At 67.7% G+C, this 53,587-nt stretch carries 58 protein-coding genes and 1 riboswitch (2 of these 59 only partly in view); of the genes, 30 read left to right on the top strand and 28 right to left on the bottom strand.

Annotated elements, in window-relative coordinates:
- Positions 1-230 carry the 3' portion of a glycine zipper domain-containing protein gene (locus GQE99_RS11380; RefSeq protein WP_161351741.1) on the top strand. 52 nt of this gene lie to the left of the window's left edge, so 230 of the gene's 282 nt are visible here — the last part of the coding sequence; its start codon lies off the left edge, out of view; its stop codon occupies positions 228-230.
- A gap of 68 nt (positions 231-298) precedes the next feature.
- Here the strand turns inward: GQE99_RS11380 and GQE99_RS11375 are convergent, their stop codons facing one another.
- The 4 genes from GQE99_RS11375 to GQE99_RS11360 are packed head-to-tail and all read right to left on the bottom strand — an operon-like array spanning position 299 to position 3,036.
- Positions 299-496 (bottom strand): CsbD family protein, encoded by a 198-nt coding sequence (locus GQE99_RS11375; protein WP_161351740.1) that lies wholly within the window; start codon positions 494-496, stop codon positions 299-301.
- Between the two features lie 59 nt (positions 497-555).
- Positions 556-2,310: a sensor histidine kinase gene (locus tag GQE99_RS11370; protein WP_161351739.1), complete on the bottom strand. Its 1,755-nt coding sequence runs from the start codon at positions 2,308-2,310 to the stop codon at positions 556-558.
- Positions 2,307-2,885 (bottom strand): RNA polymerase sigma factor, encoded by a 579-nt coding sequence (locus GQE99_RS11365; protein WP_161351738.1) that lies wholly within the window; start codon positions 2,883-2,885, stop codon positions 2,307-2,309. Before GQE99_RS11365 ends, GQE99_RS11370 begins: the two co-directional genes overlap by 4 nt.
- Complete coding sequence (locus tag GQE99_RS11360; RefSeq protein WP_161351737.1) at positions 2,875-3,036, bottom strand: NepR family anti-sigma factor; 162 nt, start codon at positions 3,034-3,036, stop codon at positions 2,875-2,877. Before GQE99_RS11360 ends, GQE99_RS11365 begins: the two co-directional genes overlap by 11 nt.
- A gap of 127 nt (positions 3,037-3,163) precedes the next feature.
- Here GQE99_RS11360 and GQE99_RS11355 point away from each other — a divergent pair, with 127 nt between their 5' ends.
- Complete coding sequence (locus tag GQE99_RS11355; RefSeq protein ID WP_161351736.1) at positions 3,164-3,982, top strand: response regulator; 819 nt, start codon at positions 3,164-3,166, stop codon at positions 3,980-3,982.
- Between the two features lie 170 nt (positions 3,983-4,152).
- On the opposite strand, the gene GQE99_RS11350 is transcribed toward GQE99_RS11355, so the two are convergent.
- Entirely contained in the window at positions 4,153-4,323 is a 171-nt protein-coding gene (locus GQE99_RS11350; protein WP_161351735.1) for a DUF1328 domain-containing protein, read from the bottom strand.
- A 183-nt stretch (positions 4,324-4,506) separates the two neighbouring features.
- On the opposite strand from GQE99_RS11350, the gene GQE99_RS11345 reads away from it, so the two are divergent.
- Positions 4,507-4,836 carry a DUF883 family protein gene (locus GQE99_RS11345; RefSeq protein ID WP_161351734.1) on the top strand — a complete coding sequence of 110 codons (330 nt, stop codon included), beginning with the start codon at positions 4,507-4,509 and terminating at the stop codon, positions 4,834-4,836.
- Entirely contained in the window at positions 4,833-5,222 is a 390-nt protein-coding gene (locus GQE99_RS11340; RefSeq protein WP_161351733.1) for a hypothetical protein, read from the top strand. Before GQE99_RS11345 ends, GQE99_RS11340 begins: the two co-directional genes overlap by 4 nt.
- 58 nt (positions 5,223-5,280) lie before the next feature.
- On the opposite strand, the gene GQE99_RS11335 is transcribed toward GQE99_RS11340, so the two are convergent.
- Entirely contained in the window at positions 5,281-5,766 is a 486-nt protein-coding gene (locus tag GQE99_RS11335; protein WP_161351732.1) for a MarR family winged helix-turn-helix transcriptional regulator, read from the bottom strand.
- Positions 5,767-6,009: 243 nt separating this feature from the next.
- On the opposite strand from GQE99_RS11335, the gene ectA reads away from it, so the two are divergent.
- From ectA to GQE99_RS11315, 4 genes are read left to right on the top strand one after another with little or no spacing between them, the layout of a single operon-like run.
- Positions 6,010-6,543, top strand: a complete 534-nt coding sequence (gene ectA / locus GQE99_RS11330; protein WP_161351731.1) for a diaminobutyrate acetyltransferase — start codon at positions 6,010-6,012, stop codon at positions 6,541-6,543.
- A gap of 48 nt (positions 6,544-6,591) precedes the next feature.
- A complete protein-coding gene (ectB, locus tag GQE99_RS11325; protein ID WP_161351730.1) occupies positions 6,592-7,893 on the top strand; it encodes a diaminobutyrate--2-oxoglutarate transaminase in 1,302 nt (433 codons plus the stop codon).
- 5 nt (positions 7,894-7,898) lie between these two features.
- Positions 7,899-8,291, top strand: a complete 393-nt coding sequence (locus tag GQE99_RS11320; protein WP_161351729.1) for an ectoine synthase — start codon at positions 7,899-7,901, stop codon at positions 8,289-8,291.
- Between the two features lie 19 nt (positions 8,292-8,310).
- Complete coding sequence (locus GQE99_RS11315) at positions 8,311-9,741, top strand: aspartate kinase (protein ID WP_161351728.1); 1,431 nt, start codon at positions 8,311-8,313, stop codon at positions 9,739-9,741.
- 78 nt (positions 9,742-9,819) lie between these two features.
- On the opposite strand, the gene GQE99_RS11310 is transcribed toward GQE99_RS11315, so the two are convergent.
- The 5 genes from GQE99_RS11310 to GQE99_RS11290 form a co-directional block, all read right to left on the bottom strand.
- Entirely contained in the window at positions 9,820-10,863 is a 1,044-nt protein-coding gene (locus tag GQE99_RS11310; protein ID WP_161351727.1) for a saccharopine dehydrogenase family protein, read from the bottom strand.
- 64 nt (positions 10,864-10,927) lie between these two features.
- Entirely contained in the window at positions 10,928-12,769 is a 1,842-nt protein-coding gene (locus tag GQE99_RS11305) for an ABC transporter ATP-binding protein (protein ID WP_161351726.1), read from the bottom strand.
- Between the two features lies 1 nt (position 12,770).
- Entirely contained in the window at positions 12,771-13,703 is a 933-nt protein-coding gene (locus tag GQE99_RS11300) for an ABC transporter permease subunit (protein ID WP_202530734.1), read from the bottom strand.
- Between the two features lie 10 nt (positions 13,704-13,713).
- A complete protein-coding gene (gene oppB / locus GQE99_RS11295; RefSeq protein ID WP_161351725.1) occupies positions 13,714-14,637 on the bottom strand; it encodes an oligopeptide ABC transporter permease OppB in 924 nt (307 codons plus the stop codon).
- A gap of 79 nt (positions 14,638-14,716) precedes the next feature.
- A complete protein-coding gene (locus tag GQE99_RS11290) occupies positions 14,717-16,342 on the bottom strand; it encodes a peptide ABC transporter substrate-binding protein (protein ID WP_161351724.1) in 1,626 nt (541 codons plus the stop codon).
- A 318-nt stretch (positions 16,343-16,660) separates the two neighbouring features.
- On the opposite strand from GQE99_RS11290, the gene GQE99_RS11285 reads away from it, so the two are divergent.
- On the top strand, positions 16,661-18,862 hold the full coding sequence (locus GQE99_RS11285; protein WP_161351723.1) for an NADP-dependent isocitrate dehydrogenase: 2,202 nt from the start codon (positions 16,661-16,663) through the stop codon (positions 18,860-18,862).
- A 177-nt stretch (positions 18,863-19,039) separates the two neighbouring features.
- On the opposite strand, the gene GQE99_RS11280 is transcribed toward GQE99_RS11285, so the two are convergent.
- Together GQE99_RS11280 and GQE99_RS11275 are read right to left on the bottom strand one after the other, a co-directional pair.
- Entirely contained in the window at positions 19,040-20,020 is a 981-nt protein-coding gene (locus GQE99_RS11280; RefSeq protein ID WP_161351799.1) for an NAD(P)H-quinone oxidoreductase, read from the bottom strand.
- Between the two features lie 2 nt (positions 20,021-20,022).
- On the bottom strand, positions 20,023-20,700 hold the full coding sequence (locus tag GQE99_RS11275; RefSeq protein WP_161351722.1) for a COQ9 family protein: 678 nt from the start codon (positions 20,698-20,700) through the stop codon (positions 20,023-20,025).
- A 143-nt stretch (positions 20,701-20,843) separates the two neighbouring features.
- On the opposite strand from GQE99_RS11275, the gene rpsU reads away from it, so the two are divergent.
- Entirely contained in the window at positions 20,844-21,050 is a 207-nt protein-coding gene (gene rpsU, locus GQE99_RS11270) for a 30S ribosomal protein S21 (protein ID WP_018302784.1), read from the top strand.
- A gap of 140 nt (positions 21,051-21,190) precedes the next feature.
- The gene (locus GQE99_RS11265) at positions 21,191-21,643 is read left to right on the top strand and encodes a hypothetical protein (RefSeq protein ID WP_161351721.1); all 453 of its coding nucleotides are present in this window, start codon (positions 21,191-21,193) and stop codon (positions 21,641-21,643) included.
- Here GQE99_RS11265 and GQE99_RS11260 read toward each other — a convergent pair.
- From GQE99_RS11260 to GQE99_RS11250, 3 genes are all read right to left on the bottom strand, one after another.
- Positions 21,630-22,553: an alpha/beta fold hydrolase gene (locus GQE99_RS11260; RefSeq protein ID WP_161351720.1), complete on the bottom strand. Its 924-nt coding sequence runs from the start codon at positions 22,551-22,553 to the stop codon at positions 21,630-21,632. The genes GQE99_RS11265 and GQE99_RS11260 overlap by 14 nt on opposite strands.
- Positions 22,554-22,635: 82 nt before the next feature.
- Complete coding sequence (locus tag GQE99_RS11255; RefSeq protein WP_161351719.1) at positions 22,636-23,268, bottom strand: HAD family hydrolase; 633 nt, start codon at positions 23,266-23,268, stop codon at positions 22,636-22,638.
- A 13-nt stretch (positions 23,269-23,281) separates the two neighbouring features.
- Positions 23,282-23,653 carry a response regulator gene (locus GQE99_RS11250; protein WP_161351718.1) on the bottom strand — a complete coding sequence of 124 codons (372 nt, stop codon included), beginning with the start codon at positions 23,651-23,653 and terminating at the stop codon, positions 23,282-23,284.
- A 178-nt stretch (positions 23,654-23,831) separates the two neighbouring features.
- Between GQE99_RS11250 and GQE99_RS11245 the strand changes: the two genes are divergently transcribed.
- Genes GQE99_RS11245 through GQE99_RS11230 form a run of 4 tightly spaced genes read left to right on the top strand, consistent with a single transcriptional unit; the run spans position 23,832 to position 27,293 of the window.
- A complete protein-coding gene (locus GQE99_RS11245; protein ID WP_161351717.1) occupies positions 23,832-24,206 on the top strand; it encodes a DUF1636 family protein in 375 nt (124 codons plus the stop codon).
- On the top strand, positions 24,203-25,147 hold the full coding sequence (locus tag GQE99_RS11240; protein ID WP_161351716.1) for a threonine-phosphate decarboxylase: 945 nt from the start codon (positions 24,203-24,205) through the stop codon (positions 25,145-25,147). The genes GQE99_RS11245 and GQE99_RS11240 overlap by 4 nt, the downstream gene beginning before the upstream one ends.
- A complete protein-coding gene (cbiB, locus tag GQE99_RS11235; RefSeq protein ID WP_161351715.1) occupies positions 25,144-26,055 on the top strand; it encodes an adenosylcobinamide-phosphate synthase CbiB in 912 nt (303 codons plus the stop codon). The genes GQE99_RS11240 and cbiB overlap by 4 nt, the downstream gene beginning before the upstream one ends.
- 44 nt (positions 26,056-26,099) lie before the next feature.
- Complete coding sequence (locus GQE99_RS11230) at positions 26,100-27,293, top strand: lytic murein transglycosylase (protein WP_161351714.1); 1,194 nt, start codon at positions 26,100-26,102, stop codon at positions 27,291-27,293.
- 317 nt (positions 27,294-27,610) lie between these two features.
- Here GQE99_RS11230 and GQE99_RS11225 read toward each other — a convergent pair whose 3' ends face one another.
- Complete coding sequence (locus GQE99_RS11225) at positions 27,611-28,108, bottom strand: YbjN domain-containing protein (protein WP_161351713.1); 498 nt, start codon at positions 28,106-28,108, stop codon at positions 27,611-27,613.
- A gap of 62 nt (positions 28,109-28,170) precedes the next feature.
- Positions 28,171-31,626, bottom strand: coding sequence for a chromosome segregation protein SMC (gene smc / locus GQE99_RS11220; protein WP_161351712.1), 3,456 nt, complete (start codon positions 31,624-31,626; stop codon positions 28,171-28,173).
- A 154-nt stretch (positions 31,627-31,780) separates the two neighbouring features.
- Between smc and GQE99_RS11215 the strand changes: the two genes are divergently transcribed.
- From GQE99_RS11215 to GQE99_RS11205, 3 genes are all read left to right on the top strand, one after another.
- A complete protein-coding gene (locus GQE99_RS11215; RefSeq protein ID WP_161351711.1) occupies positions 31,781-32,179 on the top strand; it encodes a nuclear transport factor 2 family protein in 399 nt (132 codons plus the stop codon).
- Between the two features lie 18 nt (positions 32,180-32,197).
- Positions 32,198-32,416: riboswitch (cobalamin riboswitch) on the top strand.
- Between the two features lie 33 nt (positions 32,417-32,449).
- On the top strand, positions 32,450-32,626 hold the full coding sequence (locus tag GQE99_RS11210; RefSeq protein ID WP_161351710.1) for a CbtB domain-containing protein: 177 nt from the start codon (positions 32,450-32,452) through the stop codon (positions 32,624-32,626).
- A gap of 15 nt (positions 32,627-32,641) precedes the next feature.
- Positions 32,642-33,319 carry a CbtA family protein gene (locus GQE99_RS11205; RefSeq protein ID WP_161351709.1) on the top strand — a complete coding sequence of 226 codons (678 nt, stop codon included), beginning with the start codon at positions 32,642-32,644 and terminating at the stop codon, positions 33,317-33,319.
- Here GQE99_RS11205 and GQE99_RS11200 read toward each other — a convergent pair.
- On the bottom strand, positions 33,316-33,615 hold the full coding sequence (locus GQE99_RS11200) for a DUF1636 family protein (RefSeq protein WP_161351708.1): 300 nt from the start codon (positions 33,613-33,615) through the stop codon (positions 33,316-33,318). The two genes, GQE99_RS11205 and GQE99_RS11200, sit on opposite strands and share 4 nt — an antisense overlap.
- A gap of 61 nt (positions 33,616-33,676) precedes the next feature.
- On the opposite strand from GQE99_RS11200, the gene cobW reads away from it, so the two are divergent.
- The 3 genes from cobW (at position 33,677) to cobN (ending at position 38,944) form a co-directional block, all read left to right on the top strand.
- On the top strand, positions 33,677-34,741 hold the full coding sequence (cobW, locus tag GQE99_RS11195; protein ID WP_161351707.1) for a cobalamin biosynthesis protein CobW: 1,065 nt from the start codon (positions 33,677-33,679) through the stop codon (positions 34,739-34,741).
- Positions 34,741-35,193, top strand: a complete 453-nt coding sequence (locus tag GQE99_RS11190) for a GNAT family N-acetyltransferase (RefSeq protein ID WP_161351706.1) — start codon at positions 34,741-34,743, stop codon at positions 35,191-35,193. The genes cobW and GQE99_RS11190 overlap by 1 nt, the downstream gene beginning before the upstream one ends.
- A 61-nt stretch (positions 35,194-35,254) precedes the next feature.
- Positions 35,255-38,944 (top strand): cobaltochelatase subunit CobN, encoded by a 3,690-nt coding sequence (gene cobN / locus GQE99_RS11185; RefSeq protein WP_161351705.1) that lies wholly within the window; start codon positions 35,255-35,257, stop codon positions 38,942-38,944.
- Between the two features lie 7 nt (positions 38,945-38,951).
- On the opposite strand, the gene GQE99_RS11180 is transcribed toward cobN, so the two are convergent.
- Entirely contained in the window at positions 38,952-39,245 is a 294-nt protein-coding gene (locus tag GQE99_RS11180) for a putative periplasmic lipoprotein (protein WP_161351704.1), read from the bottom strand.
- Between the two features lie 111 nt (positions 39,246-39,356).
- Here GQE99_RS11180 and cobO point away from each other — a divergent pair, with 111 nt between their 5' ends.
- Both cobO and GQE99_RS11170 read left to right on the top strand, forming a co-directional pair.
- Complete coding sequence (cobO, locus tag GQE99_RS11175) at positions 39,357-39,965, top strand: cob(I)yrinic acid a,c-diamide adenosyltransferase (RefSeq protein WP_161351703.1); 609 nt, start codon at positions 39,357-39,359, stop codon at positions 39,963-39,965.
- A gap of 233 nt (positions 39,966-40,198) precedes the next feature.
- Complete coding sequence (locus GQE99_RS11170) at positions 40,199-42,226, top strand: NADPH-dependent 2,4-dienoyl-CoA reductase (protein WP_161351702.1); 2,028 nt, start codon at positions 40,199-40,201, stop codon at positions 42,224-42,226.
- Between the two features lie 16 nt (positions 42,227-42,242).
- Here the strand turns inward: GQE99_RS11170 and GQE99_RS11165 are convergent, their stop codons facing one another.
- Entirely contained in the window at positions 42,243-42,557 is a 315-nt protein-coding gene (locus tag GQE99_RS11165) for a DUF2834 domain-containing protein (protein WP_161351701.1), read from the bottom strand.
- Positions 42,558-42,599: 42 nt separating this feature from the next.
- Positions 42,600-42,959 carry a hypothetical protein gene (locus GQE99_RS11160; protein ID WP_161351700.1) on the bottom strand — a complete coding sequence of 120 codons (360 nt, stop codon included), beginning with the start codon at positions 42,957-42,959 and terminating at the stop codon, positions 42,600-42,602.
- A gap of 136 nt (positions 42,960-43,095) precedes the next feature.
- On the opposite strand from GQE99_RS11160, the gene GQE99_RS11155 reads away from it, so the two are divergent.
- Entirely contained in the window at positions 43,096-43,662 is a 567-nt protein-coding gene (locus tag GQE99_RS11155) for a methylenetetrahydrofolate reductase C-terminal domain-containing protein (RefSeq protein WP_161351699.1), read from the top strand.
- Positions 43,659-44,639 (top strand): methylenetetrahydrofolate reductase, encoded by a 981-nt coding sequence (locus tag GQE99_RS11150; RefSeq protein WP_161351698.1) that lies wholly within the window; start codon positions 43,659-43,661, stop codon positions 44,637-44,639. Before GQE99_RS11155 ends, GQE99_RS11150 begins: the two co-directional genes overlap by 4 nt.
- A 13-nt stretch (positions 44,640-44,652) precedes the next feature.
- On the opposite strand, the gene argH is transcribed toward GQE99_RS11150, so the two are convergent.
- A complete protein-coding gene (argH, locus tag GQE99_RS11145; RefSeq protein ID WP_161351697.1) occupies positions 44,653-46,053 on the bottom strand; it encodes an argininosuccinate lyase in 1,401 nt (466 codons plus the stop codon).
- A 22-nt stretch (positions 46,054-46,075) separates the two neighbouring features.
- Between argH and GQE99_RS11140 the strand changes: the two genes are divergently transcribed.
- The 3 genes from GQE99_RS11140 to GQE99_RS11130 all read left to right on the top strand — a co-directional run bounded on the left by GQE99_RS11140 (position 46,076) and on the right by GQE99_RS11130 (position 48,108).
- Complete coding sequence (locus GQE99_RS11140; protein ID WP_161351696.1) at positions 46,076-46,639, top strand: TlpA disulfide reductase family protein; 564 nt, start codon at positions 46,076-46,078, stop codon at positions 46,637-46,639.
- A gap of 78 nt (positions 46,640-46,717) precedes the next feature.
- Positions 46,718-47,107 carry a hypothetical protein gene (locus tag GQE99_RS11135; RefSeq protein WP_161351695.1) on the top strand — a complete coding sequence of 130 codons (390 nt, stop codon included), beginning with the start codon at positions 46,718-46,720 and terminating at the stop codon, positions 47,105-47,107.
- Positions 47,107-48,108 (top strand): sterol desaturase family protein, encoded by a 1,002-nt coding sequence (locus GQE99_RS11130; protein ID WP_161351694.1) that lies wholly within the window; start codon positions 47,107-47,109, stop codon positions 48,106-48,108. Before GQE99_RS11135 ends, GQE99_RS11130 begins: the two co-directional genes overlap by 1 nt.
- Here GQE99_RS11130 and GQE99_RS11125 read toward each other — a convergent pair.
- Positions 48,039-48,821, bottom strand: a complete 783-nt coding sequence (locus tag GQE99_RS11125) for an FAS1-like dehydratase domain-containing protein (RefSeq protein ID WP_328794092.1) — start codon at positions 48,819-48,821, stop codon at positions 48,039-48,041. The genes GQE99_RS11130 and GQE99_RS11125 overlap by 70 nt on opposite strands.
- Positions 48,818-49,360, bottom strand: coding sequence for an NADPH-dependent FMN reductase (locus GQE99_RS11120; protein WP_161351693.1), 543 nt, complete (start codon positions 49,358-49,360; stop codon positions 48,818-48,820). Before GQE99_RS11120 ends, GQE99_RS11125 begins: the two co-directional genes overlap by 4 nt.
- A 58-nt stretch (positions 49,361-49,418) precedes the next feature.
- On the opposite strand from GQE99_RS11120, the gene GQE99_RS11115 reads away from it, so the two are divergent.
- Entirely contained in the window at positions 49,419-51,056 is a 1,638-nt protein-coding gene (locus GQE99_RS11115; RefSeq protein ID WP_161351797.1) for a thiamine pyrophosphate-binding protein, read from the top strand.
- A gap of 206 nt (positions 51,057-51,262) precedes the next feature.
- Here GQE99_RS11115 and GQE99_RS11110 read toward each other — a convergent pair whose 3' ends face one another.
- The 3 genes from GQE99_RS11110 to GQE99_RS11100 form a co-directional block, all read right to left on the bottom strand.
- A complete protein-coding gene (locus tag GQE99_RS11110) occupies positions 51,263-51,634 on the bottom strand; it encodes a hypothetical protein (protein WP_161351692.1) in 372 nt (123 codons plus the stop codon).
- Position 51,635: 1 nt separating this feature from the next.
- The gene (locus GQE99_RS11105; RefSeq protein ID WP_161351691.1) at positions 51,636-52,409 is read right to left on the bottom strand and encodes a DUF6478 family protein; all 774 of its coding nucleotides are present in this window, start codon (positions 52,407-52,409) and stop codon (positions 51,636-51,638) included.
- 91 nt (positions 52,410-52,500) lie between these two features.
- Positions 52,501-53,091 (bottom strand): hypothetical protein, encoded by a 591-nt coding sequence (locus GQE99_RS11100; RefSeq protein WP_161351690.1) that lies wholly within the window; start codon positions 53,089-53,091, stop codon positions 52,501-52,503.
- 57 nt (positions 53,092-53,148) lie between these two features.
- Here GQE99_RS11100 and GQE99_RS11095 point away from each other — a divergent pair, with 57 nt between their 5' ends.
- Positions 53,149-53,587, top strand: partial view of a CPBP family intramembrane glutamic endopeptidase gene (locus GQE99_RS11095; protein ID WP_161351689.1) — the 5' end (the start) only. It continues 545 nt past the right edge of the window; the window shows 439 of its 984 coding nt (coding positions 1-439); it begins with the start codon at positions 53,149-53,151; the stop codon falls past the right edge of the window.

The following is a 53,587-nucleotide window of genomic DNA, read 5'->3' as shown; positions in this document are numbered from 1 at the left end:
GTTGCGAGACCCAGAACCAGACCCAGGCGACCGCCGTCGGCGCCGCCACGGGCGCGGCCATCGGTGGCCTGACCTCGGGGTCCGTCGCGGGCGCCGTCGTCGGTGGTGCGACCGGTGCGGTTGCCGGCAACCTGATCGGCCGGGCCGCGGATTCGCAGACCCAGTGCCGTTACCGCAACTCGGCGGGCGAAACCTACATCGCGCGCTGCCCGGAAAGCATGATGCCGTAACAGGGCGTCATATCGCAAAGAAAAGCCCCGCCGAAACGGCGGGGCTTTTTTGTGGCTTGGCGCGTCCGTCAGGCGGATTCGAGCCAGGCGTCGACTTCGCGCTTGGCCTCTTCCTTGGTCTTGCCGTAGCGCTCCTGGATGAGGCCCTCGAGGCGCTCGCGGTTGCCGTCGACCTGGTCGAGGTCGTCGTCGGTGAGTTCACCCCACTGCGCCTGCGCCTGGCCTTTGACCTGTTTCCACTTGCCTTGAATCTGGTCCCAGTTCATCTGGATCCTCCTTTCGAAAAGGTTACGTGGTCAGAACGCCGGGTCCGGGGCTGTGGTTCCTAGACCGGGTGGCTGTGATCGGAGGGCACGATGTTGGCGTCGAAGCTCTGGATCGGGAAGTCGATGCGCACCCGGTAGCAGGTGTCGGTTTCCTCCCGTTCGACCTTCGCCTCCATCTGGCTGACGAAGGCCCGCACGAGCTGCTCGCCCAGTCCGGTGCTTACGTCGTCCTCGTCCAGCGCCTTGGGGCCCTTGGAGTTTTCGACGAAGATCGCGCCCTTGTCGCCCCCGGCCTTGCACTCCAGCCGGACCGACAGCGAGGGGCGCTTTTCGCCCTCGGGCGTGCCGAGGTGCTTGAGCGCGTTGGTGACGAGCTCGGAGACCGCGAGCGAAAGGGGCACGGCCTGGTCCGGGTAGACCTCGCAATCGTCGAAATGCGACTCGAGCTCGAAGTCGGTGTGATCGCCGGTCTGGGCCGATTTCACCATCTGCTCCACGATCGCTTCGAGCAGTTCGCCCGCGCGCACGCGTTCGGCGGTCGAGGTTTCGTAGAGGTTCTGGTGGACGCGCGCGATGGACATGACGCGCTGCTGGATGTCCGACAGCGCCGCCTTGATCGCCGGGGTGCGCGCCTTGCGGATCTTCATGCCGAGGATCGAGACGATGAGCTGCAGGTTGTTCTTCACCCGGTGGTGGACTTCCTTCAGCAGAACCGTGCGCTGGTGAATGGTGTCGTAGAGCGCCGCCTCGTCATGCAGGATGTTTTCGGCCAGCCGCATCCAGGTTTCTTCCATGTCGCGGATCTCGGTCGGCAGGCTGCCGTCGAAGCGGGGTTCGACCAGCCTGCGCGAGCGCATGAACTGGAGCATCCGGGCGCGCAGGTTGCGCGTGGGTTTGATGACCATGCGCTGCACCGCGTAGAAGGCGACCGCAAGGCTGACCAGCCACATGAGGAGCGGGAACAGCATCGAGGTGCCGAAGCTGAGGCCGTTGTTGAGCGTATTGCGGCGGTATTCCCAGCTGCCGAGCGCATAGACCTGGCCGGGCACGATCGGGACCAGTGCGAAGACGCGGCGGTCGCCCTCGGCGTTCCGCGCGATGAAGGCGGCCTCACTGCCGCCCGCGAGGGCCCGAAGCGAGCGGTCGGCGGGCAGGTTTTCCGACACGTCGCCTGCGTTCGAGGACACGGTGAGCACTTCGCCGTCCTGGTTGAAGGTGATCAGGTTCAGGGGGCGTTCGGCCACGTCGGCGGGGGCCTGTGGCGTCGTCAGGCTGCGGTGGGGGAGGGAGGCGACGATGTAGCCGTCGTAGTCGCCGTCCATGATTACCGGCAGCGACACGACGATGATCGAGGCGTCGCTGACCGAACCGCGGATCGCGAATTTCACGCGGGGGCCGGGGTTCTCGACGAATTCCTGGTGCAGCGGCCGGTCGGAGAGGTCCATCCCCTTGGCCGAGGAGCCGCATTCCACGATCCCCTCGCGGTTGATGTAGCCGATGAAGGACAGCTCCGGGCTGTCGCGCAGGAGCGCGCCCAGCGGCTCCTCGCATTCGTAGCCCGCGTCACGCAGCACCGGCAGCAGGCTGACGAGCGACTTCGCGACGCCCGTGGCGGTGCGGATCGCCGCCTCCTGTTCGGCGGCGGCGTCGGAGGTGAGGGCCAGGAGCGTCTTGGCGAGGTCGCGGTCGGCCCGCTCCAGCAGCTGGTAGGTGGTGATGACGGATATCAGGCCGACGGGGAGGAGCGCGATGGCAAGGAGCCCCGCGATCCGGAAAGTTAGCGACCGGGTCCGTTCCCGGAAAGTCCGTATCAATTCCCGCTTTTCCTCGGTTGGACCCCGTTGCTCACGACCGCCATCGTGGCGCTGTCGGTGAGCTCGAGGCTCTCGTCTTCCGACAGCTCGAGAAGCTCGGTGAGCTTGGCGCGTCCGCGGTTGATCCGGCTCTTGATCGTCCCGATCGCCACGCCGCAGGTCTCGGCCGCCTCTTCGTAGGACATGCCAGACGCACCCACGAGGATCAACGCCTCGCGCTGTTCGACGGGCAGTTCGCTGAACACGCGCTCGAAGTCGGCGAGCGCCAGGCGGCCGTCATGGTGCGGCTTTTCCGACAGCGTTTCGGCCATCACACCGTCCGCATCCTCGACCTCGCGCTTCTTCTTGCGCAGGTCGGAGTAGAACGTGTTGCGCAGGATGGTGAAGAGCCAGGCGCGCAGGTTCGTGCCTTCCTGGAACTTGTCGAAATTCTTCCACGCCTTCACGATCGTGTCCTGCACGAGGTCGTCGGCGGCGGCGGAGTTGCGCGTCAGGCTCGCCGCGAAGGCGCGCATGGCGGGAAGGTGTTCGACGACAGCTTCGCGGGGATCGACGCCTTTGTTGTCATTGACCATGAGATCGCCCCTGGTCTTCCTTCTCCTTCAGTTGGGCGAGAAGCTCCATGAACCGGTCAGGCACCTCTTCATCCAGCTTGCTCTGGAAGACCTTGCGCAGATTCTGGTCGATCTGCTCTTCTACGTTTTCTTTCTTTGAATCGTCCGTCATCTGTGTCCGCGTCCCATCATTACGTGGCGCCTCTCGCGTCCATTCTTTTTTTGTCGTTTGCTGGAACCAAACCCGTAAGGTGGCGTTTTGTTCCCAACGCATACAAAAAAATAGGGACAAAAAAGGGATGGATGGGATGCCCGACACAGAAGCTGAATTTCTTTCCGTCAAGATCGCGTCTCTGCTGCCATACCTGCGCCGCTACGCGCGCGCGCTGACCGGCAGCCAGCAGACCGGCGACACCTACGCCGCCGCCACGCTCGAAGCCCTGCTCGAGGATCGTTCGGTCTTCGAGCTCGGACTCGATCACAAGGTGGCGCTTTTCCGTGCCTTCCACCAGATCTGGTCTTCCTCGGGGTCGCCCGTCGAGCCGGGCGAGGAAGGCATTCACGCCCGGGCCCAGCGGCACCTGGCGAAACTCACGACGAACACCCGCGAAGCGCTGCTGCTCTACACGGTCGAGGAATTCACGACCGGCGACATCGCCAAGATCATGGAGCTGCCCGAGGACGAGGTGAACCACCTCATCACCGTCGCGCGCAGCGAGATGGAGGACAGCGTGAAGGGCCGGATCCTCGTGATCGAGGACGAGGCGATCATCGCGATGGACCTCCAGGACATCGTGGCCGACATGGGCCACGCGATCACCGGCGTCGCGCGCACCGAGCGCGGGGCGGTCGACCTGGCGGGCAAGGAAAAGCCCGACCTGATCCTGTCGGATATCCAGCTGGCCGACGGGTCGTCCGGGATCGACGCTGTGAACGCGATCCTCAAGACGGCCGGGGACATCCCGGTGATCTTCATCACCGCCTTCCCCGAACGCCTGCTGACCGGCGAACGCCCGGAGCCGGCCTTCGTCATCACCAAACCCTATTCCGAGGACCAGGTCCGCTCGGCCGTGAGCCAGGCGATGTTCTTCTCGTCGACCGAGACGCTCGAGACCTGATCCGAGACACGACTAAAGGTGCGAAAACGGCGCTCCCTCGGGGGCGTCGTTTTTGTTCGTGGGTCCGGTCGCATGCGCCGGGCATGAAAAAACCCCCGTCGCTGCGGGGGCGTGAACAGGGACCGGGGCGCACGAGGTACTTCGCGCCCCGGTCCGTATTTGTGCCTGATCTACACGTTCCTGCCCCGGACCGCGCGCACGACCAGTGCGACCACGAAGAGGACGAGGAAGACGAAGAACAGGATCTGCGCGATCCCGGCCGACGCCGTTGCGATGCCGCCGAAACCGAAGACGGCGGCGATGATTGCGATAACGAGGAACGCGAGTGCCCAGCCGAGCATGACGAGCCTCCTTCTGTTTCGTTTCAGTCAGTTGCGCCTTTCGGCGCGGCATTGGGACTGAAACGAGGGGAGGGGGCGGAAAGTTCCGTGAAAAGGTGCGGTTAGCCCGTGATCGCGATGGAACAGCACGCCCGTGCGTGCGTTGGGGAGTCGAACGGACAGACTTCCGAAAGGAGAATTATCATGGCTAACGCCCAAACGAGTTCCAATGGTGTCGACAAGGACGTCAAGGACCTGCAAGACCAGATCGCGCAGCTGAAATCGGACGTCTCCGATCTGACCACCACGCTCAAGGAGGTCGGCAACTCGGCGTCGGCCGAGGCGAAGGACCGCGCGGCGAAGAAGGCCAAGAAGGCGCGTGCCAGGACCGAGAAGGCCGCGCGCGAGGCGCAGGACAGCGCCCTGCATTACTATAAGACCGCCGAAGGGCAGGTCCGCCAGAACCCGGCCACCTCGGTCGGTATCGCGGCCGGCGTCGGCTTTCTCGTGGGGCTGTTCCTGAGCCGCAAATGATCGCCGCGATCGAATACCGCATTCGGCTGGCCGTTCGCCGCACCATGTTCGGTGTGGTGAGCGGCCTGATGCTTGTCATCGGGATCGGCTTCCTGGCCGCAGCCGGGTGGATCGCGCTGGCGCAGGTGATGGATCACCTGGAAATCGCCCTGATCTACGGCGGTGTGTTCGTGGGTCTCGGGCTGATCTTCCTGGCCCTGACGCGCACCAAGCGCGCGGCGGTGACGATGGCGCCCAGCGTGAACGCGCCTGCCTCGACGGTGGCGCCCGCGGCCGGGATCGCCGCCTTCGGCGGGCTGAGCGCGGCATTCGTGCAGGGCATCAGCGCCGGCATGGCGGCCGGGCGCGGTACGCCGCCCGACGATGAGCACGACCACCTTCATTGAGATATTTCGAAAACGGAACCTGATGGACCCGCCGGCGACGCCGCGCGGGTCTTTCGCGTCAGTGGCGCTTGTCGGTCGACTTGATGTCGCCCGTGGTCAGGACCGGCGAGGCGTCGATCGCGTCGGCGTCGAGCATCGCCGCGACCCGTTCGAGCGAGGCGATGATCTGCGCCTGTTCCCAGTCCTCCAGCGCCTCGAACTTGCGCACGTAGCGCTGTTGCAGCGCATCGGGCGCCTCGTCCACGGTCGCCTGCCCTTCGGGGGTGACCGTCACGTTGGTCTGGCGCCGGTCGCGTTCCGAGCGTTCGCGGGTGACGAGCCGGCGCGCAACGAGCTTGTCGACCAGCGCGGTGATCGTCGCCTGGCTCACGCCCATGCGGCTGGCGATGTCCTTGGGGGTGGCCCGACCCGTCTCTGCCACGATCTGGAGCGCGCGGAACTGGGCGGCCGTCAGTTTGGCCGCCGTCGCAAGCTCTTTGCCATAAAGCTCGGTCGCGCGAAGGATTCGGCGCAGAGCGATCAGGCTTATATCTGTCCTGTCCATGTCATCACCCTCCACTGGAGTAGATGCCATGGCGAGTAGGTCGGATGCAATCATGATGCTTAGATAGACAAATAATTCGCTTTGTAAAGGTTCTTGCCCGCTCATTTACGAAGTAATTTCGCCCCGGAACCCCTAAAAACAGGCCTTTTTGGCGGAATTTTGCATAAATTTGCTTCAGCCCTTGAAACAAATCGGCGCTCAAACTACTTTACCCACCAAAGGAACTTTGGAGAGTACCGAGACATGCATACCGCGAAAGACCTTCCCCGAACTGGCAAGCTCCGCCTTCGGAAACCTGAATCCGAGGACGGAGCGCAAATCTGGGAGCTGATCCGAGAGTGCAAGCCGCTCGACGAGAACTCCGTCTACTGCAACCTGCTTCAGTGTGACCATTTCCGCGACACCTGCGTGGTGGCCGAACTGGACGGTGACATTGTCGGTTGGATTTCCGGCTACCTCGTGCCGAACGAAAACGCGCTTTTCGTGTGGCAGGTCGCCGTGAGCGAAAAGGCACGCGGCATGGGTCTTGGTGGCCTGATGCTGGACGAGATCTTCGGGCGCGAGGAATGCGACGAAGCCAACGTCCTCAAGACCACCATCACCGAAGACAATGGCGCATCCTGGGCGCTGTTCAAGAAGTTCGCCAAGCGTCACGGCGGCGAGCTGAAGGACGAAGCCCACTTCAAGAAGGACGATCACTTCGAAGGACGGCACGACACCGAGCACATGGTGACGATCACCGTTCCCGACGAAGGCGACATGGCGAAGGCCGCGTAAGCGACGCGGCCCCCCGTCCTCTCACAACAGACATCGAAGGAACACGTTATGACGACAGACAAACAGTCTGCGAACAATCCCGTTTTTGAACGCCGCGAGTCGGAAGCCCGCTCGTACTGCCGCGGTTTCCCGACCACCTTCGCGAAAGCGCAGGGGTCGATCATGACCGCGACCGACGGCACCGAGTACATCGACTTTCTCGCCGGTTGCTCGTCGCTGAACTACGGCCACAACGACGCCGACATGAAATCGGCGCTGGTCGAGCACATCACCGACGACGGCATCGCCCACGGCCTCGACATGTACACCGAGGAAAAGGCGAAGTGGCTGGAAGCCTACGAGAACATCGTGCTCAAGCCGCGCGGCATGGACGACTACAAGATCATGATGACCGGCCCGACCGGCACCAACGCCGTCGAAGCCGCGATGAAGCTCGCCCGCAAGATCACGGGCCGTCGCAACATCATCTCGTTCACCAACGGCTTCCACGGCATGACGATGGGTTCGCTGTCGCTGACCGGTAACGCCGGCAAGCGCGGTGGCGCCGGTGGCGGCCACCTGGGCGACGTCACGCACATGCCCTACGAAGGGGCGATGGGCGACGTGGATACGCTCAAGCTGATCGAAACCATGCTGAACAACAGCTCGTCGGGCGTCGACGCGCCGGCCGCGTTCATCTTCGAGCCCGTGCAGGGCGAGGGTGGCCTGAACGCCGCGTCGAAGGAGTGGATCCAGGGCATCGCCAAGCTCGCGAAAGAGCACGGCGCGCTGCTGATCGTGGACGACATCCAGGCCGGCATCGGCCGGACCGGCAAGTACTTCGGCATCGAGGACATGGGCGTCGAGCCCGACCTCATCACGCAAGCGAAGTCGCTGTCGGGCTTCGGCCTGCCGTTCGCCTGCCTGCTGATCAAGCGCGAGCATGACGTCTGGAAGCCGGCCGAGCACAACGGCACCTTCCGCGGCAACACGCACGCCTTCGTCACGGGCCGTGTCGCCCTGGAGAAGTACTGGGCCGACAAGGACGCGATGGAAGCCTCCATCGCCGAGAAGTCGCAGATCCTGGAAGACGGCCTCAAGAAGGTCGCCGAGCTGATCCCGAACGCCTACCTCAAGGGCCGTGGCTTCATGCGCGGCGTGGACGTGGGCACCGGCGAGCTGGCCGAGGACATCTGCGGCCGTGCCTTCGACAAGGGCCTGATCATCGAGACGTCGGGCGCCGACGACGAAGTGGTCAAGGTGCTTGCGGCGCTGAACATCCCGAACGACGTGCTCAAGCGGGGCCTGGACATCGTCCTCGAGGCGACCCGTGAAGCGCTGAACGAAAACAAGAAAATTGCTGCGGAGTAACACCAATGATCGTCCGTGATTTCAACGAACTCAAGAACACCGACAAGTCCATCTCGGACGCGCGCTGGAACTCCGTGCGCATGCTTCTCGCCGATGACGGGATGGGCTTCTCGTTCCACATCACCACGATCCAGGGCGGTTCGGAGCACACGTTCCACTACAAGAACCACTTCGAGAGCGTCTACTGCATCTCGGGCAAGGGCCGGATCACCGACCTTGCCACGGGCGAGACCCACGAGATCAAGCCGGGTGTCATGTACGCGCTGAACCTGCACGACAAGCACACGCTGGTGGCGGACGACGAGCTGGTCCTGGCCTGCTGCTTCAACCCGCCGGTCACCGGCAAGGAAGTGCACCAGGAAGACGGTTCCTACGCCGCGCCCGAAGACGCTGCCTGAAACAACACGGGGAAGACCCATGTCTGACCGAAATCATACTGTCGAGAAGATCGGCGGCACATCCATGAGCCGGGTGCGCGAACTGCGCGACACCCTGCTCATCCGGGGCGACGATCCCTACAACCGGATCTTCGTCGTGTCGGCCTTCGGCGGGATCACCAACCTGCTGCTCGAACACAAGAAATCCGGGGAACAGGGCGTCTATGCCATGTTCGCCGACGGTGAAGCCGACGATCACGCGTGGATGGCCGCGCTCAAGAAGGTCGGCGAAGCGATGGAAGAGGCGCACAAGGAGGTGCTGGAGCACCCGGCCGACATCGCCGATGCCAACGACTTCGTCGCCGAGCGCATGAACGGCGCCAAGTCGTTCCTGATCGACCTGGGGCGCCTGTGCTCCTACGGCCACTTCCGCCTGTCGGAGCACATGCACATGGTGCGCGAGCTCCTGTCGGGTCTGGGCGAGGCGCATTCGGCCTACTGCACCGCGCTGATGCTGAAGCGCGCCGGCATTTCGGCCCGGTTCGTCGACCTGTCGGGTTGGCGTGACGAGGGCGACTGCACGCTCGACGAGCGGATCGCCCAGGGGCTCGAGGACGTCGACTTCGCGACGGAGATGCCGATCGTCACGGGCTACGCCCAGTGCAAGGAAGGCCTGATGAAGGAATACGACCGGGGCTACTCGGAAGTGACCTTCGCGCGCATCGCCGCGCTCACGCAGGCGAAAGAGGCGATCATCCACAAGGAGTTCCACCTCAGCTCGGCCGACCCGAACCTTGTCGGCGAAGACGCCGTGCAGAAGCTGGGTCACACGAACTACGACGTGGCCGACCAGCTGTCGAACCTCGGGATGGAAGCGATCCACCCCTCGGCGGCGAAGATGCTGCGCCAGGCCGATGTGCCGCTGCGCGTGACCAACGCCTTCGAGCCGGAGGATCCGGGCACCCTGATCGACGATTGCCGCGGCGACACGCCGGGCGTCGAGATCGTGACCGGGCTGGACGTCATCTCGATCGAGGTGTTCGAACAGGACATGGTGGGCGTGAAGGGTTACGACTCCACGATCCTCGAGGCGCTCAAGCGTCACAAGGTGTGGATCGTGTCGAAGACCTCGAACGCGAACACCATCACCCACTATGTCAAAGGGTCGCTCAAGGCCGTGAAGCGGGTCGAGGCCGACGTGCTCGAACGCTTTCCGCAGGCCGAGATCGAGGTGCGCAGCCAGTGCATCGTGTCCGCCATCGGCCGGGACCTGCGCAAGCAGTCCGTGCTTGGCCGTGGTCTTGCCGCGCTGGACGAGGCCGGGCTGGACGTGATCGCCGCCCATGCGACCCCGCGCAATGTCGACGTGCAGTTCCTGATGCCCCGCGACGAATCCGCGGAAGCCATCAAGGTCCTGCACCGCGCCCTGATCGAAGCGGAAAAAAAAGAGCCGCTCCGTGAGGTTGCCTGACGCTCCAAAGTTCATAAAAACTCGTCAGGCTTGACTGAGGCCCTCCGGCAATCGCCGGGGGGTCTTTTTTGTCGCGGGTCAGGACAGCATGTCGCAGCCGTCGATCCCGAGGATGAAATCGGCCCCCAGCGCGCCGGCGGGGGTCCGGAAACCCGTGGGCAGTTCGCCCGCCGCGGCGCGCGCGGCGATGAGGGGCGCGGTGATCGAGGTCAGGCGATAGCCCTCGGTCGTGCGCAGGCGCAGCTCGGCCGACTGGCCTTCGGCGTTCTCGACCCGGCCCCAGATCGTGCAGTGCCCGGTACGCCGCGCCTCTTCGTCGGGGCCCGGCGGCATGGCGTCGAGCCGGCGCTGGATGAGCGGGCGGCCGATGCCGGTGAGAAGCCGCCTGAGCGCCAAGGGCAGCTTCATCAGGGCGACCATGTCGGCGGGCGGCTTCATGAACACCTCGATGTTCGGGATGCCGGTGGTGTGCCACGCGGTCACCGTGTCGCCCCAGCTGATCGCCCCGACCTCCTCGGGCCCGTCGCCGAAATCCACCTTGCGGAAGAGCGGACCGGTCCGGCCCCGGAGCGCGCCGTCGCGGCGTATGATGGGGGCGCGGCCGAGGTAGGAGATCGCGGTTGTTGCCGTGCCGCGCGAGGCCTGGCTCATGCCCTTGAAGGCCAGCGTGAGGCGGGTGGCGTCGGGCAGGCGGTCGGCCAGCATCGCGGACAGGCAATCGGTGGGCACCACGTCGAAGCCGGTGCCCGGCATCAGCGTGATCCCGGCCGCCTTCGCGTCGGCGTCACGCCCGGCGCAACCCGAGAGCACGTCCACCTCGCCGGTGATGTCGAGGTAATGCGTGCCGGTGGCGAGGCACGCGTCGGTCATCGGCTTCCACGTCTCGATGAAGGGGCCCGCGCAGTTCAGCACCGCCGCGCAGCCGTCCAATGCCTTGTGCAGGCCATCGGTGTCCGTGACGGAGACGGCGACGTGGGGCAGGTCCAGCTCCCGGGCGAGCGGGGCGAGCTTGTCGGCATCGCGCCCGGCCAGAACGGGGGTGAGGCCGGTGGCCACCGCCTGCCGCGCGATCAGTTCGCCGGTGTAGCCATAGGCGCCGTAGATCAGGATGTGTCCGGCCATGTCGTCCTCCCGGCTGCGGTTGCCGCCAGATTAGCCCATCGCCGTGCGGCTGTCGCGGCTGGCCTCAGCGCATCGGTTCCACGATCTCGTCCGAGGCGATCGGTTCGGCGGCGAGGATGTCCTCGAGCGGGTCGTGCTCGGCCACCCAGTGCCCGGGCGCGATCTGGTCGAGGCGCGGGGTGTAGTCCGCGTCGCCGGCGCGCAGCCTGGACGGCAGGAACCTGAGCGAGGCCTTGGGGTCGAGCGGCGAGGGGAGTTCGCCCGGGATGCGGATACGCTCGCGCGTGCGTTCGAGCTCGGGGTCCGGGATCGGGACCGCCGAGATCAGCGCCTTGGTGTAGGGATGCACCGGGTCGTCGACGATGGTGCGCGATTCGGCCAGTTCCACGATCCGGCCCAGGTAAAGCACCATGATCCGGTTCGAGATCGCGCGCACGACCGAGAGGTCGTGGCTGATGAAGATCATCGACATGCCGAATTCGGCCTGGAGGTCCTTCAGGAGCTGCACGATCTGCGCCTGGATCGACACGTCGAGCGCCGAGACCGCTTCGTCGCAGATGATGAGCTTGGGCTTGTTGATCATGGCCCGCGCGATGCCCACGCGCTGGTTCTGGCCGCCCGACAGTTCGTGCGGGTAGCGGTTGAACATGCCGCGCTCCAGCCCGACGCGGTCCATCATCGCGAGCACCTCTTCCTTGCGCTGCGACTTCGACAGCTCCGGGCGGAAGGTCTTGAGCGGCTCGGCGATGCTGTCGGAGATCGTCATGCGCGGGTCGAGCGAGGCGAGCGGGTCCTGGAAGACGAGCTGCATGTCCTTGCGCGACCTGGTGAGGGTCTTCTTGTCGAGGTCGGTGAAGGACGACCCCAGCCAGGAGACCGAGCCGCCCGTGGGCTCGATCAGCCGCAGCACGGCGCGCGCCAGCGTGGACTTGCCGCAGCCGCTTTCGCCCACGACGCCCAGCGTTTCGCCGCGCGCGAGGTCGAAGGTCACACCGTTCACCGCCTTGAGCGGGATGGTGCGCCCGAAAAGACCGCCTTTGACGCGGATCGGGAAGTGCACCTTGATGTCGTCGGCGCTGAGCAGCGGCTCGGCGCTCTCGGCCGCCGCATGCGGCGCGCCCTCGTCGTCGATGCGCGGCATCGCGTCGAGGAGCTTGCGGGTGTAGTCGTGTTTCGGGGCGTTGAAGACCTGCATCACGTCGCCGGATTCCACGTATTCGCCCAGCTTCATCACCTCGATCCGGTCGCACATGCGCGCGACCACGCCCATGTCGTGGGTGATGAGCGCGATGGCCGTGTTGCTCTGGGTCTGGAGCTCGTGCATCAGGTCGAGGATCTCGGCCTGCACGGTGACGTCCAGCGCCGTCGTCGGTTCGTCCGCGATCAGGAGCTTGGGTTCGCACAGCATCGCCTGTGCGATCATCACGCGCTGGCGCATGCCGCCCGACAGTTCGTGCGGGTATTGGCCCATGCGCCGCTCGGCCTCGGGGATCTGCACGCGGTTCAGCCAGTCGAGGCAGAGCCGGCGGGCCGCCGCCCCCGACAGGCCCTTGTGGACCTTCAGCACCTCGGCCATCTGGTCGCCCACCTTGAGGTGGGGCGTGAGCGCGGTGAGCGGGTCCTGGAAGATCATGCCCACGTCCGCGCCGCGCAGCCGGTTCAGCTTCGACACGGGCAGGTTCAGGATCTCGTCCCCCTGGAACGTGACCGAGCCCGTCGCGCGCCCGTTGGGTGGCAGCAGGCCCATCGCGGCCATGAAGCTCTGCGACTTGCCGGAGCCGGATTCACCGACGATGCCCAGGCATTCGCCCGGGGCGATGTCGAACGACACCCCTTTCACGGCGTCCACCTGGCCGTCCGGCGTGGAAAAGGAAACGCGCAGGTCGCGGGCGGAAAGCACGGTCATGTCAGCGGTCCTTCGGATCGAGTGCGTCGCGCAGGCCATCGCCGATGAAGAACATGGTGATGATGATCGCGACGTAGAAGAAGAGCGGGTAGAGAAGTTGCCACGTGGTGCCGTAGGCCATCGTGCCAGCCCCTTCCGCGATCAGCTTGCCCAGGCTCGTGTAGGGTTCGGAGATGCCCAGCCCCAGGAACGAGATGAAGCTTTCGGTCAGGATCATCTCGGGCACGAGCAGCGAGGCATAGACGATCACCACCCCGATCAGGTTGGGCAGGATGTGGCGGATCATGATCGTCACCTCGGACACGCCCGCGGCGCGGGCGGCCTCGATGAATTCGCGGGTCTTGAGGCTGAGGGTCTGGGCCCGCACGATCCGGCTCATGGTGAGCCAGCCGACCGCGCCCAGTGACACGAACAGCATGAAGAACGACCGCCCGGCGATGACCAGCAGCAGGATGATGACCAGCGTGAGCGGGATCGCCAGCAGGATGTCGACGAAGCGCATCATGGCGCTGTCGACCTTGCCGCCGACATAGCCGGCGATCAGGCCGTAGGTCGTGCCGATGATGAGCGCGGTGGCCGCGCCGATCAGCCCGACCAGCAGCGAGGTGCGCGTCGCCTGGATCACGCGCGAGTAGAGGTCGCGCCCCAGCTCGTCGAGGCCGAAGTAGTGCCCGTTCGCGATCGACGGCATCCCCTCGGAGGCGATGTTGCCCATGCGGTCCCAGTCGATCTCCTCGTTCGACCACTGGGCGAAGAGCGGGCCGATCAGGACGAACAGGATGATGAGGCCGAGGACGACGACGCTGGCCATCGCGGCCTTGTTCTGGACGAAGCGGATCTGCGCGTCCTTGAGCAGCGACCGGCCCCGCACGGGGATCTGGTCGGTGACGTCGTCGGCGATGGCGGCGGCGCGTTGGGAGCTTCCGAAAACCATGTCGTTCCCTTCAGTACCGGATTTTCGGATCGAACCACGCGTAGGCGAGGTCGGTGATCAGGTTCACCACCACGGTCAGCGTGCCGTAGAGGATCGTGACCCCCAGCAGCACGGCGTAGTCACGGGTGAGCGCGGAGCCGACGTAGGCTTGTCCCAGCCCGCCGGTCGAGAAATACATGTCCACGAAGACCGAGCCGGTGAGCACGTAGACGAAGACGGGGCCGAGGTAGCTTACCACCGGCAGCAGCGTGGGCTTCATCGCGTGGCGCCAGATCACGGTGCGTGTCGGTAGCCCCTTGGCCCGCGCGGTGCGGATGAAGTTGGAGTTCAGCACCTCGAGCATGGAGGAGCGCGTCAGGCGCGCGATGTTGCCCATGTAGGAGGTCGAGAGCGCGATCACGGGCATGATCAGGTATTCCCACTGCCCGCCGTTCCAGCCCCCGCCGGGCAGGAGCCCGAGCCAGAGCGTGAAGGTCAGGATCAGGATCGGGCCCATGATGAAGTTGGGCAGCGCCTGCGCGCCGATGCCCATGCTGACCGCGGTGTAGTCGATCCAGGAATTGTGCCGGATCGCGGCCACGACGCCCAGGGCGACGCCCACGATCGAAGCCGCGAGGAAGGCCAGGGACCCGTAGGTCAGCGAAATCGGGAAGCCTTGCGCGATGATGTCGTTCACGTCGCGGTCCTTGAACTTGAAGGACGGGCCGAAGTCGAAATGCAGGACGATGTTGGTGAGGTAATCCCACAGCTGTTTCCACAGAGGCTGATCCAGCCCGTAGCGCGCCTCGATGTTGGCGAGCACCTGCGGGGGCAGGGGGCGTTCCGAGGTGAACGGGCCGCCGGGGGCGATCTTGATCAGGAAGAAGGAGGCGACGATCAGGATCAGGATCGTCGGAATCGCGATCAGCAGTCGTCGGATGATGTAGGAAACCAAGGGTGACCTCTTCGGAAACCGATGGGCGCGCCCCGGGGTGACCGGGACGCGCCGCTTCGAGCGTTATGGGTGGACCGGGTTACTCGGCGATCTTGTAGAGATTCTTCGAGTACCAGTTCTGCTCCACGTTATCGACGGGCCAGCCGCCGAGATCCGTGTCGTTCATGTAGACACCGGCGTAGTGGTAGATCGGGATGACCGGCATCTCTTCGTAGAGGATCTGTTCGACCTCGGTGTAGAGCGGTGCGCGCTCGTCCGACGTCTTGGCCTGTTCCAGCAGTTCGTCGACGCGTCCGTTCGAGAACTTGCCGTCGTTGTAGCCGGAGTCGGAATCCAGCAGGTCGAGGAAGGTCGAGGCTTCGTTGTAGTCGCCGCACCAGGCGCCGCGGGCCAGTTCGAAGTTCTGGTTGCCGCGCTCCTCGAGGAAGACCTTCCACTCCATGTTGGCGAGCGTCGCCTGCACGCCGAGCTTCTGCTTCCACATCTGGCTCAGGGCCACCGCGACCTTCTCGTGCGCTTCCGAGGTGTTGTAGACCATCTCGAACTCGAGCGGGTTGTCGGGGCCGTAGCCGGCCTCGGCCAGCAGGTCCTTGGCCATCTGGTCACGCTCGGACTGCTCCATGCCGGCCCATTCAAGCTGCGGCGGCTCGAAACCCGCGACGGCGGCCGGCGTGAAGGTATAGGCCGGGGGCTGGCCGCCCTGCATCACGCGTTCGGTGATGATGTCGCGGTCCACGGCGAGCGCCAGCGCCTTGCGCACGTTCACGTCCTGGAAGGCCTCGGGGCCCGAGTCCGACAGGTTGAACGTGTAGTAGTAGTTGCACAGGCGCGGGAAGCTGACCGCCTGCTCAGGATACTCTTCCTTCAGGCTCGGGTACTGGCCGGCCGGGATGTCGGTCTGGTCGAGCTCGCCGGCGAGGTAACGGGTCAGGGCCACGTTCTCATCGTTGATGACCAGGGCGACGACGCGGTCGATGACCGTGTTCTCGTTGTCCCAGTACATCTCGTTGCGCTCACGCACCGAGCGTTCGTTCGGCAGGTGTTCGGTCAGGACGTAGGCGCCGTTCGACACGATGTTCTCGGGCCGGGTCCATTCGTCGCCGTGCTCCTCGATCACCGATTGCGGCGCGGGGAACGTGGTGGCGTGCGTGGTCATCTGCGGGAAGTAGGGCAGCGGCGCGGTCAGCTGGACCTCGAAGGTGTAGTCGTCGACCGCCTTCACGCCCAGCTCCTCGGGGGCCATGTCGCCCGCGATGATCTCGGCCGCGTTCTCGATCGACATCAGCTCCATGAACCACTGGTAGGGGGAGGCGAGCTCCGGATCCACCGCGCGGCGCCAAGCATAGACGAAGTCGTTCGCCGTGACCGGGTCGCCGTTCGACCACTTCGCATCCTCACGCAGGTTGAACGTGTAGGTCATCTTGTCCTCGGACGCTTCGTAGCCGGTGGCCACGCCGGGGACGAGATTGCCTTCCGCGTCCTGGTTCATCAGGCCTTCGAACAGGTCGCGCACGACGTTCGCGCCGTCGACATCCTCCACCACCTGCGGGTCGAGCGAGGAAAACTCGTCGAGCTGGCGGTAGGTGAAGGTCTGGTCCTCGGCGAGCGTCACGCCCTCGGGCACATGCGACTCGGCGATCGCGGCGCCGGTCAGCATGGTGGTCGACAGAAGCGTCGCCAACGCAAGTTTGCTCATGTGTTTCATTCGGGTCTCCCTGTTATGTTCTTTGTCGCCTGTCGGGCCTGCCGGGGCAGGCCGTCGCGCGTGCGATCGGTCAACTCTAACGGGGCCAACATGTCGAACAAGGTGGCGCAACCCTTACGCCGCGCCAATTCGCATGAATTTGCTCAAATTCCGGGCGAGACGTTGCGTCTCACCTGTGGTGCGCGGGAAAACCGGGGCGAAACGGTTCGGTATACCGTCGCACACATTGACTTGCGAACCGGGCTCCATTACCGCAACAAGCAACCGAGCGGGGCGGATTCCCCCCCCCGCGTCACCCTGACCTTGCGGAGAGCACACATGGCCAAGAGCGAGACCCCCGACATCATCTACACGCAGGTGGACGAAGCCCCGGAACTGGCGAGCCATTCGCTCCTCCCGATCATTCGCTCCTTCGCCACCGCGGCCGACCTGACCATCGAGATGCGCAACATCTCTCTCGCCGGGCGGGTGCTGTCGCAATTCCCCGACTACCTGACGGACGCGCAGAAGGTGAACGACGACCTCGCCGAGCTGGGCAAGATCGTGAAGCAGCCGGAAGCCAACGTGATCAAGCTGCCCAACATCTCGGCTTCGCAGCCGCAGCTCGACGCGACGATCAAGGAGCTCCAGGGTCAGGGCTACAAGATCCCCGATTATCCTTACGAGCCGGCCTCGGACGAGGAAAAGGACATCAAGGCGCGCTACGACGCGGTCAAGGGCTCGGCCGTGAACCCGGTCCTGCGCGAAGGCAACTCCGACCGGCGCGCGGCCAAGGCGGTGAAGAACTACGCCAAGGCGAACCCGCATTCGATGGGTGACTGGTCGTCCGACAGCCCGACGCACGTGGCTTCCATGCCGGGCGACGATTTCTTCGCGAACGAGAAATCGGCCACCATCACGGCCGAACAGGCGGGCGGCGCGAAGATCGTGTTCCTCGCGGATGACGGCAACCAGAAGACGCTGAAGGACGGGCTCTCCTACGAGGAAGGCACCGTGGTCGACGCGACCTACATGTCGGCGGCCAGCCTGCGCGCCTTCATCAAGTCCGAGATCGAGAGCATGGAACCGGGCGTCCTGTTCTCGGTGCACCTCAAGGCCACCATGATGAAGGTCTCGGACCCGATCATCTTCGGCCATTTCGTGAGCGTCTATCTCGAGGATTTCATCTCGAAGCACCGCGCCAAGCTGGACGAGCTGGGCTGGACCCCGAACGCGGGCATCGGGTCGCTGGAGTCGAAGATCGCCGGGAACGGCGAGCTCGAGGCCGACCTCAAGGAGGCGCTGGCCAAGCGCCCGCCGATGTACATGGTCGACAGCGACAAGGGCATCTCGAACCTGCACGTGCCCTCGGACGTGATCATCGACGCTTCGATGCCGGCCGTGATCCGCGCCGGCGGGATCGGCTGGGGCCCGGACGGGAAAGCCGCGCCGACGAAGTGCTGCATCCCGGACAATTCCTATGCGCCGGTCTATGACGAGACGATCAACTACTTCAAAGAGAACGGGAAACTCGACGTCACCACCTGCGGCGCCGTGTCGAACGTGGGCCTGATGGCCCAGAAGGCCGAGGAATACGGCTCGCACCCGACCACCTTCGAAATCCCCGCCTCGGGCAAGGTGCGCATCGTTCTGGACAACGGCGACATCCTGCACGAGCACTCGGTCGAGAAGGGCGACATCTGGCGTTCGGCCACGGCCAAGAAGGCGCCGATCCTAGACTGGATCCAGCTGGGCATCACCCGCACCAAGGCCACCGGCAAGGCGGCGTTCTGGCTGGACGAGAACCGGGCCCACGACGCGGAGCTTATCAAGTACGTGGAGCCCGCGCTGAAAGAGGCCGGGATCGAGATCCCGATCATGGCCCCGCGCGAAGCGACGCGCTTCACGCTTGAAACGATGGTCGCGGGCGAGGATTGCGTCACGATCACCGGCAACGTGCTGCGCGACTACCTCACCGACCTGTTCCCGATCCTGGAGCTCGGCACCTCGGCCAAGATGCTCTCGATCGTGAAGCTGATGAACGGCGGCGGGTTGTTCGAGACCGGCGCGGGCGGCTCGGCCCCCAAGCACGTGCAGCAGTTGGTGGAAGAGAACCACCTGCGCTGGGACAGCCTGGGTGAGTTCTGCGCGCTGGGCGAGAGCCTCAAGTTCCTCTCCGACGCGCGCGGCAACGCCCGTGCCAAGGTGCTGGGCGAGGCGGTCGAGGACGCGACCCAGAAGGTGCTCGAGAACGGCAACAGCCCGGAGCGCAAGGTCGGCCAGAACGACAACCGCACGTCGCACTACTGGTTCGCCCGCTACTGGGCCGAGGCTCTTGCCGCCCAGGGCGACGACGCCGCGCTTGCCGAGCATTTCAAGCCGATCGCCGCGGCGATGGCCGAGAAGCAGGACGTGATCGTCGAAGAGCTGATGGCGGACCAGGGCAAGCCGGCCGACATCGGCGGCTACTACCACCCGGACGAAGAGAAGACCTCGTCCGTGATGCGGCCCTCGGCGACGCTGAACGCGATCATCGCCTGACCGGGCGCCACGAACCGAAAAGAAGGGCGGGCCCCGGCCCGCCCTTTTTCATGCGAAAGACCCATCGACGGGTCCCTCTTTCCAGTTTCGGAAAAACCTCGAGGGGTGTCGCGCCTTTGGTGCGACGTGGGCAGAGTCCCCCTTGGCGGGAACGCGCAACGCGCGATCCGAGCCCTCTCAGATCTCCAGCACGATCTTCCCGATGTGCGTCGAGCCTTCCATCCGCTCGTGCGCCTTCGCGGCCTCGGCGAGGGGGAAGGTGGAATCCATGATCGGCTTCACGCGGCCCGCGTCCAGCAGCGGCCAGACATGCTCGCGCAGCTCGGCGGCGATGTTGGCCTTGGCGGTATCCGACTGCGGCCGCAGGGTGGAGCCGGTGACGGTCAGGCGCCGGGCCATGATCTCGGCGAAGTTCACCTCGGCCTTGGGGCCGGAGAGAAACGCGATGTGGACCATGCGCCCGTCGTTGGCGAGCGCCTTGATGTTGCGCGGGATGTAGTCGCCGCCGACCATGTCGAGGATCAGGTCGGCGCCGCCTTCCTCGCGCAGGACCTCGACGAAGTCCCGCTCGCGGTAGTTGATCGCCACGTCGGCGCCCAGCTCGGTGCAGACCGCGCATTTCTCGTCGTTGCCGGCGGTGGTGAAGACGCGCGCGCCGAAGACATGGGCGAGCTGGATGGCGGTGGTGCCGATGCCGGAGGACCCGCCGTGGACCAGGAACCGCTCGCCGGCCTTGAGGCCGCCGCGCATGAAGACGTTGGACCATACGGTGTAGTATGTTTCGGGCAGGCAGGCGGCTTCCTTGAGCGTCAGCCCCTCGGGCACCGGGAGCGCGTGGGCCGCGGGCGTGGTCACGTATTCCGCGTAGCCGCCGCCGGGCAGGAGCGCGCAGACCTGGTCGCCGACCGCCACCCCGGTGACGCCGGGGCCGACCGCGACCACCTCGCCCGCGCCTTCGAGGCCGGGCAGGTCGCTGGCCGTGGGCGGCGGCGCGTAGGCGCCCGCGCGCTGGAGCGCGTCGGGGCGGTTCACGCCGGCGTAGGCCAGCTTGATCAGGATGTCGCCGTGGCCGGGTTCGGGCACCGGGCGTTCGGTCAGGGTCAGCACGTCGGGCGCGCCGGGCTTGGAAATCTCGACGGCGCGCATCGTGTCGGGCAGTGTCATCTGCGGGTGCCTCCCCAATGGCCCGGGTAGCCCGGGCGTGGCGCGCCGGGCGCGCGGATGTGTTCGAAGACGCGGCCGGGGCCGTTCATGAAGCCTTCGAAAAGCCGGGAGCCGGTCACGCGGCCCTTCACTTTCTCGAACTGCATCACGTCATCGATGCGGCGGTCGAGGAATGCCCAGGTCGCCTCGCGCCCCTCGCTTTCGTCGCCGAGCCAGTAGAGCACGGTGGACGAGTAGACGCCGGAAAGCGTGGCGCGCTTGGTGTACCAGTTGATGTCGTCCGAGGTGTCGCCCAGCGTTTCCCAGATCAGGCTCACCGTGTTCCACAGCGCGCGCGATCCCTGGGCCGCGTATTGCGGCAGGGCGAAGAGCGACATGCCGCGCCGGACGAGTTCGCGGTCCGACACCTCGAGCCGGGTGCGCACGGCATAGGCGATCCGGTCGCGGAACCGCATGTGCGAGAGGTCCGCGTCGCGCAGTTTCTCGACCATCTGCGCGTCGCCGCGCTGGTGGTAGGCGAAGGCCAGGTCGACGCCGCCGCGCGGAAACAGCGCGCGGGCCTCGTCGAGCGGGATGCCGGTGTCCTCGCAGGCGGCCTTGAGCGCCTCGTCGCTCCAGCCGTCGAAGGGCACGTGCATCTGCACCGCATCCAGGAGTTGATCAGCATGTGTCATGGGGAAATAGGTGGCACGGCCCCGCGGGCGGTTCAAGGGAAGCTGGCGCAAAGCGAAACTGGACAAAGGCCCGGATGGCCGTTATAAGGCGCCTTCCTGCAACTTCTCTTGCAACTCAAACCTAGAAAGGTGGTGACAACCACATGCAGGTATCGGTTCGCGATAACAACGTCGACCAGGCGCTTCGGGCTCTGAAGAAGAAGCTTCAGCGTGAGGGTGTGTTTCGTGAAATGAAGCTCCGGCAGCATTTCGAGAAGCCCTCCGAGAAGAAGGCGCGCGAGAAGGCGGAAGCCATTCGCCGTCAGCGTAAGCTCGCTCGGAAAAAAGCGCAGCGCGAAGGTCTTCTCTGAGGATCTGACGCGACACAGGTCGGCTTGCTGACCAGACGACCCCCGTGGCTCGCGCCCGGGGGTTTGTCGTTTTCGGGGTTGCGGGTTTCGGGGCGGCGGCGTCTTCTGCGGCTGCATTTTCGCCGCCGGAGCCTGTTTTCATGACCCGCCAGATTACCGTCACCGCAAGATATCCCCGCGACGCCGACACGGTCTTCGACGAGGCGATCCATTTCGGCGAACTTGTCGAAGCGATGAAGGGCATCGCGCGCTACGAGGGGCTGCCCGACGGCGATGTCGAGGAAGGGCGGACCTACGTGGTCGACATCACCCTGTTCGGCCTCATTAAGAACCCTGGCCACAGCATGCACGTGGAACGGCTCGACCCCGCCGCGCGGGTGATCCAGAGCCGGGAGCGCAACCGGAGCGTCAATCGCTGGGATCACACGCTGTCGATCCAGCCGGACGGCGAGGGCTGCGTCTGGACGGACACCGTGGTCATCGCGGCGGACCGGATGGAGGGGTTCACCGCGCGATTCGCCGCCTTCGTCTATACCCGCCGGCACCGGCACCGGGGCGCCGCTGCCATCGAGACGCGCGTCACACCTCTTTGAAGAACGTGGTGATCGCCGTCATGATTTCGTTCGGGGCGGTGTGAGGCAGGTTGTGGCCCACGCCCTCGACCACGTGGTGGCGTGCGCGGCGGTTCCACTGGGTGAGCTTGCCCATCGCCGTGAGGGGAATCACCGCATCGTCACCGCCCCAGATGGCGAGCACGGGGATGGTGGTCTTGCCCACGTCCCGGTGCAGGTCGGCCAGGTCGATGGCCAGCGTCTGGCGATGGGCCGACAGGACGGCGGGAAGGTAGCCGCGGCGCGTCGTCTCGGCCTGCATCCGGTCGGCGATGTCCGGAATCACCGTGGGGCCCGCCGCATCGCGCGCGGCCGCGGCCCGCAGGGCGCGGCCCCCGGTGGTCAGCCAGAGCCAGTCCCCGAGTGCCCCGATGCGTCCGGCCGTGCTGAGCGGCGGGGCGGGGGTGTAGTCGATCCCGGCGGTGGCGAGCAGGATCATCCGGTCGACCCGTTCCGGGTAGGTCGCCGCGAAGAGCGAGGCGATCACGCCGCCCATCGAGTAGCCCATGAGCGAAACCGGCCCCTCGAGACCCAGCTCGTCCAGGAGCTCGGTCAGCTGGTGGAGGAAGAATTGCGGACTCTGCGGCTCGGACGGCCGGTCGGACAGGCCGCGGCCGTAAAGGTCGTAGGCCAGCACCTGGTAGCCCAGCATGTTGAGCCCACGGGTGAGTCCGGCGAAGACCCAGTGCGGTGTGGTCAGCCCGTGGATGAGCACGATCACGTGCGGCGCTTCGGAGCCATACCAGCGGTAATGGGTGAGCCCGCCGGAGAGCCGGGCGAAGTCGCCCGCCTCGGCCGCCTTGCGGTCGCGGGCGACCGGCCGGCGCAGGCGTTCGGCCACGAACGGGGCCAGCGCCACCACAACGACGATACCGACGATGATCCAAGCCATGCGAGACTGTCCGTTACCCGTGAGTCCTGCCGTGATACCGGCTTGGCCGCCCGGGGCATAGTCCCCGTGCGCCGTTCGGTGGTCAGGCGGCCTCGTCCCGGGTCAGAAGCCCGGCCTGCACGAGCCGCTCCGCCCAGCCCTCGGGCCTGGTGAAGAGGTGCGTCTGCCAGCCACGCGCCTGCGCCGTGGCGATGTTGTCGGGCTTGTCGTCAGTGAAGAGCAGGTATTCCGGCGCAATGCCGCAGTCGGCCTCGACCATCTCGTAGATGCGCGGGTCGGGCTTGGTCACGCCCATGTGGCCCGAGATGTAGCGGCGGTCGAAATCCTTGAGGAACGTGTCGCGGCTTTCCGACAGGGCGAAGCTGTCGATCCCGAAATTCGAGAGCGCGAAGACCGGCACGCCCTTGGCGCGCAACGCGCGCAGCAGGCGCACGGAGCGGTCGATCGGCGGGCGGGCGAGGTCGAGCCAGCGGTCGTGCCACATCAGGATCTCGTCGCGGAACTCCGGGTAGGCTTCGGCCGTCTCGTGGACCACGTCGCGGAAATTCTCGCCACGGTCGAAGCGTTCGTTCATGCCGTGCAGGTCGACGGCGGCGAACATCGCCTCGCGCCGGTCGCGCCCCACGAGCTCGTCGTAGCGCGCCTCCGGCTGCCAGGTGATGAGAACGTTTCCGATGTCGAAGAGGACGGCCTCGGGCCGGGGCAGGTCGGTCATGGTCGGCACACCTTCAATGCTTGGCGACCCGGTCGCCGTGATGGGCGATGACGGCCGCAAGGTCGTCGGGCGCGGTGCTGGTGGGCAGGAAGGCGCAGGCGTTTGGGCTCATTTCGAACACGGTGCCGTCGGAGAAGACGGACGAGCCGGTGACGAAGACCACCTTGGTCGCCGGGTGGCGGTAGGCGGCGTAATCGGCGACCGCCATCGCGCCCGAGCCCGGCAAGTCGAGGTTGGCGACGATGATGTCGGCCCGGCCCGCGCGCAGCCGGTCCAGCGCCGCATCTGCGGCGTGCACGAGCGTCACCCTTGATCCCTGCCGATCGAGGTGCCGTTTCCAAAGGCGGCCGAGATCGACGTTCGGTTCGACGATCAGAATATCCAATGAATCACCGAGATTTCAGCGCAAGCAGCAGTCGTCACGGGACTTTATATCAAACGGCCGGGCACGCAATTAACGAAATCAAAACTTAGTAAAACGTGTGGACGAGTCGCCGAGATCGCGTCGCGGCCGTTGCGCGGGGCGCGATTTTGAGATTGAAGCGGGACCCGGGAGACATGCGATGACGACGACCTGGATCACGATCTGTGACACCTGCAAACGCGACGACTGGGCCGACCGGGGCGAGGAGCGGCCGGACGGCATCGCGCTGGCCGAACGCGTGGAACGGCTGGCGGCGGACACGCCGCTCAGGGTGCGCCGCACTTCATGCCTGATGGGCTGCGACCACAGTTGCAACATCGCCGTCCAGGCGCAGGGCAAGCTCGCCTATACGTTGGGCCGGTTCGAGCCCAGCGAAGAGGCCGCGCAGGGAATCGTCGACTGGGCGCTCATGCACGGCGAAAGCGACACGGGGCGCGTGCCCTACCGCAGTTGGCCGGTCGCGGTGAAAGGGCATTTCGTGACCCGTCACCCGCCGCTGCCCGAGGGCGAATGAGCGCGCCGCGCGATCACGGGGGCGGGCTGGATGCCGCCATCGCCCGTTTCGGCGGGACGCGCGCCGACTGGGTGGACCTGTCCACCGGCATCAATCCCGAGCCCTTCCCGCTTCCCGATATCCCGCGCGACGCCTGGACCGCGCTGCCCGACAGCGGCGCGTTCAAGGCGCTCGAAGCTGCCGCGCGCGCCTTCTGGTCGGTGCCGGAGGACGCGGCGGTCCTGGCCGCGCCCGGCGCTTCGGCCCTGATCGCGCGCATTCCGGCGCTGGCCCCGCCGGGAACGGTCCGCATCGCGCAGGCGACCTACAACGAACACGCCGCCGCCTTCGGCCAGGCCGGGTGGCGCGTGCAGCGCGACGGACCGGCGGACGCGCGGGTGGTCGTGCATCCCAACAACCCGACGGGGGATTTCTGGACCTGGGGGGACGCGGGCGCGCGGTTGACCGTGATCGACGAAAGCTTCTGCGACATCGCGCCGGAGACCAGCCACGTGCAGGACCGGGCCGGCGCGCCGGGTGTCCTGATCCTGAAATCGCTGGGCAAGTTCTGGGGGCTGGCGGGGCTGCGGCTTGGCTTCGTCATCGGCGATCCCGCGCTGGTGGCGCCCCTGCGCGAGATGCTGGGGCCCTGGCCCGTGTCCGGGCCCGCGCTGGTGGCCGGGCGCGCCGCGCTGGAGGACCGCCTCTGGGCCGACGAGACACGTGCGCGGCTGGACGGCGACGCGGCGCGGCTTGACGCGCTGATGAGCGGGGCGGGGGCCGCGGTACTGGGCGGTACGCCGCTGTTCAGGCTCTACGATGTGGGGGACGCGGCCGAGTGGCAGGCGCGGCTTGCCGAAGGCCGGGTGTGGTCGCGGGTCTTTCCATACGCATCCGGATGGTTGCGGCTGGGCCTGCCGCCCGCGGACCGCTGGGACCAGCTCGAGGCGGCCCTGCGATGAGTTATTCCGTGGTCCTCGTCATCGCGCTCCTGATCGACGCCGCTTTGGGCGAGCCGGAAGAGGTCTGGTCGCGCGTGCCGCACCCGGCCGTGCTCATGGGGCGCGCCGTGGGGTGGTGCGACGCGAAGCTCAACCACGGCAAGGGCCGCGTGGTGACCGGCGCGGTGACCATCGCGGCGCTCGCCGCCCTGGCCGGCACCGTCGGCTGGGCGCTGGCGCAGATCGGGTGGATCGTGGAGGCGCTGGCGGCCGCGATCCTGCTCGCCCAACGTTCGCTCGTGGAACACGTGGAAGCGGTGGCCGAAAAGCTTTCGGTTTCGCTCGAGGACGGGCGCGCGGCGGTGGCGCGGATCGTGGGGCGCGACACGGAACAGATGGACGACGCGGACGTGGCGCGCGCGGCCATCGAAAGCGCGGCAGAGAACCTGTCGGACGGCGTCGTGGCGCCCGCGTTCTGGTTCCTGCTGGGCGGCCTTCCGGGGCTGATGATCTACAAGATGGTGAACACCGCCGACAGCATGATCGGCTACCGCACCCCGAAGCACGAAGCCTTCGGCAAGGCCGCCGCGAAGCTGGATGACGTGCTGAACTGGATTCCGGCGCGCCTGTCGGCGGTCCTGATCTTCGTCGTGCACCATCGCCCGGGCGGCTGGGCGGCAATCCGCCGGGACGCGCCGCTCCATCGGTCGCCCAACGCGGGGTGGCCGGAGGCGGCGATGGCGGTGAGCCTGGACGTCGCGCTGTCAGGCCCGCGCGCCTACCACGGCGCACGCCGCGACTACCCGTTCGTGAACGCGGAAGGAGAGCGCGACATCGACGCGGACGACGTGGAGCGGGCCGTTTCGGTGCTCTGGCGGGTCTGGATGGCGCTTGTCGCGATCGTGTTCATCATCGCGGTTGTGTGGTGAGCGGGTGCTGATAGGCTCGGGTCGAAACGAACCCGGAGTGCCAGATGAAGTCAATTTTCGTCGCCGCGGCCCTGAGCCTCGCCACCGCTTTTCCCGTCTTCTCGCAGGACTATCCCGCGCCACTGGTCGAATGCGGCGGATCCTTTTCCTCTTTCGTCGACCGAATGAAATCTCTCGCCGTCAGCCGGGGACATGCGCCCTCGACGGTGGACCAGTTCTTCGCCTCGGCGCGCCAGGACGGCGCGACGCTGAACGCGGACCGGGGGCAAGGATTCTTCCAGAAGCCCTTCATCGAGTTCTCCCGCTCGCTCATTTCGCAGAACCGGCTTCAGAACGGCATCGCGAACCTGCAGCGCTATGACGCGGTGTTCGATGCGATCGAGCGCAATTACGGTGTGAGCCGGGGTGTCCTGACCGCCTTCTGGGCGTTCGAGACGGATTACGGCGGCTTCCAGGGCAACTTCAACACGCTCAACTCGCTGATGACCCTGTCGCATGACTGCCGGCGTCCGGGCTTGTTCCAACCGCAGGTGCTGTCCGCGCTGGAGCTCTACGAGACAGGCGATTTTTCCCCGACCGAGACAACGGGCGCCTGGGCGGGCGAGATCGGCATGGTCCAGATGCTGCCCGGCGACATCATCGAGGCGGGCGTCGACGGTGACGGGGACGGGCACGTGCGGTTGAAGTCCTCGGCCCCCGATGCCCTGATGTCCGGGGCGAACATGCTGCGCAAGCTGGGCTGGCGCCCGAACGAGCCGTGGCTGCAGGAGGTGGACGTGCCCCAGTCGCTCGACTGGTCGCTCACCGGCACGGAGAACAGCCTGCCCACCAGCCAGTGGGCCCAGATGGGCGTTCAGGCGCGCAACGGGTCCCTTTTCACGAACCTACCCGGCAAGATCATCCTGCCGCAGGGGCACAAGGGGCCGGCCTTCATCGCCTACCCCAACTTCGACGTCTATTTCGAGTGGAACCAGAGCTTCACCTACGTCCTGACGGCGGCCTATTTCGCGACACGGCTGGAGGGCGCGCCGGTCTATGACGCGGGCAACCCGGACCCGGGCCTGTCGGGGCCGCAGATGAAGCAACTGCAACAGAAGCTCCAGGCGAAGGGATATGACGTGGGCAAGGTCGATGGTATCCTCGGCGCGGGCACCCGCGCGGCGGTGCAGGCGGAGCAGGAACGGCTTGGCCTGCCGGCGGACGCCTGGCCGACGCCGGCGCTGCTCAATCGCCTGTAGGCGGCGTTAACCACACCCGGGCGATGGCGTTTACCGCTTCGAAAGGTTTGTGGTACAGTTTTCGCGTATCGGAAGTAGTTTCGTTCAGTATCACCACCGACGAAACGGCCCCGCAGAGCTGCTACTCTGCGGGGCCTCCCTTTTTCAGCCTAGCGGCCGATCCAGAGTCGGATGATCGTCACGACAAGCGTTGCCGCCGCAATCGCGACCATCCATTTACGGAAGTCCGTTTCATTCAAGTATCATCACCTCCAATCACCGCGAAGGGTCGCGGCAACCGGAGGATTGCACTCAAAACATTAGAGCGGCGTTAACCGTCACCAGCCGATGTGGTCCTCGTAGAGCACCACGCTGTCGAGCCAGAGGTCGAGCAGCGCTTCGAAATCGCGGTAGGACAGGCCGTCATTGCTGGTCGCCACGTCCATCTCGATGCGCGACACGCCGTCCTCGGTGAGGTAGGAGCGCACGAACCGGCGTTCGGTGTTCCAGGCGTTGATCGTGTCGAGCGCCACGTCGGAGCCGGTGCGGTAGCCCGCGTAGAACTGCACGGCCTGGCAATCCGTGTTCTCCTGGCAGTCGTAGAAGAACAGGCTCATCTTCTGGCCGTTGGAGCGGTACTCGACCAGCGGGTCGCCCACGCTGTCTTCGGTCAGGCGGGCCGGGAAGCCCGCGTCCTCGAAGAAGTCGACGAAGCTCTGCGGGTCCGAGGCCACGACCGTTCCCGGCACTTTCACGTCGAGCGTCTTGCGTTCCTGCGCCACGGCAGGTGCGGCGAGGATGGCCAGCGCGGCGATGGCGGCGAGTTTCGGTGACATGACGCTCTCCCTGATTGCCCTTCGACGCCAGATTAGCGGGTAATCGCCGGGGGGCAACCGGGTCAGGCGACGAGCGCCTCGGCTTTCTTCAGGTCGACCGACACGAGCTGGCTCACCCCCTGCTCCTGCATCGTCACGCCGAACAGGCGGTCCATGCGGCTCATCGTGACCGCGTGGTGGGTGATGATGAGGAAGCGTGTGTCGGTGCGGCGCGTCATCTCGTCGAGCAGGTCGCAGAAGCGCGTGACGTTCGCGTCGTCGAGTGGCGCGTCGACCTCGTCGAGGACACAGATCGGCGCGGGGTTGGCCAGGAAGACCGCGAAGATCAGGGCCAGCGCGGTCAGCGTCTGCTCGCCGCCCGACAGGAGCGACAGGGTCGACAGTTTCTTGCCCGGCGGCTGGCACATGATCTCGAGCCCGGCTTCGAGCGGGTCGTCGGATTCCACCAGCACGAGGTTCGCGTCGCCGCCGCCGAAGAGGTGGGTGAAAAGGTTCGAGAAGTTCGAGTTGACCGTTTCGAACGCGGTCAGCAGGCGCTCGCGCCCCTCGCGGTTGAGCGAGGCGATGCCGTTGCGCAGTTTGCCGATCGCCTCTTCGAGGTCGGCCTTCTCGCTGACCAGCGTGTCATACTCGGTCTGGACCTCCTTGGCGTCTTCCTCGGCGCGCAGGTTCACGGCCCCGAGCGCGTCGCGCTGCCGCTTGAGCCGGTTCACGTCGCCTTCGATCTGCTCGGACGAGGGCATCTCGTCGGGCACGACGTCGAGGCTTTCGAGCAGCTTGTCGGGCGATGTCTCCATCTCGTCCGAGATGCGTTCCTCGGCATAGGCGACGGTTTCCTTTGCGCCGTCGAGCCGTGCCTCGGCCCGGGCGCGGGCTTCGCGCGCCTCGCCGGCCTCGCGTTCGGAGTCGCGTTCGGCCATCTGGGCTTCGCGCAGGGTGCCCTCGGCAGTCGAGAGCGCGTCCTGCGCGCGGGCGCGGCGGGCCTCGGCCTCGGTGATCTGGCGGGACAGCTCGTCGCGCTTGGCGGCCAGTTCCTCGGGGGCGGCCTTGGCGTCCTTCAATTCGGCTTCCGAGGCGGTCTTGCGCTCGGCCAGTTCGCCGATCCGTTTCTCGGCGGTCTCGAGCCGGTGGCGCCAACCCGAGATTTCCTTGGTCACTTCCTGCGACCGCTTGAGCCGGGCCTCGCCCTCGCGCTTGAGTTCGTCATGGGCCGACCGGCGCGCCATCATGGTCATGCGGGCGGCTTCGACGGTGAGCTTGGTGTCCTCCACCTCGCCCCGCGCCTCATCGAGGTCGGGCAGGTCGCGCACCGCGCGGTCGGCCTCGGACAGCCGGGCGCGCGCGGCGGCGGCTTCGTCCTCGTGGCGGGTGACGGCCAGCGTCAGGTTCTCGAGCTTGCCTTCGGAGATGTTGCGGTCGGCCTCGGCCTTGGACTGGGCGCGGTTGGCCTCGGTCACGGCGCGGTCGGCATCGCGACGGGCGTCGCGCGCGGCGCGGTCGGCCTCGGTCGCGCGGGCGAGTTCCTCGCGCAGCGCCTCGTGCGCGTTCACGGCCGCTTCGGCGCGGCCCTCGGCGCTTTCCAGATCCGCGCGCAGGTCGGCGAGCCGGTTGAGCTGTTGCAGGCGCAGCGCGGCGGCGGAGGGCGCGTCCTCGGCGGCGACATGGTAGCCGTCCCAGCGCCACAGGTCGCCTTCGCGTGTGACGAGCCGCTGGCCGGGGCGCAGGTCCGCGTGAAGGCGGGCGGCGTCGGTGGCGTCGACCAGCCCGACATGGGCCATGCGGCGGGCGAGCACGTCGGGCACGCTGACCACCTCGGTGAGCGGCGTGGCGCCTTCGGGCAGGGGGGCGGCGTCATCGTAGCCGGGCAGGGTGCGCCAGCCGGAGGCCCCGTCATCCTCGGTCGCGGGGGCGCGCAGGTCGTCGGCGAGCGCGGCGCCGAGCGCGGCCTCGAAGCCCTTCTGCACCTGGACCAGGTCGAGCACCTGGCCGCCTTCGGCCTTGTCGCGGTCGAGCACCTTGGCGAGCGCCGACACCTCGGCGCGCAGGGCGTTGGCTTCGCCCTCGGCCTCGGAGCGTTCACCGCGCGCCTCGGCTTCACGCGCCTGGGCGTCCGAGCGCGCCTCGTCGGCGGCGACCAGCGCGGCTTCGGCGGCTTCGGCGGCTTCGCTGGCCTGTTTCTGGGCGTGGTCGGCCTCGGACTGGGCCAGCTTGGCCGCGTCGAGCGAGGCCTTGGCCTGCGTCACGGCGGCGCGCGCGCGTTCGGCTTCGCCCTCGGACTTGGTCAGGGTCTTCTGCGAATCCTCGAGCAGCCGGTGGGCGGACTGGTGGCGCGCGGCGAGCCGGGCCACGTCCTCGGTCAGCTGGCTCAACGCGTCCTCGCGTTCACCCAGCACGCGCTTGGCGTCGCGCGCTTCCTCGGCCGCCGTTTCGAGCCTTCCGTCATGGCCCTGTGACGCCTTGGCGAGCTCTTCACGCTCCCATTCCAGCCGCTGGATCGTCTCGCCCGCGTCGCGGTTGAGCGATTCCTCGCGCTCCATGTCGCGGGTCAGCTGGTCGATGCGGCCGGTGAGCGTTTCGATGCGCTGCGCGGCCTGCGCTTCCTGCTCTTCCAGCTGGTCGCGCGACACGGTGAGGCGTTGCAGCACGGCGGAGGCGACGGCCTCTTCCTCGCGCAGCGGCGGCAGCTTGTCCTCGGCCTCGACCCGCGCCTTCGCGGCGGTGCGCGCGGCGGTTTCGGCGGAGGCGGCGGCGCGCACCCGTTCGGTGAGCTGCGTCTGGGCCAGCGCGCGCGCTTCGTCCGCCTCTTTCCAGCGGCGGTAGAGCAGAAGCCCCTCGGCGGTGCGCAGCTGCGTCCCGATCTCGCGGTAGCGCTGGGCCTGCTTGGCCTGGCGGGCCAGCTGCGACAGCTGCGAGGCGAGCTGTTCGACCACGTCCTCGACCCGGGCGAGGTTCGTCTCGGTCCCCTTGAGCTTCAGCTCTGCCTCGTGCCGGCGCTGGTAGAGGCCCGAGATCCCGGCGGCTTCCTCGAGGATGCGGCGGCGGTTCTTGGGCTTGGCGTTGATGAGTTCGGCGATCTGGCCCTGCCGGACGAGCGACGGGGAATGCGCGCCCGTGGAGGCATCGGCGAAGAGCATCTGCACGTCGCGCGCGCGCACGTCCTTGGTGTTGACCTTGTAGGCCGAGCCCGCGTCCCGCGTGATCCGGCGCACGACTTCCAGCAGGTCGGAATCGTTGAACCCGGAGGGGGCGAGCCGGTCGGAATTGTCGAGCTGAAGGACGACCTCGGCGAAGTTGCGCGCCCCGCGCGCCGACGTGCCCGCGAAGATCACGTCCTCCATCCCGTCACCGCGCATCGCCTTGGCGCGGTTTTCGCCCATCACCCAGCGCAGCGCCTCGAGCAGGTTGGACTTGCCGCAGCCGTTCGGACCCACGACGCCCGTCAGCCCGTCCGCGATGATGAGATCGGTCGGGTCCACGAAGCTCTTGAAGCCGTTGAGTCGAAGGCGGGAGAAACGCACGCGGCGATCCTTGGCTGATTCCGGTTGGTTTACGGATGATCCCGGCGCCGCGTCGCAGAGTCAATCTCAACACGCATGATATGGCGGGGTGGCGCCGGTTATCCACAAGATATTGTCACAATCATGTCGGAGCGATCCGTGTTAGACTGCCCCAATGGATGTGCGCGAGGTCATCATCGCCTTCAACGACGCGATCAGCCGGGCCGACCTTGCGGCATTGGCCGAACACGTCGCGCCGGACCATGCCTTCATCGACGCGGCGGGCAACAGCGTCACCGGCCGCGAGATGGTGCTGGCCGCCTGGCGCGGTTTCTTCGCAGCCTTCCCGGGCTATCGCAACCGGTTCGACGAAATCCGGGTGGCGGGGCCCCACGTGATGATCCGCGGGATCAGCGAATCGGACGACCCGGCGCTCGCCGGTCCCGCCCTGTGGCGCGCCGAGGTGGTCGACGGGCTGGTGACCCTGTGGGAGGTGCACGCCGACACGGCCGAAAACCGAACACGACTCGGCCTGGACCGACACGCGGACGCCGCCGGCGACGATGGTGCTTGACGCGCACGGCCCCCAAGCGTCATTACGGGCAGGCATGGTTCCCGATCAGAGCGCAAAGCGCCCCGGGAGAATAGGGAATGCGGAGGGGTGATCCAAACCGGAGCCTTCAGCCGCAGCCGCCCCCGCGACTGTGACGCGGCGAGCGACCGTCGGATGCCACTGGACCCCCGGGTCCGGGAAGGCGGCGGAAGCAGCGACCCGCAAAGCCAGGAGACCTGCCATGTGGACCACAACCCACCCGTCGGGGAGACGGGCAAAGGAGGGACACACATGACGACCAAGACGATCCGTAACACCGCGGTGGCCGGCGATTCCCGGCTGGGCGCGATCTTCGCCGTTCTCGCTTTCGGCACCGTGCTGCTTTTCGCGGCCGGTTACGCGCAGGCGACGGCGCTGCACGACGCGGCCCACGATCAGCGTCACGCGATGGCGTTCCCCTGCCACTGAGGCAGGCCTGATCCCATGCTGAAAAATCTGCTCACCGGCGCGCTGGTCGCCGGGGTGGCGTCCGGCCTCGTGGCCGCGGCGCTGCAATTCGCATTCGTCATTCCGCTGATCCTGGAAGGCGAACTCTATGAAACCGGGGCGCGGATCCACTTCGGCGCGAGCTCTCCGCAAAGTCCGGCGGGGTCGCCCGGGCTGGGCGGCGACTGGTCGCGTCACCTGATGACGGTCACCTTCGACGTGGTGAGCTATACCGCCTATGCGCTGATCCTGACCGGCCTCATGGCGCTGGCGATGCGCCAGGGTCACGGCGTCGACGCGCGGCGCGGCGCGGTCTGGGGGCTTGCGGGCTTCCTCGCCGTGCAGCTCGCCCCCGCGATCGGCCTGCCCCCCGAACTGCCGGGCACCATCGCGGGCGAGGTCGGGCCGCGCCAGGCGTGGTGGACCTTCGCGATCCTCGCGACGGCGGTGGCGCTCTGGCTCTTCGCCTTCGTGCCGCGCGCTTGGGCGATCGGGCTGGGGGTGATCCTGGTGCTTGCGCCGCACGTGATCGGGGCGCCGCATCTCGACACCTACTTCGGTGTCGCTGCCCCCGAGCTTGCCGCCGAATTCGCGACCCGCTCGCTGGGTTTCGCGGCGATGGGGTGGGTCGTGCTGGGCACGATCGCCGGCGCGATGCTCGGACGCGAGGCCTAGGCCGGGATGCGCCCGATGAGCTTGAAGCGCAATTCACCAAGGGGACGGGCATCGGTCACGATGCCCTTCTTCGCCGCGTCGAAAAGCTCGAGAAACAATTCGACCTCGTCCACGAGGGCGGGGTCGACATCCCCGAACAGGTACGCGGCCTTGCCTTCTTCGCGCACCGACAGGCAGACCGGCCGCGCGCAGGCGTTCATGCAATGCGCCCGTGTCACCGGCATCCGCGCCTCGAGCGCATCGGCCAGAGCGGTGCCCCCGTCGCACCCGATGCAGACAGCCACGCGGCCCGCCATACCCTTTCCTTCCACGCCGTTTCGGGCGACAAGCCCCTAACGCCCCATAACGGAGACCACCATGCGTGCCAAGATTCCCGCCACGGTCGTCACCGGCTTTCTCGGCGCCGGCAAGACCACCCTCATCCGCAACATGCTGCAGAATGCGAACGGCAAGCGGATCGCGCTCATCATCAACGAATTCGGCGACCTCGGGGTCGACGGCGACATCCTGAAGGGCTGCGGGGACGAGACCTGCACCGAGGACGACGTGATGGAGCTGTCGAACGGCTGCATCTGCTGCACGGTGGCTGAGGATTTCGTGCCGACGCTGGAAAAGCTCCTCGACCGCGACACGCCGCCCGATCACATCGTGATCGAGACCTCCGGGCTGGCCCTGCCCCAGCCCCTGGTGCGCGCGTTCCAGTGGCCCGACATCTCGACCCGCGTGACGGTCGACGGCGTGGTGACGGTCGTGGACGGCAAGGCGGTGGCCGAGGGTGTCTTCGCCTCCGACCTCGCGGCGGTCGAGGCGCAGCGCCGGGCCGACGAGAACCTCGACCACGAAACACCGCTCTCCGAGCTCTTCGAGGACCAGATCGCCTGCGCCGACATGATCGTGGTGAACAAGACCGACCTGCTCGGCGCGGACGAGGCCGAGGCGCTGACCGGCAAGCTGTCTGGCGAAGCGCGCCAGGGCGTGCAGGTGGTGAAGACGTCGATGGGCGTGCTCCCGATCGAGGTGCTGCTGGGCCAGGGGGCCGCGGCGGAGACCGACATGACGGGGCGCGACGCGCTGCATCACCATCATCACGACCACGATGACGAGGACCACGACGACCATCACCACCACGATCACGACCACGACGACTTCGAGAGCTTCGTGGTCGAGCGCGGCGAGATCGGCGACCCCAAGGCCTTCGCCGAACAGGTGGCCGACGTGATCCGCGCCCACGGCATCCTGCGGCTCAAGGGTTTCGCGGCGGTGGAGAACAAGCCGATGCGGCTCACGCTGCAGGCGGTGGGGCCCCGCGTCGACACCTATTTCGACCAGCCCTTCGGCGCCAACCCGCGCCAGACGCGGCTCGTCGTCATCGGACAGGCCGGGCTCGACCGCGCGGCCATCGAGACCCTGCTGCGCGCCTGATGCTGATCGTCGAACCGGCCAACCCGCTCGACCCGGCGCCCGCCGCGCTGCTGGCCCGGGCGCAGGCGCTGCAGGCAGCGACCTATGCGCCCGAGCACAACCACGCGCTGCCGACCGAAGCGCTGGCGGCCCCGGACATCCGTTTCTTCGCCGCGCGCGAAGGCGACACGGTGCTGGGGGTCGGCGCGCTCGCCATCCGCGCGGGCTATGGCGAGGTGAAGGCGATGTTCACCTCTGACGCCGCGCGCGGCAAGGGCGTGGGCGCGGCGCTCCTGCGCGCGATCGAGGATACGGCGCGCGAGGAAAAGCTCCCCGTGCTGCACCTCGAGACCGGCGAGGAACTCGAGGCTGCCGTGCGCCTCTACGAGCGCCACGGTTTCGCCCGCTCCGGCGCCTTCGGGGATTACATCGACGATGGCGTGAGCCTGTTCATGTCCAAGCCGCTGACATGACCTTTCATCTTTCCGAAAATACGCAAAGCCCACCTCTCCACCCGCACGAAAGCCAGACCTGATGCACCTGCTCGCCGCCACACCCGGCCAGATCGACGACGGGAAAGAGGCCGTCGACCTCGCCCAGACCCCGGCGGACGTGGTCTTCATCTCGGCCGCCGATACGGAGCTTGCCGCGCTGTCGGCGGCGCGGGCCGAGATGGAGGGGGCGCCGTCGCTGCGGCTGGCCAACCTCACCCATCTCAACCACCCGATGTCGGTGGACCTTCACATCGACGACTGCGCCAAACGCTCCCGTATGGTCATCGCGCGGGTCCTGGGCGGCACGGGCTACTGGCGCTACGGGGTCGAGCAATACGCGGCGCATCTCGCCGAGGCCGGGGTGCCGCTCGCGCTCCTGCCCGGTGACGACAAGCCGGATGCCGAACTGGCCGCGCTCTCGACCGTGACGGAAGAGGATTACGCCGCGCTCTGGGCCTATCTCGTGGAGGGCGGGCCGCAGAACGCGACGAATTTCCTCGCTTACGCGCGTGCCATGCTGGACGGTGGTGAAAAGCCCGCGCCGGCCAGCCCGCTCCTGCGCGCCGGCGTCTACTGGCCCGGCGCGGGGATCGCGGACCTCGGCACGATCCGCGAGGCATGGACCCCGGACGCGCCGGTCGTGCCGCTCGTCTTCTACCGTGCCCTGGTGCAGGGGGCGGGGCTGAACCCGATCAACCGGATGGTGAAGGCACTTCTGCGCCAGGGGCTGAACCCGCTTCCCGTCTTCGTCGCTTCTCTGAAAGACCCGGTGTCGACCGCCACGCTCGAACACCTGTTCTCCGAGGCGCCGCCGAGCGTCATCCTGAACGCGACCTCCTTCGCCGTGGGCAGCCCGCACCAGGGCGACGACAGCCCCGCCAATCCGCTCGCCATGCCGGCGGCGAACGACGCGCCGGTGTTCCAGGTGGTGCTCTCGGCAAGCTCCGAGGAGGCCTGGGCCGAGGGGCTCAACGGCCTGTCGGCGCGCGACATCGCGATGAACGTGGCGCTGCCGGAGGTCGACGGCCGCGTGCTGACCCGCGCGATCAGCTTCAAGGGCGAGGCGTATTACGACGACGCCACCCAATGCGCCATCGCCACCTACCGTGCGCAGGGCGACCGGATCGACTTCGTCGCGCGGCTGGCGGCGAACTGGGCAACGTTGCGCGCCACGCCGGCCGAAGAGCGCCGCGTCGCGCTGGTGCTGGCCAATTATCCCAACAAGGACGGGCGGCTCGCCAACGGTGTCGGGCTGGACACCCCCGCCGCCACGGTCCACGCGCTGAACCTGCTCGCGGACGCGGGATACCGGGTCCACGGCGCGCCGGAGGACAGCGATGCGCTGATGCAGGCGATCCTGGCGGGGCCGACCAACTGGCTCACCGACCGGGCGGAGCGCGCGGGCGGGGTCGAGCTCAGCATGGCCGACTACCAGATCGCCTACGGCCAGCTGCCGTGGGAGGTGCGCCGGCGCATCGAAGAGCGCTGGGGCAAGCCGGAGGCCGATCCGTTCTACGAGCCGGGCGAGGTCGATTGCGGGCGCTTCAAGCTGTCCGTCCTGACGTTCGGCCACGTGGTCGTGGGCCTCCAGCCCGCGCGCGGCTACAACATCGACCCGACCGACAGCTACCATTCGCCCGATCTCGTGCCGCCGCACGGCTACCTTGCTTTCTACATCTGGCTGCGCGACGTGCACCGGGCCAATGCCATCGTCCACATGGGCAAGCACGGCAACCTCGAATGGCTGCCAGGCAAGGCGCTGGCCCTGTCCGAGACCTGCCTGCCCGAGGCCGTGCTGGGCCCCATGCCCCACGTCTACCCGTTCATCGTGAACGACCCGGGCGAAGGCACGCAGGCCAAGCGGCGCACGCAGGCGGTGATCATCGACCACCTGACCCCGCCGCTGACGCGGGCGGAGACATACGGGCCGCTCAAGGACCTCGAAGCGCTGGTCGACGAGTATTACGAGGCGGCGGGCGTCGACCCCCGCCGGATCGACCACCTGCGGCGCGAGATCCTGTCGCTCACCGCCGCCACCGGGCTCGACGCCGACGTGGGGATGTCGGGCGAGGACGAGGACACCGACCTCGCAAAGCTCGACGCCTATCTCTGCGAACTCAAGGAAGCGCAGATCCGCGACGGGCTGCACGTTTTCGGTCAGTCGCCCGAAGGCCGCCTCGAACGCGATCTCGTGCAGGCGCTCGTGCGCGTTCCGCGCGGGGACGGGAAGGGCGCCAACGCTTCGCTCATCCGGGCCCTGGCGGCGGATTTCGGCATGGCTTTCGATCCGCTCGACTGCGACATGGCCGCCCCGTGGGAGGGCCCGCGTCCCGCGCCGCTCGCGGGTGGCACCTGGCGCACGAACGGCGACACGGTGGAGCGGCTGGAAGCCTTCGCCGCGCGGCTCATCGACGGCGAAGTGGCCCCTCCCGGGCCGGTGAGCGGCGCCGTCACGGAGGCGATCGCCACCACCGTCCGCCCATCCGTCTCCGGCTGCGGTCCGGGTGAAGGCGCGGGGCTTCTCACCGCGCTCGAGGGGCGTTTCGTCGCCCCGAAGCCCTCCGGCGCGCCCACGCGCGGACGGCTCGACACGCTGCCCACCGGCGGCAACTTCTTCTCCGTGGACAGCCGCGCGGTGCCCACGCCCACCGCCTGGGCGCTGGGCTGGAAATCCGCGAACCTGCTGATCGACAAGTACCTCCAGACCCATGGCGACTGGCCGCGCACCATGCTGGTGACCGCCTGGGGCACCGCCAACATGCGCACCGGCGGGGACGACATCGCGCAGGCGCTGGCGCTCATGGGGGTGAAGCCGACCTGGGACGCCGCAAACCGCCGCGTCACGGGGTTCGAGATCATCCCCAACACGGCGCTCGGCCGCCCCCGCGTGGACGTCACGCTGCGCGTCTCGGGCTTCTTCCGCGACGCCTTCCCCTCGCTCATCGCGCTGGTCGACAGCGCGGCCCGCGCGGTCCAGAAGCTCGATGAGCCCGAGGCGGACAACCCCGCCGCCGCCCGCGCCCGCGCGGGCGAGGCGCAGGCGCGGGTCTATGGCTCCAAGCCCGGGGCTTACGGCGCGGGGCTGCAGGCGATGATCGACGAGAAGCTGTGGGAGCGCAAAGGCGACCTGGCCGACGCCTACCTCGACTGGGGCGGCTACGCCTACGGGGCCGATGCGACCGGAACCCGCGACCGGGAGGGGCTGGAACAACGGCTCGGCCAGACCGAGGCGATCGTGCAGAACCAGGACAACCGCGAACACGACCTGCTCGACTCCGACGATTACTACCAGTTCGAGGGGGGCGCGGCCGCCGCGGTGTCGACGCTGCAGGGGCGCGAGCGGCCGATCTTCCACAACGACCACTCCCGCCCGGAACGCCCCGTGATCCGCACGCTGGACGAAGAGATCGGCCGGGTGGTGCGCGCGCGCGTGGTGAACCCCAAGTGGATCGACGGGGTCAAACGGCACGGCTACAAGGGCGCGTTCGAGATCGCGGCGACGGTCGATTACCTCTTCGCCTTCGCGGCCACCACGGGGGCGGTGAAGAGCCACCATTTCGACCTGGTCCACGCGGCCTTCCTCGAGGACGAGGACACGCGCGACTTCATCGCCGAGCACAACGCCCCCGCGCTGGCCGAGATCGCGCAGCGCCTGCGCGAGGCGATGGAGCGCGGGCTCTGGACGCCCCGGTCCAACTCCGCGCGCGCGCTCATCGACCAGCTCGCCTGACCGGCGCTCAGCCGCAGGCGAGCCGCGCTTCGATCACCGCGTGGTCGCCCTTGAGCGTGCCCTTCCAGACCCGGCACCCGGTGGCCTGCCGGATCGCGACCCTGGCCCGGTCGTGCACGACCGAGAGGCGCGGCCTGAATTCGCGCGAGGTTCGGATCACCTCGACCCGGTCGTCCACGCGCCACACCGCGAAGGTGCTGCTTTCGACCGTCACCTCCTGCTGCGCGCCGGACATGAACTTCGGGCTCGGGCTGTTGCAGGCGGCGAGGGCCACGAGGGCGAGGGGGACGAGACGGCGCATGGCCCGATCCTCCTTCCCGATGGTTAACATGCCGTTAATCGGACCCCGCGCGCCCTTGCCATCGGCGCCGCCCCGGCCCACTCTGGCGCTCCGCCAAACAGGGAGGCCCGGATGAGCGAAGACACCGACCGCCACGCGCAGAAGATGGCCAAGAAGAAGGCCGCGCGCGACAAGATCATGGCCACCAAGACCGAGGAGAAGGGGCTGATCATCGTCCATACCGGCAAGGGCAAGGGCAAGAGCTCGTCCGCCTTCGGGATGATCTTCCGCGCCATCGCCCACGGCATGCCCTGCGCGGTCGTGCAGTTCATCAAGGGCGGCATGGGCACCGGCGAGCGCGACCTGATCGAAAGCCGGTTCTCCGACCTGTGCCAGTTCCACACGATGGGCGAGGGCTTCACCTGGGAGACCCAGGACAAGTCGCGCGACATCGAGATGGCGCAGGCCGCCTGGGAGAAGTCGAAGGAACTGATACGCGACCCGGCGAACCGCATGGTGCTGCTGGACGAGATCAACATCGCGCTGCGCTACGACTATCTCGACATCGACGAGGTGGTGGAATTCCTGGTCGAGGAAAAGCCCGACATGACCCACGTCATCCTCACCGGGCGCAACGCCAAGGACGACCTGATCGAGATCGCCGACCTCGTGACGGAGATGGAACTGATCAAGCACCCGTTCCGCGCCGGCGTGAAGGCCCAGGCGGGCGTCGAGTACTGAACGCTTCTGCCGTGGGCGCGGCCCGCGGCGGTCCGTCCGGGGCGCGGTCCGCTTCTCTGTTTCGGAAATACCTTCTGGGGTGAGCGCGCAGCGCGAGGGGGCAGACGGCCCCCTGCGGCGGCCGGGCCCGGCGCGGGTTGCCTGGTCCGTGCGCGGGCCGGTGTGACCTGACGCCGCGTTCGGGGGTGACAGGGCGCGCGCGCGCCCTATCCTCTGCGCGAAGGGAGGCCTCCATGACCCAGTATCCACATCTTCTCGCCCCGCTCGACCTCGGTTTCACCACGCTGAAGAACCGGGTGCTGATGGGTTCCATGCACACCGGCCTCGAGGAGCGCGGCGACTGGAACCGGGTGGCCGAGTACTACGCCGCGCGGGCGCGCGGCGGGGCGGCGCTGATGGTGACCGGGGGTATCGCGCCCAACCCCGAGGGGGGCGTCTTTCCGGGGGCCGCCGGGCTCTACACGCCCGAGGACATCGCCAACCACAAGATCGTCACCGACCGGGTGCACGAGGCGGGCGGCAAGATCGCGATGCAGATCCTGCATGCGGGCCGCTATGCCTATGGAAAGGATTGTGTGTCGGCGAGCCCGATCAAGTCGCCGATCTCGCCGTTTCCGCCCAGGGAGCTGGACGAGGAGGGGATCGAGAAGCAGATCGCCGATTTCGCGACCGCCGCGGTGCGGGCACGCGAGGCGGGGTATGACGGGGTCGAGGTGATGGGGTCCGAGGGCTACTTCATCAACCAGTTCCTCGTTACCCACACCAACAAGCGCGAGGATCGCTGGGGCGGCTCGTACGAGAACCGGATGCGCCTGCCGATCGAGATCGTGAAGCGGGTGCGCGAAGCGGTGGGCGAGGATTTCATCATCATCTACCGGCTGTCGATGATCGACCTGGTGCCCAACGGCTCCACCTTCGACGAAGTCGTGCAGCTGGCCCAGGAGATCGAGAAGGCCGGGGCCACGATCCTCAACACCGGCATCGGCTGGCACGAGGCGCGGGTGCCCACGATCGCGACCAGCGTGCCGCGCGCGGGCTGGGCCTGGGTCACGAAGAAGCTCATGGGCAAGGTGGGTCTGCCGCTCATCACCTCGAACCGGATCAACACGCCGGAGGTGGCCGAGGAGCTGCTCGAGGGCGGCGCGGCCGACATGGTGTCGATGGCGCGCCCGTTCCTGGCGGATGCCGATTTCGTGGTGAAGGCGGCCGAGGGGCGCGGGGCGGAGATCGCGCCCTGCATCGCCTGCAACCAGGCCTGCCTGGACCACACCTTCTCGGGCAAGATGACCTCCTGCCTCGTGAACCCGCGCGCCTGCCACGAGACCGAGCTTGTCATCGCCCCGGCCGAGACGCCGAAATCGGTGGCCGTGGTCGGGGCAGGACCCGCGGGGCTGTCCGCCGCGATCACGGCCGCCGAGCGCGGGCATCGCGTGACGCTGTTCGACAAGGCCGACCGGCTGGGCGGCCAGCTTCACATGGCGGCCGCGATCCCGGGCAAAGAGGAATTCCAGGGGCTGATCGCCTGGTTCGAGACGATGGTCGAGAAATGGGGGATCGAGACGCGGCTCGGCAGCGCGGCCGGGGCCGACGATCTTGCCGGGTTCGACGAGGTGATCGTGGCGACCGGGGTCAACCCGCGTGACCCGGGGATCGAGGGGCAGGGGGGCGACAACGTCCTGTCCTACATCGACGTGCTTCTGAACAAGGCGCCCGTGGGTGAGCGCGTGGCGATCGTGGGGGCCGGCGGCATCGGCTTCGACGTGGCCGAGTTCCTGACGCATCAGGGCAAGAGCCCGACGCTCGACATCGACCTGTGGCGCGAGGAATGGGGGGTGTCCGACCCGGCCGAGGATGCCGGCGGGCTCGACCCCGAGGGGCCGCATCCCGCGCCCTCGCCGCGTCACGTGACGCTCATGCAGCGCAAGGCGAAGGCGCTGGGCAAGGGGCTGGGCAAGACGACCGGCTGGATCCACCGCGCGAGCCTTCGGATGAAGGGGGTCGAGATGGTGGGCGGCGTGAACTACGAACGTATCGACGCCGAGGGGCTGCATGTCTCGAGCGGCGAGGGGCGCGAGGACCCGCGCGTGGTCGCGGCGGACACCATCGTGCTCTGCGCGGGCCAGGTGAGCGAGCGCAGCCTGGCCGACGCGCTGGCCGAGCGGGGCGTGACGGCGCACGTGATCGGCGGCGCGGACGTGGCCGCCGAGCTCGATGCGAAGCGCGCGATCGACCAGGGCACGCGGTTGGCGGCCTCGCTCTGAGGCCGGCGAACGCGCCCTAGACGGGGCGGGTGCGCAGGAAGAGGTAGAGCGGGAAGCCGCAGGACACGCCGATGAAAAGCGCCGCGGGGATGGCCCAGAGCGCCGACCAGTTCCGGCGCACCGCGGTTTCCGCGATGATCCAGATCGTGAGCGTCGCCCCGGCGATCATCAGGTCGATGGCCATGCCGGTCACCGCGGGCCCCTGCGTCCATTGCGCGAACAGCCCCGAAAGGCTGGCCCCGTCCGAGGTCAGGTATGTCATGAAGTGCCACATCGGCCAGATGGCACCGACGACGGCGAGGGCGAGGTAGAGAAGGCGTAGCTTGGACATGCCCCGATTACGGCCCGAAGCCCGGTCCGGATGCAAGATCGTTCACCCGTTCCCCGGCGGCTCGAACCGGACGAGCACGGTGAACGGCTCTTCGGTGACCGAGCGCATGAGCTGGAAGACGCGGATTTCCAGCTGCCCGGGCAGGTTGCCGATGAACTGCCGTTCGTTGCGGGCGTCGTAGTAGCCGGGGACCGTGAGCGACACGTTGATGCCGTCGAGCACTTCGAGGCTCAGGTTCTGGCCCTGGGGGAAGCGCAGGTCGTAGCACACCACGCCGTCGGGCGGGGCGATCCCCTCGATCCGGGTGTCGCCCTCCATCTCGACCGGCGTGCAGGTCTGGGCCGTCGCCGGCTGGAGCGACAGGAGGAGCGCGGCGCAGAGATATGCGGCGGCACGGAGCATGTCTCCAGCTTGGCGCGTAGACGCTCCAAGGCAAGAAAAATCACGCATCGGGCGCCCGTCGGGCGGTCGATCGGCAAGATTTTTCGGCATGTTCCGCGATCCGCGTTAGACTGGTCCAAGGCAAAGGGAGGTTCGCATGTATGCGTTTCGACGGTTCGCCGTGCGCCGGTCGCGCCAGTTCGAGTGGCTCTACCAGGTCTTGGAGCGGGTGTTGGTCGGGCTCGATCCCATCCTGTCGCGCATCGGCTACGGGCGGCTCGAGCGGCCGATGGCCTTCGTCGAACGGCACGTGAAAGGGCTCATGTTCGACTGCAGGATGTGCGGGCAATGCGTCCTGTCCTCGACCGGCATGTCCTGTCCGATGAACTGCCCCAAGCAGTTGCGCAACGGCCCCTGCGGCGGGGTGCGCCCGGGCGGGTTCTGCGAGGTGAAGCCCGAGATGCGCTGTGTCTGGGTGGAGGCCTGGGACGGCGCCTCGCGCATGAAGCACGGGGACAAGATCCGGGTGGTGCTGCCGCCGGTGGACCGGACGCTCGAGGGCAGCTCGGCCTGGCTTCGCGCCAGCCGTGAACGCATCCAGGCGATCCAGGGCGGTGACGACGCGAACCGGACTGCGCTGGCCGATGCCTACCCGGAGGCGCGGGAGAGCGCGCCGACCTCGGCCCCGCTGACGGCGGAGCCGGGCAAGGGGGGTGCATCATGAGCAAGTTCTTCGAAGATCCCAACGCGATACGGCCCTACGAGCCGATCCCGGACGGCCATGTCTCCGGCAGCCTTCTGGAACGTGCGCTCAGGGCCGGGGAGTTCGCCGTCACGTCGGAACTGAACCCGCCGGACAGCGCCGACCCGGAAGACGTGTTCGAGGCGGCGCGGCCCCTGGCCGAGGTCACGGATGCGATCAACGCGACCGATGCGTCGGGGGCCAATTGCCACATGTCGTCGATCGGGATCTGTTCGCTGCTCACCCGGACCGGGCACGGGACGGTCTACCAGATCTCGTGCCGGGACCGGAACCGGATCGCCATCCAGGGCGACGTGCTGGGGGCGGCCGCGATGGGGGTGCGCAACGTGCTGTGCCTGACCGGCGACGGCGTGGGGGCGGGGGATCAGCCCGGCGCGAAGCCGGTCTTCGACCTCGATTCCGTGTCGCTGATCCGGCTGATCCGCACCATGCGCGACACCGGGCAGTTCCTGTCGGGGCGCAAGATCACCAAGCCGCCGCGGCTGTTCATCGGGGCGGCCGAGAACCCCTGCGTCGATCCAGTCGACTACCGCGCGGACCGGCTGGCCAAGAAGGTCGAGGCGGGGGCGGATTTCATCCAGACCAACTACATCTTCGACATCCCGCGCTTCGAGCGGTTCATGGAGCGGGTGCGCGACATGGGGCTCGGCAAGCGGGTGTTCATCCTCGCGGGCGTCGGCCCGCTGGCCTCGGCGAAGGCGGCGCGCTGGATGCGCTCGAACGTGCCGGGCCTGCACATCCCCGACAGCGTGATCGAGCGGCTGGAGAAGGCCGAGAAACCGGGGGACGAGGGGCGAAAGATCTGCGTCGAGCTGATCCAGCAGATCCGCGAGATTCCGGGCGTCTCGGGCGTGCACATCATGGCCTACCGGCGCGAACACCTGGTGGCCGACATCCTGCGGGAGGCCGGGATCGCGCGGATGGCGAAGGCGGGCTGAGCGGTCGTCCGGCTCAGCCCAGGGCGGCGCGCCAGCGGGCGATCTGTTCGCGCACGCGGGCGGGCGCCGTGCCGCCGTAGGAGATGCGCGAGGCGACGCTGGCGTCGACGGTGAGCACGTCGAACACGCCCTCGGTGATCCCGGCGTGAACCGTCTGCATCTCTTCGAGCGACAGGTCCGGCAGGTCGCAGCCCTTGGACTCGGCCATCGCGACGAGCGACCCGGTGACGTGGTGGGCGTCGCGGAACGGCAGCCCCAGCTCGCGCACCAGCCAGTCGGCCAGGTCGGTGGCGGTAGAGAAGCCGGAGGCGGCCGCGGCGGCCAGCGCGTCCTTGTTGGCGGTCAGGTCCGAGACCATGCCGGTCATCGCCGCGAGCGACAGCATCAGGTTGTCGGCGGCGTCGAAGACCTGTTCCTTGTCCTCCTGCATGTCCTTGGAATAGGCCAGCGGCAGGCCCTTCATCACCGTGAAGAGCGCGACCATCGCGCCCATGATCCGGCCGATCTTGGCGCGGATCAGCTCGGCGGCGTCGGGGTTCTTCTTCTGCGGCATGATCGACGAACCGGTCGAGAAGCGGTCGGACATGGTCACGAAACGGAACTGCGCCGAGGACCAGATCACCAGCTCTTCGGAGAACCGGCTCAGGTGGACCGCGCAGATCGCCGCGTTCGACAGGAATTCCAGCGCGTGGTCGCGGTCGGACACGGCGTCGAGCGAGTTGGCCATCGGACGGTCGAAGCCGAGCGCCTCGGCGGTCGCGTCCCGGTCGATGGCGAACCCGGTGCCGGCCAGGGCGGCGGCGCCAAGCGGCGACTCGTTCATCCGTCTGCGGGCGTCCTCGAAACGCGACTTGTCGCGGGCGAACATCTCGACATAGGCCATCATGTGGTGGCCCCAGGTCACCGGCTGCGCGGTCTGCAGGTGCGTGAAGCCGGGCATGACCCAGTCGGCCCCCGCCTCGGCCTGGTCGAGGAAGGCGCGGATCAGCGCGTCGAGCCCGTCGATCGCGGCATCTACCTGGTCGCGGACCCAAAGGCGGAAATCGGTGGCCACCTGGTCGTTGCGCGAGCGCGCGGTGTGAAGCCGGCCGGCGGGTTCGCCGATCAGCTCCTTCAGCCGGGCTTCCACGTTCATGTGGATGTCTTCGAGGGCGGTGGAGAACTGGAATTCGCCGTTCTCGATTTCTGACAGAACCGTGAGGAGCCCTTCCCGGATCGCCTCGGCATCTTTATCAGAGATGATGCCCGTGGCCGCCAGCATCGCGGCATGGGCACGCGAGCCGGTGATGTCCTGCGGGGCCAGCCTCTTGTCGTAGCCGATGGACGCATTGATCGCTTCCATGATCGCGTCGGGCCCTGCGGCGAAGCGTCCCCCCCACATGGCGTTGGCGGTTTTTTTGTTGTCTGATGTCATCGCAAAGGCCCTGGAGATCCACATGATCCTACGTTCCGCCCTGCTATACGCGGCCCTTCTGTTGGGTGCAAACATCGCCCATGCCGACATGGCGGATATCGCCGCGCTGCGCGATGGCGACATGAAGAAACTGATGTTCCACGAGGCGGCCAAGCCCGCCGGGACCGCCAACTTCGAGACCCCGGAGGGCGAGGTTCACACGCTCGAAGATTACCGCGGCAAGGTGGTGCTTCTGAACTTCTGGGCCACCTGGTGCGCGCCGTGTCGCGAAGAGATGCCTTATCTCGATGCGCTTCAGGCGGAATTCGGCGGCGACGATTTCGAGGTCGTGCCCGTGGCGACCGGGCGCAACCGGGTCGCGGGAGTGAAGAAGTTCTTCGGTGAGGTCGGGGTCGAGAACCTTCCCATCCTGCTTGACCCGAAACAGGCGCTGGCGCGCGAAATGGGCGTCATGGCGATGCCGGTGACGGTGCTTCTGGACCGCGAGGGCAACGAGATCGCCCGGCTCATGGGTGACGCGCACTGGGCCTCGGACAGCGCGAAGGCGATCGTCTCGGCCCTGATCGCCGACGGCGGAGGCAGCTGAAAACGGGGCGTGTTTCCGTCGCGCCCGTATTGACAGCCACAGCGCACGCGGCTTCCCTTGAAGCGGGAGGGAACGCACATGCCGCTTTGGCTTCTGGGTATCATCGTCGTCGTCGGTCTGACCGCGATCTGGGTGTTCATGCGGCTTTACGGCTTCGACAAGTCGCTGAAGCTGACCCACGAGATGGCGGGACAGGAATTCACCACCGACAATCCCGGCCTCGTGGCCGAGGACATCGTGCTGGCCCGCTCGGGCCAGGCGGCGCTGATCCGGGCGGCGGGCGACACATACGTGCTCTGGGTCATGGGGCAGGACGTGGCGACCCACAACCTGGCCCGCGCCCGCGTGACCGAGGCGCCGGAAGGCGTGACCCTGAGGCTTCCCGATTTCGCGGCCCCCAAGGTCACGATCCATCTCACCGATGACGAGAAACGCACCTGGCTTCCCCTGATCGAGGCGGCGAACTGATGGACCTGTCGCAGCTCACCTACCCGGATGTCGTCTCGCTCGCCGTGCCGCTCTTCGTCACCGCGATCCTGGTCGAGGTGACGTGGATCTTCGTGAAGGGGCGCGGCGGGCGCTACGAGTCGCGCGACGCGATGACGAGCCTCGCGATGGGCGTGGGCAACGTCGTGTCCGGCATCGTCCTGGGCTTCATCACCTTCGGCTTCTTCATGTGGCTGTGGCGGATCACGCCGCTCGACCTGGGGTCGAGCTGGTGGGTGGTGGCGCTGTGCTTCGTGCTGGACGACCTGCGCTACTACTGGGTGCACCGCTTCGGGCACCGGGTGCGCTGGGTCTGGGCCAGTCACGTGAACCACCACTCGTCGCAGCACTACAACCTGACGACGGCGCTGAGGCAGACCTGGACCGGCACCTTCACCTTCATGATGATCGTGCGCGCGCCGCTGGTTCTGCTGGGTTTTCACCCGGCGATGATCCTCTTCGTGGGCGGTCTCAACCTGATCTACCAGTTCTGGATTCACACCGAGGCGATCGGGAAGATGCCGCGCTGGTTCGAGGCGGTGATGAACACGCCGTCGCACCACCGTGTCCATCACGGGCGCAACCCGCGCTACCTCGATGCCAATTACGCGGGTGTCTTCATCGTCTGGGACAAGCTCTTCGGCACCTTCGTGCCCGAGCTCGAAGAGGACCGGCCGGATTACGGGCTGGTCCACAACATCGGCACGTTCAACCCGCTGCGCGTGGCGTTCCATGAATGGGTGGCGATCTTCCGCGACTGGGCCCAGCCCGGGATCACGTGGCGCGACCGTCTGCTCTATGCCGTGATGCCGCCCGGCTGGCGCCACGACGGCACGGGCGGCGGATCGGAGCGGCTCAAGCGCGACTACGTGGCAAGTCACCCGGAGGCCGCCGGCACGCCGGGGTTCGAGGCCTACGGGCCGACCTCGGCGTCCGCCTCCATCGCCAGCCCGCCGCCGGGACCGCGCGCCCAGAGCCGCTGATCGTCGCGGCAGAGCGTCGCCGTCTCCGTGTGGCCGAGCGGCGCGACCGCGCGGAAGGAGAACGCGGTGAGCGGCCCGAGCGCGCGCGCGGCCTTCAGCATCAAGAACTGGGCGAGAAGCGGACCGTGGGTCACGAGGCCGGGATACCCCTCGACCTCGCGGGCATAGTCCAGGTCGTAATGGATGCGGTGCCCGTTGAAAGTCAGCGCGGAGTAGCGAAACAGGAGCGTGCTGTCGAAGCGCACATCCTCGGCGTTGACGTCCGCGGGCGCCTGCCGGGGTGCGGGGGCCAGGGCGTCCGGATCGGGATCTTCGCGATAGACGAGGTCCTGGAATTCCCGCACGCAAAGCGCGCCCGCCTGCACGATGTCATGGCGCAGGGTGACGAATGCGAGCGGCCCGGTGCGCCCCTGCTTGCGCTGGGTCGACACGACGGTGGAGTGTTTCTCTGCGGGCACCCCGGCGCGGAGCGGTGCGGCGAAGGTCAGTCGGCCCCCGGCCCACATGCGCCGCGGCAGGCCCATGTCCGGGATGAGCCCCGTGCCGGTCCGCGGATGCCCGTCGCGGCCCAGCCCGTCGGCGGGCACGGGATCCCAGAAATAGACCTGGTGGAAGAAGGGCGGCAGCGGATCGCCCTTGGCGAACCTCTCCGCGCGCCCCAGCGTCACGGCCAGCGCGTCGGCGCGCGCCGGGTCCATCACGTCGCGGATCACGCCCCCGTCTCGGCCCGCAGGCGCTCCATCAGCGCGGTGAGGAACTTCATCGACACCTCGCTCTTCAGCCGCCCGTCCTCGTCGAAGGCCTCCTTGGAGTTGCCCACCAGCACCTCGGGCCCGTAGACGAGGTTGGGGCGGAACGGCATCATGCACAGCACCAGGTTGTGCATCGCGCGCGCCCCGCCGGAGATGCCCGACGACGCGGCGATCAGCGACACGGGCTTGTCCTTCCAGGCGTTGCCCTCGCAGCGCGACACCCAGTCGAGCGCGTTCTTGAGCACGCCGGGGATGTTCTTGTTGTACTCCGGGCTGGAGATCACCACCGCGTCCGCCCCGGCGATCTGGTCGTTGAGCCGAAGCACGCTGTCCGGAATGCCCGGCCCGTCCTGGATGTCCTGGTTGAAGACCGGGAAATCGATGTCGGCCTCGACGTAGTCGCAATCGCCGAAGGCGCGCGCGGCCTCCTTCAGGAGCAGGCGGTTCGTCGAGGCTTTACGCAGGGCACCGGGGATGCCAAGCAAGGTGGGTCGGGACATACGGAACTCCTTTGACTTCCTGTGTAGAAAACGAAGCGCGCGCATGAAAGGTTCAGTTATGCGTCATGGCGGTCAGATCCTTGTCGACCAGTTGAAGATCCAGGGGGTGCGCCGGGTGTTCTCGGTCCCCGGGGAAAGCTTTCTCGCGGCCCTCGACGGGCTCCACGACAGCGGGATCGAGAACGTGGTGTGCCGCCAGGAAGGCGGCGCCGCCATGATGGCCGAGGCGCATGGCAAGCTCACCAACACGCCCGGCGTGCTCTTCGTGACGCGCGGGCCGGGGGCGACGAACGCCTCGTCCGGGCTCCATGTGGCGATGCACGATTCCACGCCGATGATCGTCTTCGTGGGGCAGGTGGCGCGGGGCCATCGCGACCGGGAGGCGTTCCAGGAGGTCGACTACCGGCAGATGTTCGGCGGTCTGGTGAAGTGGGTGGCCGAGGTCGACCAGACCGAGCGCCTGCCCGAATACATCTCGCGCGCCTTCCACACGGCGATGTCGGGACGGCCCGGACCGGTGGTGCTCGCGCTGCCCGAGGACATGCTGTCGGATACGGCCGACGCCGAGGACATGCCGGCGCGCGCCGTGCCGCCGGTCACGGTGGCGCCGGAGACGGTGGGCGCGGTGGCCGCCATGCTGAGCGAAGCGGAACGCCCGCTGGTGGTCGCCGGCGGGCCGCTCTGGACCGAGCAGGCCGCCGCCGACCTTGCCGGCTTCGCGGACGCGCAGGGCCTGCCGGTGGCGGTGTCGTTCCGGCGCCAGGACTACATGGACAACCGGCACCCCAACTACGTGGGCGACCTGTCGGTCGGCATGCGCCCGGGGCTCAAGCGCGCGCTGGGGGAGGCCGACCTGCTCCTCGTGCTGGGGTCGCGGTTCGGCGACATCGCCTCGGACGGTTACGCGCGCGCCCCCGGCGCGCCCGGGCCGCGCATCGTTCACGTGCACCCGGACCCGGACGAGCCGGGCCGCGTCTATCGCCCGGACCTGGCCGTCACAGCGCCCGCGCCCGCGATGCTCTCCGCGCTCGCCCGGCTCGCGCCGTCCGGGCGCAACGACTGGGCACGCTGGGGCGCGGAGCTGAGGGCCGACTACGAGGCGTGGCAGGTGCCCGTCGACACCCCCGGCGCAGTCAAGCTCGAGCGCGTGGTGGGCGAGCTTCGGGAGATGATCCCGGACGACGCGATCGTCACCAACGGGGCCGGGAACTACAACATCTGGCTGCACCGCTACTACCGCTTCACCCGGCCCAAGAGCTACCTCGGCGCCACGTCGGGCAGCATGGGCTACGGCTTCCCCGCCGCGGTGGCCGTGGCGCTGGAGACCGGCGGACCGGTGGTCTGCTGGGCCGGCGACGGGTGTTTCCAGATGACGCTGAACGAGATGTCCACGGCCATGCAGCACGGCGCGCAGGTGGTGGTGATCGTCGCCAACAACGGGCGCTACGGCACGATCCGGATGCACCAGGAACGCGCCTACCCGGGCCGGGTCTCGGGCACTGACCTCGCCACCCCCGATTTCGCCGCGCTCGCGCGCGCCTACGGCGGGTTCGGTGCCACGGTGCGCGACCAGTCGGAATTCGCCCCGGCCTTCGCGTCGGCGCTGGAGAGCGGCGGGCTGGCGGTCATAGACCTGGTCCTCGATCCCGACGCGCTGACGCCCACCCAGACCCTGTCGGCGCTGCGCGGCGACTGACGCGGCCCGACGGCAAGGCTGCAAGGGGGCTGTCTGCCCCCTCGCGCTGCGCGCTCACCCCCGAAGGTATTTCCGAAACAGAGAAGGGCGCGCGCCCCGGACCTTCTTCGTTTTCCAAGTACCTCGGGGGGCGGAGGGGCTTTGCGCAGCAAAGGCGCTCCAGGGGGGCTGGCCCCCCTTTGCACGGAGGTGGCCGCCGGGCGGGGTCAGGTGGTCTCGACGCAGTGGCGGCGGAAGGCGCGCTTGAGCATGTCCAGCTCGGCGCGCAGGAGGGCGACCTCGGCGCGGAGGTCCTCGTCGAGCGGCTGGCCGGTGACGACAGAGAAGCTTGCGAGCCGGTCGCCGGTGGCGCGGTCGGTGATGAGGAAGGTCTGGACGCCGTCCGAGAGGAGCTCGGCGGGGATCGGGACGGTGACGCGGAACCGGCCCGCCCGGTCCGGGTCTTCGCGCAGGGTGGCGCCGGGGACCTCCTGCCCGTCGTGGGTGACGGCGAGGTCGGGGGCCGTGTCGGCCCCGGTCAGCGTTCCTTCCCACACGCCCGCGTGGATCCGTGTCCTGGTCAGAACCGGCTCGCTCATGTCATACCTCCGCGCGCGGCCGGCGCGAGAAATTCACGTCTCGCAGCATGACCTGGTTCATTTCCGGCCCCTCGAAGATCAGGTCGAGCCAGGCCCGTTCGACACGCTTTTCGTTGAGCTTCGTATAGGCGAGGTCGAAATCGACGGCGAGGTCGCTGTCGGCCAGGGGCAGTTCGCGGACCATCTGTTCGGTGTTGGGGCCGTGCCGGATGTTGAGGCGGGCGAAGATCCGGAGCGGTTTTTCCGTCTCCACGACCGCGTTCATGCGCAGGAGGTGCCTGCGGCCCAGCCCTTCCATCGCGTTTGCGGGCAGCTCGATCACCAGCGACAGGAAGGAGCCGTCGAAGCGGAACACGTCCATGCGCAGCCCGAACGGCGCGAGGTCGCCCTCGCGGGTGTTGCGCAGCTGGCGGATCGTAAGCTCGGAGATGTCGCAATCGTGGAAGACGCTCACCTCGTCCCCGAAGGTCGTCCGGCTCTCGACCGCCGCGCGTCCGGGGGGCGAGATCGGGCCGCACCAGAGAGCGGGGCGCCAGGCCCAGTCGGCGTGGAGCGGTTTCGGGATGGCCCCCGTGTCGCCGCGCGGCAGGGCGAGCCGGCCGTCGGTCACGAAAAGCAGGCGGTCGGCGGTCCGGCGCAGGTCCTGCGCGCGCCCGCGCAGGCGGCGCAGCTGATCGAGCCCCAGCGTGTCCGCACGGGCCGCGATCCTGCGCCAGCGGCGCATCGCCGCGCGGTGCAGCAGGAGATCGAGGGGCCCGAAGGCGCGCTTGGACATGGGTCGCGGTAGCCTTTGTCGTGAACGTTTCCCGATCTACAGCAGAATAACGCCCGCGAGGCAAATGCTTGCGGCCCGGTGGCGCAGGGCGTCAGCCGTCCGGGTTGGCCCGTTGGGTGAGCGCGACGAAGCGGCGGATGAGCGCGAGACCGGTGTCCGGGTCGAGCGGCGCGGCGGCGGTGCCCGAGACCGTGAGGGTGACAAGCGTCCCGGAGCGGGCGAACACCGCGCGCCAGTATTCCTCGGCCAGGTCCACGGTGTCGGTGTCGCGCGCGCGGATGAAGAGCACGTCGCGCTCCTGCTCCATCGACAGGATTTCGACCCCGGCGGTGTTGGGTCCGCGGGCGAGCGTGTCGCGCCCCGCCTCGGACTCGAGGAAGGTTGCGAGCGCGGGCATCTGGCCGGCCGCGAAGGCGCCCGGCGCCACGCCGGCGGTCAGGATCGCGGGGGCCGCGGGGTCGGGTCCGTTGCCGCGGATGCCCTGGCAGGTGCCGTAGAGCAGGAAGGCGCCGCTGTCGCCGTCGCGCCGCTGCGCGGGGTCGAGGCAGTAGCCGCGCGGCGCCTTGATGCGCAGCTGGCCGTCGAGCACGGCGATCGCCGGGCTGTCGGGGTCCGGGCCGCCGATCCCGGCGCAGCCGGTGAGCGTGATCGCGGTCAGCGCCGCGACAAGCGCGCGTTTCATACCTGCTCCCGTTCCTTGCGTGCCACAGGTCTCCGGGATAGGTCGGCGGGAGGCGTCATGCAAGCGACGCTTGTGAGCCCCGGGGCGATGCTTATGTTGGCCCGAGGCGATGATGCGGAGGCGCTGATGGACGACTTTTCGACACCGGCCCTGCCACGGGTGCAGATCTGGCGCACGGCGGTGGGCTTCGTCCTGCTGATCGGGACCTTCTTCGGCGCCACGTTCCTCTTGTTCAGGCTGGGCGCGCGGATGATCGAGGCGCCTGCGCCCGAGATGCTCACGGGCGGCACGCCGTTGAGCGCGATGATCTTCTTCGCGACCTTCATCGGGTTCCACGTGGGGCTTCTCGTCGTGCTGCCGCTGCTGCACCGGCGCGGCTATTCCTCGCTCTTCGGGCCGTCGCGGCGGCTGAACATGCGCCACTTCGCCTGGGGCACGCTGGCCACGCTGGCGCTGGCCGCCGGGCTCTATGGCCTGATGTTCGTCGAGCGGCTCT

The sequence above is a fragment of the Maritimibacter harenae genome (assembly GCF_009882975.1).
GTDB classification, from domain to species: Bacteria; Pseudomonadota; Alphaproteobacteria; order Rhodobacterales; family Rhodobacteraceae; genus Maritimibacter; species Maritimibacter harenae.
This window is presented reverse-complemented; position numbering and strand designations above follow the sequence as displayed.

Bases quoted from the DNA above. Each gene is read 5' to 3' on its own strand.
- GQE99_RS11110 (WP_161351692.1), bottom strand. From the start codon at position 51,634: ATGAGCGAGCCGGTTCTGACCAGGACACGGATCCACGCGGGCGTGTGG.
- GQE99_RS11180 (WP_161351704.1), bottom strand. From the start codon at position 39,245: ATGCGCCGTCTCGTCCCCCTCGCCCTCGTGGCCCTCGCCGCCTGCAAC.
- GQE99_RS11115 (WP_161351797.1), top strand. From the start codon at position 49,419: ATGCGTCATGGCGGTCAGATCCTTGTCGACCAGTTGAAGATCCAGGGG.
- GQE99_RS11105 (WP_161351691.1), bottom strand. From the start codon at position 52,409: ATGTCCAAGCGCGCCTTCGGGCCCCTCGATCTCCTGCTGCACCGCGCG.
- GQE99_RS11340 (WP_161351733.1), top strand. From the start codon at position 4,833: ATGATCGCCGCGATCGAATACCGCATTCGGCTGGCCGTTCGCCGCACC.
- GQE99_RS11150 (WP_161351698.1), top strand. From the start codon at position 43,659: ATGAGCAAGTTCTTCGAAGATCCCAACGCGATACGGCCCTACGAGCCG.
- GQE99_RS11275 (WP_161351722.1), bottom strand. From the start codon at position 20,700: ATGACACATGCTGATCAACTCCTGGATGCGGTGCAGATGCACGTGCCC.
- GQE99_RS11100 (WP_161351690.1), bottom strand. From the start codon at position 53,091: ATGAAACGCGCGCTTGTCGCGGCGCTGACCGCGATCACGCTCACCGGC.
- GQE99_RS11240 (WP_161351716.1), top strand. From the start codon at position 24,203: ATGAGCGCGCCGCGCGATCACGGGGGCGGGCTGGATGCCGCCATCGCC.
- GQE99_RS11255 (WP_161351719.1), bottom strand. From the start codon at position 23,268: ATGACCGACCTGCCCCGGCCCGAGGCCGTCCTCTTCGACATCGGAAAC.
- GQE99_RS11260 (WP_161351720.1), bottom strand. From the start codon at position 22,553: ATGGCTTGGATCATCGTCGGTATCGTCGTTGTGGTGGCGCTGGCCCCG.
- GQE99_RS11230 (WP_161351714.1), top strand. From the start codon at position 26,100: ATGAAGTCAATTTTCGTCGCCGCGGCCCTGAGCCTCGCCACCGCTTTT.
- GQE99_RS11320 (WP_161351729.1), top strand. From the start codon at position 7,899: ATGATCGTCCGTGATTTCAACGAACTCAAGAACACCGACAAGTCCATC.
- cobO (WP_161351703.1), top strand. From the start codon at position 39,357: ATGAGCGAAGACACCGACCGCCACGCGCAGAAGATGGCCAAGAAGAAG.
- GQE99_RS11135 (WP_161351695.1), top strand. From the start codon at position 46,718: ATGCCGCTTTGGCTTCTGGGTATCATCGTCGTCGTCGGTCTGACCGCG.
- GQE99_RS11305 (WP_161351726.1), bottom strand. From the start codon at position 12,769: ATGACCGTGCTTTCCGCCCGCGACCTGCGCGTTTCCTTTTCCACGCCG.
- GQE99_RS11170 (WP_161351702.1), top strand. From the start codon at position 40,199: ATGACCCAGTATCCACATCTTCTCGCCCCGCTCGACCTCGGTTTCACC.
- GQE99_RS11120 (WP_161351693.1), bottom strand. From the start codon at position 49,360: ATGTCCCGACCCACCTTGCTTGGCATCCCCGGTGCCCTGCGTAAAGCC.
- GQE99_RS11225 (WP_161351713.1), bottom strand. From the start codon at position 28,108: ATGTCACCGAAACTCGCCGCCATCGCCGCGCTGGCCATCCTCGCCGCA.
- ectA (WP_161351731.1), top strand. From the start codon at position 6,010: ATGCATACCGCGAAAGACCTTCCCCGAACTGGCAAGCTCCGCCTTCGG.
- GQE99_RS11375 (WP_161351740.1), bottom strand. From the start codon at position 496: ATGAACTGGGACCAGATTCAAGGCAAGTGGAAACAGGTCAAAGGCCAG.
- ectB (WP_161351730.1), top strand. From the start codon at position 6,592: ATGACGACAGACAAACAGTCTGCGAACAATCCCGTTTTTGAACGCCGC.
- GQE99_RS11245 (WP_161351717.1), top strand. From the start codon at position 23,832: ATGACGACGACCTGGATCACGATCTGTGACACCTGCAAACGCGACGAC.
- GQE99_RS11310 (WP_161351727.1), bottom strand. From the start codon at position 10,863: ATGGCCGGACACATCCTGATCTACGGCGCCTATGGCTACACCGGCGAA.
- GQE99_RS11160 (WP_161351700.1), bottom strand. From the start codon at position 42,959: ATGCTCCGTGCCGCCGCATATCTCTGCGCCGCGCTCCTCCTGTCGCTC.
- cbiB (WP_161351715.1), top strand. From the start codon at position 25,144: ATGAGTTATTCCGTGGTCCTCGTCATCGCGCTCCTGATCGACGCCGCT.
- GQE99_RS11140 (WP_161351696.1), top strand. From the start codon at position 46,076: ATGATCCTACGTTCCGCCCTGCTATACGCGGCCCTTCTGTTGGGTGCA.
- GQE99_RS11130 (WP_161351694.1), top strand. From the start codon at position 47,107: ATGGACCTGTCGCAGCTCACCTACCCGGATGTCGTCTCGCTCGCCGTG.
- GQE99_RS11265 (WP_161351721.1), top strand. From the start codon at position 21,191: ATGACCCGCCAGATTACCGTCACCGCAAGATATCCCCGCGACGCCGAC.
- cobN (WP_161351705.1), top strand. From the start codon at position 35,255: ATGCACCTGCTCGCCGCCACACCCGGCCAGATCGACGACGGGAAAGAG.
- GQE99_RS11365 (WP_161351738.1), bottom strand. From the start codon at position 2,885: ATGGTCAATGACAACAAAGGCGTCGATCCCCGCGAAGCTGTCGTCGAA.
- GQE99_RS11350 (WP_161351735.1), bottom strand. From the start codon at position 4,323: ATGCTCGGCTGGGCACTCGCGTTCCTCGTTATCGCAATCATCGCCGCC.
- GQE99_RS11300 (WP_202530734.1), bottom strand. From the start codon at position 13,703: ATGGTTTTCGGAAGCTCCCAACGCGCCGCCGCCATCGCCGACGACGTC.
- cobW (WP_161351707.1), top strand. From the start codon at position 33,677: ATGCGTGCCAAGATTCCCGCCACGGTCGTCACCGGCTTTCTCGGCGCC.
- rpsU (WP_018302784.1), top strand. From the start codon at position 20,844: ATGCAGGTATCGGTTCGCGATAACAACGTCGACCAGGCGCTTCGGGCT.
- GQE99_RS11155 (WP_161351699.1), top strand. From the start codon at position 43,096: ATGTATGCGTTTCGACGGTTCGCCGTGCGCCGGTCGCGCCAGTTCGAG.
- GQE99_RS11215 (WP_161351711.1), top strand. From the start codon at position 31,781: ATGGATGTGCGCGAGGTCATCATCGCCTTCAACGACGCGATCAGCCGG.
- GQE99_RS11285 (WP_161351723.1), top strand. From the start codon at position 16,661: ATGGCCAAGAGCGAGACCCCCGACATCATCTACACGCAGGTGGACGAA.
- GQE99_RS11200 (WP_161351708.1), bottom strand. From the start codon at position 33,615: ATGGCGGGCCGCGTGGCTGTCTGCATCGGGTGCGACGGGGGCACCGCT.
- GQE99_RS11355 (WP_161351736.1), top strand. From the start codon at position 3,164: ATGGATGGGATGCCCGACACAGAAGCTGAATTTCTTTCCGTCAAGATC.
- argH (WP_161351697.1), bottom strand. From the start codon at position 46,053: ATGACATCAGACAACAAAAAAACCGCCAACGCCATGTGGGGGGGACGC.
- GQE99_RS11190 (WP_161351706.1), top strand. From the start codon at position 34,741: ATGCTGATCGTCGAACCGGCCAACCCGCTCGACCCGGCGCCCGCCGCG.
- GQE99_RS11315 (WP_161351728.1), top strand. From the start codon at position 8,311: ATGTCTGACCGAAATCATACTGTCGAGAAGATCGGCGGCACATCCATG.
- GQE99_RS11165 (WP_161351701.1), bottom strand. From the start codon at position 42,557: ATGTCCAAGCTACGCCTTCTCTACCTCGCCCTCGCCGTCGTCGGTGCC.
- GQE99_RS11290 (WP_161351724.1), bottom strand. From the start codon at position 16,342: ATGAAACACATGAGCAAACTTGCGTTGGCGACGCTTCTGTCGACCACC.
- GQE99_RS11335 (WP_161351732.1), bottom strand. From the start codon at position 5,766: ATGGACAGGACAGATATAAGCCTGATCGCTCTGCGCCGAATCCTTCGC.
- GQE99_RS11210 (WP_161351710.1), top strand. From the start codon at position 32,450: ATGACGACCAAGACGATCCGTAACACCGCGGTGGCCGGCGATTCCCGG.
- GQE99_RS11345 (WP_161351734.1), top strand. From the start codon at position 4,507: ATGGCTAACGCCCAAACGAGTTCCAATGGTGTCGACAAGGACGTCAAG.
- GQE99_RS11360 (WP_161351737.1), bottom strand. From the start codon at position 3,036: ATGACGGACGATTCAAAGAAAGAAAACGTAGAAGAGCAGATCGACCAG.
- GQE99_RS11205 (WP_161351709.1), top strand. From the start codon at position 32,642: ATGCTGAAAAATCTGCTCACCGGCGCGCTGGTCGCCGGGGTGGCGTCC.